Raw genomic sequence first — 56,525 nt, 5'->3', positions numbered from 1 at the left:
CGACCGTCGCCTCGGTGACCTCCGCCGCGGTGTCGGAGATGAGCTGCTGGCACGCCGCCGCGAGCTCGGCGAGGTCGTCGGCGAACGCGGACGTCACCGCCCGCAGCGCTCCCGCAGTGATCTTCTTGCCGGCGCTCCGGAACTCGGCCTGGGCGAAGTCGTACTTGTCGGAGTCCTTCTTCAGCTCGGTGCAGACCACTTCGATGCCGCCGCCCGTCCCGGCACGGATGGCGTCGAGCAGCTTCTTGCCGCGCACACCACCCGCGTGCCGGAGCACGACGACGGTGCCGTCTGCGGTGCCGGACAGGTAGTCGAGCATGTCGCTCAGGAAGGAGTCGTTGCACTTCTCGACGGCCTCGACCCTGATCAGCCTCGGCTCGCCGAACAGGGAGGGGCTCGCGAGCGTGAGCAGCTCCCCCGGCGCGTAGTCGCCAGCGTTGATGTCGCTGATCTCGAGGCTCGGGTCTTCCGCCTTGAGGGTGTCGCGCAGCATCCGGATGGAACGGTCGGCGAGGAACCCTTCGGTGCCGGAGACGAGGACGACCGGCGCCGTTCTGATCTGATTCCACGCGAGCTGCGGAATGACGGCGCTCGGCGCCCGCCCCTTGCTCGCGCTCGCCCTGCTGCCGCCTCGTGCCGCCACGTTCCTCCTCGGTCTGTTCCAGTGTACGGGCGGCCACCGTCACGGGAGGTGGATAGGGAGGTGGATAGGGAGGTGGATCGGGAAGCACCGGACGTGGTGGTCGGAGCGGATGCGGTTGGCGCGGCGGGTTCGCCGCGCTCCGTCCAGAGCTCCAGGCTGCCGGGCTCTGGGCCCGGTGAGACGAGGAGGAGCCCGGAGGTGTCGGTGCGGGCGACCATGGCGCCCGCTGCGGCGAGCATCCCGAGTGCGGTGGGGGTGGGGTGCCCGTAGCCGTTCTCGCGCCCGACGGAGACGAGGGCGAGCCCGGCGTTCAGGCTGGTGTACAGCCGCCCGCTCTGGTCGGCGGAGCCGTGGTGGGCGACCTTGACGACGTCTGTCTGTTCGATGACGCCCGCCGCGAGCAGGGAGTTCTGGGCGTCCTCGTCGAGGTCGCCGAGGAAGAGGGAGCGGATGGCCGCCCCGTCGACGGCGACGACGACGCTGCCGGGGTTGCCGCTCAGGGCGGAGCGACCGGCGCCGGGCACGGGAGGCCAGAGGATGCGCCAGCGCAGCGCGCCGAGCATCCCGCCCATGCCGGCGAAGCCCTGGTCGAGCTGTGCCCCGGACTGCCGCACGGCGTTGATCGCATGGCGGTCGAGGTCGCGGCCGGGCTCCCCCACGATCGCCCGCGTGACTCGGCCATCGAGAGCGGAGAGGCCGCCGACGTGGTCGACGTCGAAGTGGGTGAGCACCAGGAGGTCGATGCGCGCGATCCCGAGCCTGTCGAGGCAGGCGGCTGCGAGGTGGGGGTGGCGTCCCACGTCGATCATGGCGACCTGACCGGCGTCGCGGACGAGGAGCGCGTCGCCCTGCCCGACGTCGCACGCGGCGATCTGCCAGGCGGCAGGCAGGGTGGTCAGGCGGCCGATGGTGCTGCCGCCGAGCATCCCGAGATAGCCGGTCGTTCCGAGCGCAAGGGAGGAGGCGGCGACGGTGGCGAGCACTCCGCGGCCAACTCGCCTCCGCGTCAGTGCGAGCACGGCGACGGCCAGCAGGACGGCGACGCACAGCAGCACGCCGACGAGACCGTCCGCCCAGGGCAGGGCGCTGCCGGGAAGCACGCTCGTGGTCGTGGCCACCTGAGCGATCCAGGCGGACGGCAGCCAGGCGCCCCACACCAGCGTCTGCCCGAGCACCGGGGCGAACGGCAGAGCGATACAGGCGAGACAGCCGAACAGGGTGGCGACCGGTGCGGCGGGCCCCGCGAGCAGGTTGGCGACGACGCCGTACAGCGGGAGGGTGGGCGTGAGCATGATCAGCACGGGCTGGCACGCCACCTGGGCGGCGAGCGGCACGGCGACCGCCAGCGCGAGCGCCCTCGGCAGCCACCGGCTCAGGATGCGCGTGAGTGGCGCAGCCAGGACGACCAGCCCGCCGGTGGCCAGGACGGAGAGCGCGAAGCCGTAGTCCCTGGCGAGCCACGGATCGTGCACGAGCAGCACGATGACGGCGAGAGCGAGCAGCGCCAGGCCGTGCGACGGTCGCCCGCGGGCGATGCCGACGAGGACGACGACGGCCATGGTGGCCGCGCGGATCACGCTCGCGCCCGGCGTGACCAGCGCGACGAACGCTGCGAGGGCGACGAGCGCGACGGCGACCCTGGTGCGCCTGCCCAGGCCGATGCGGGTGCCGGCGAAGAAGGCGGCCGCCGTGACGAGCGCGCAATTGGCGCCGGAGACGGCGGTGAGGTGGCTGAGCGAGCTCGTCTTCATCGCGCCGTCCAGGGCGGACGGGACGGCGCTCTCGTCGCCGATCGCGAGACCGGGGAGGAGCGCACCGCCGTGGCCGGGGGTGGTCGCGGCGGCCGCGGCGAAGCGCTCGCGGACCTGTTCGGTCCAGCCGAGCCACCAGGGCGGGTCATCCAGGAATTCGACGGCGCTGGTCGCGGAGATGGTGAAGGTGGTCTGCTCGCCAGCGGGGTTGAGGGCGATGGTGCCGGTGATGCGGAGGAGGGTGCCGAATGCGGGTGGGCGCGTTGAGGGGGTGGGGAGGGTCGCGACGATCGTCACGGGGGCTGATGCGGCGACAGCGGTGGGCGACGCTGCATCGGCCCGGCCCGCGGTGGACGACGCTGCGCCTGCCCGGCCCGCGGTGACCGACTCCGTCGTGCCCCGCCAGCGCCAGCGGGCGGAGCCGTCGAAGCCAGGCGACAGCGCGTGCGGCGTGCTCTGGGTGCGGACGGTGACGGTGACGTGTGCTCCGCTCGAGGTCGCGGCGACGAGTTCGGGTGGGTTCCTGCCAGGGCTCTGGGCAGCGACGGTGGTGGTGATGAGCGCAATGGCGGCGAGGCAGACGCACGCGATGGTGGCCGCGAGCAGTGGCGAGGAGCGTGTGCGTCGAGGGCGGGACTGAGCACGCCTCGGTGTGCGCGCGCACGCGCGCGAACCCGCACCTGCTCGCTCACGCCGCCGAAGCAGGAACGCCACCGCCAACGCCGCTGCGGCGAGGAGCCAGCAGGTGACGGCGACGGGTCGCGCCGCATCCGGAGCGCCGATGGTGAGCGCGCCCGCCATCCAGAGCGAGACGGCGGGCCCGACGAGGCGCAGATCGGGGGTCATACCGTGACCAGGTCTTTCACGCCGTCGAAGAGTCTCTGGCCGATGCCGGTCACGGCGAGCAGATCGGTCGGTGCGGCGAAACGGCCATTGGCGGTGCGCCAGTCCAGGATGCGGGCTGCGAGGGTCGGGCCGATGCGCGGGAGGGTTTCCAGGTCGGCCTGAGTTGCGGTGTTGAGATTCACGGTGCCGGAGGGGGCTGCGACCGAACCGGAAGCGCCGGTCGTGCCGGACGCGGCGGGTGGAGGGACCGCTTCGCCGACGCGCGGGACGGAGAGCTGTTCGCCGTCCGAGACAGGGCGGGCGAGATTCACGCTGCTGAGATCGGCGTCGTCGGCGAGGCCGCCGGCTGCGGCGATGGCGTCCATCACGCGGGCGCCGGACGCCAGCGAAACCAGGCCGGGGACGCTCACCGCCCCGAGGATGTGGACGAGCACGACGTCTCGGCCGCTCGCGGCCGATGCGACAGCGGCGGCGGCCGGGGCCAGGGACGGCACGCTGGTCGACACGGGTGCGACGATCGCCGTTGCGCCGCGCTGTCCGAGAGCGGACACGACGATGGCGACCACCAGCGCACCGAGCAGGAGCACCACGGCTGCGCCGACTCCCAACCGCACCCGACGCGAGTGCGGCGGCACCTCGGTCCGATCCTCAGCGCCTGGAGCGCCGTCGAACGTCCGAGCATCCGTCGCAGCGCCAACCGTCGCCGCAACATCCATCACCGCGCCATCCAACGCCGCGCCATCCAACGCCGCGCCATCCAACGCCGCGCCATCCAACGCCGCACCATCCAACGCGGCGCCAACCGCCGCCGCGCCATCCAACGCCGCGCCATCCGTTGCCGCGGCTCCCGCCGCACCCTGCTCCCGTTCTCGCATCCCCCAACGCTACGAACGGCCGCATCGCCGCGGTCCCGCATCCCGAAACCCGTGGAGAACGGCAACGGCCGCCCTCCTGTGGAGGACGGCCGTCAAGCGCCGAACTGTCGCAGTGCAGCCTGCGAACCCCCGCTACCCGCGCGGCTTCGTCGCGATGTTCACCAACCGCGGCGCGCGAACGATCACGTTCACGATCTCGCGGTCGCCGACCGAGCGGACGACCGCCTCCGAGGCGCGCCCGAGGGCCTCCAACTCGTCGGTCGAGATCTTGGGCGAGACCTCCAGGCGGTCGCGCACCTTGCCGTCGACCTGGATCACCGCGGTCACCGACTCCTCGATCAGCAGCGTCGGGTCCGGCTTGCGCCACTGCGCCAGAGCGACCGCGGGCTCGTAGCCGAGCAGCGACCACATGTCCTCCGCCGCGTATGGCGCGAACAGGTTGAGAGCCATCGCCGTGACCTCTGCCGCCTCGCGCACCGCAGGATCGGCGGGGCCGGCGCCGCTGTCGATGGTCTTGCGGGTGGCGTTCACCAGCTCCATCAGGCGCGCGACGACCACGTTGAACTTGAACGCCTCGACCAGTCCAGGCGCGTCGGCGAGGAAGCGGTGGGTGACGCGGCGCAGGGCCGTGTCCCCGTTCTTCCAGACCGCATCCGGGGTGCTGGTCACGTCGTGCGCGACGCGCCAGGCGCGGGCGAGGAACTTGGCGCTGCCGGACGGCGAGACGTCTGCCCAGTCGATGTCGTCCTCCGGCGGCCCGGCGAACGACATGGTGAGGCGGACAGCATCCACGCCGTGCTCGTCGAGCTGGTCGGACAGCTTGACCAGGTTGCCGCGGGACTTGCTCATCGCGGAGCCGTCCATCAGCACCATGCCCTGGTTCAGCAGCGCCGTGAACGGCTCGGTGAAGCTCAGGTAGCCCTGGTCGAACAGCACCTTCGTGATGAACCGGGAGTACAGCAGGTGCAGGATGGCGTGGGTCACCCCGCCGACGTACTGGTCGACAGGCGCCCACTTCTCCGCCTCTGCCGGGTCGAACGCCTGGGTGTCGTCGCGGGCGGACAGGAAGCGCAGGAAGTACCAGGAGCTGTCGACGAACGTGTCCATCGTGTCCGTGTCGCGCTTGGCGGGAGCACCGCAGTTCGGGCACGCCACGTTGACCCACTCCGCTGCGGCGCCCAGCGGGCTGGTGCCCTTCGGCTGCAGGTCCAGGCCCTCGGCCGGAGGCAGCAGCACAGGCAGGTCGGCCTCGGGGACCGGCACCTCGCCGCAGGTCTCGCAGTGGATGATCGGGATGGGGGTGCCCCAGTAGCGCTGACGGGAGATCAGCCAGTCGCGCAGCCGGAAGTTCTTGGCCGGCACACCCAGCGCGCTCGCCTGCAGCGCCTCGGTGACGCGACGGATCGCGTTGGACTTGCTCAGGCCGTCGAACGGCCCCGAATTGATCAGGCGGCCTTCGCCGGTGAGGGCGACGCCGGTCTCCGACGGGTTCTGCAGCGGCAGGTCGTCCGGCAGGATCGGCTCGCCTGTCTCCGGGTCCGTGTGGATGACGGGGATGGCGCCGGTGACCGGCTGGTTGGTGTCGACCACGACGCGCACGGGCAGGTCGAACGCGCGCGCGAAGTCCAGGTCGCGCTGGTCGTGCGCCGGCACGGCCATGATCGCGCCGTGACCGTAGTCGGCCAGCACGTAGTCGGCGGCCCAGATCGGCAGCTTCTCCCCGGTCAGCGGGTTGATCGCGTGGCGCTCCAGGAACACGCCGGTCTTCTCGCGCTCGGTGCTCAGGCGGTCCATCTCGGTGGTGCCGCGCACCGCATCCAGATAGTCGTTGAACCGCTTCGCCACCTCTGGGCGTGCATCCACGACCAGTTCTGCTGCGAGGTCGGAGTCGGGGGCGACGACCATGAACGTCGCGCCGTACAGCGTGTCGGGGCGCGTGGTGTAGACGGTCACCGGTTCGTCGCGGCCCTCGATGGCGAACGTCACGTCCGCACCGGTCGAGCGGCCGATCCAGTTGCGCTGCATCGACAGCACCTTGGACGGCCAGGCGCCCTCGAGCTGGTTCAGGTCGTCCAGCAGGCGGTCGGCGTAGTCCGTGATGCGGAAGTACCACTGGGTCAGCTTCTTCTTGGTGACCAGGTTGTCGCAGCGCTCGCAGCGGCCGCCGACGACCTGCTCGTTGGCCAGCACCGTCTGGTCGAACGGGCACCAGTTGACCTGGGATGCCTTGCGGTACGCCAGCCCCTTCTCGTACAGCTTCAGGAACAGCCACTGGTTCCAGCGGTAGTACGCGGGGTCGCTGGTCTGCAGCACGCGGTCCCAGTCGAAGCTGGGCGCGTAGCGGCGCATACTCGCCTTCTGCTGCGCGATGTTGTCGTTGGTCCAGCCGTTCGGGTCGAGGCCGCGCTTGATCGCCGCGTTCTCGGCGGGCAGGCCGAACGAGTCCCAGCCGATCGGGTGCAGCACGTTGAAGCCCTGCTGACGCCAGTAGCGCGCGATGACGTCGCCGAGCGCGTACGCCTCGGCGTGTCCCATGTGCAGATCGCCCGACGGGTACGGGAACATGTCGAGCACGTACTTGCGCGGACGGGTGTCCGTCGGGTCGTCCGTGGCGAACGGCTTCAGGTCGTCCCAGACCGGAAGCCACTTGTCCTGGATGGCGGCGAAGTCGTAGTGCGCGCCCTCGGCCGGCGCGTTCGCTGAATCGTGCTCGTGTGCCACGTGACTCTCATTCTTGAAGGTGCTGACCGCGAATCGAGTGGATGCGGTCGGGAAGTCTCCGGGCGGCGTCCGCCCGAACATCCACACTACTAAACGTTGCGGTGCTGCGATCCGTTCCCGTGGTCCTGTGCACCCGCTGCGAACAGCCCGGCTGCGGTGAACAACGCCCTCGCTTTGACGCGCACCTCCTCGAGTTCCTCCTCCGGCACGGACAGCGCTGTGATCCCGCCCCCCGCGCCGATGCCGACCCTGCCGTCGCGGTAGACGATGGTCCGGATGACCATGGCGAGGTCGGCTGCGCCGTCGAGCCCGAGGTAGCCGAAGCATCCCGAGTACACGCCGCGCGGCCCGCGCTCGAGTCCGGCCAGGATGCGCATGGCGCTCAGCTTCGGCGCTCCGGTCATCGACCCGGCGGGGAAGCACGCCTCGATCGCGTCGACGGCGCAGAGCCCGTCACGCAGGCGGCCTTCGACCGTGCTGACGAGCTGGTGCACCTGGGCGTAGCTCTCGACGGCGAGCAGGTGCCGCACCCCCACCGAGCCGATCTCGCTGACCCTCCCGATGTCGTTGCGCATCAGGTCGACGATCATCACGTTCTCCGCGCGCTCCTTCTCACTGGCCTCCAGTTCGGCGCGGAGTGCGAGGTCGGTGGCGACGGTGGCACCGCGTGGACGGGTTCCTTTGATCGGTTTGCTGCGCACGCTGCCGGAGGCGGTGACGGCGAGGAACTGCTCGGGAGACGAGCTCACCAGGGTGGTGCCCGCGATGCGGAGGAACCCGGCGTGGTGCGCAGGGCTCGCCGTCCGGAGGCGCAGGTGAACGGCGAGCGGGTCGGCGGCAGACCTGGCGTCTGCCCGGTTGGTGAGGCAGAGCTGGTAGGCGTCGCCGGCGCGGATGGAGTCCTGGCAGGAGCGGATCATGGCGAGGTAGGCCTCGTCGTCGTGCCGCCAGGTGGCCGGGGCGGCGGCGGGCAGTGGATGCGCGGCAGCGTATTCGGCGGCGGCGCCGTCCGCGTTGCGGAGGCGGACGGCGGCGGCGGCGAGCCAGGCGTCCGCGTCCGCGTCCCCGACCCCGTCCCTGCCGACGTCCCTGGCCGCCTGTCTGGCCGCCGAACCCGCTCCTGACTCCTCCTCCAGCACCAGCAACTCGACCGTCCCCGCCCCGTGGTCGAAGACCACCGCGCGGTCGGCGAACAGCATCGCCGCAGCCGGTCCGTCCTCCGCAGGGGCGCGAACGCCGAGCGCAGCAGCGCCGGACTCATAGCCCAGCCAGCCCACCCAGCCGAGCGCGAACGACGGCTCCGGCGTGCGGGCGGGCACGCGCTCGCGCGCTGCGAGGTCGGCGCGCAGGAACGCGAGCATCGTGCCCTGCCTGGTCGCGCTGACGTCGCCGTCGCTCACGCGCACGCTGCCGTCGACCAGCGACGATGCCGCGACGACCGCGCCGGTGGCGATGATGCTCCTGCCATCCTCGGCGTCGGGACCCGCATCCAGCCAGACGGCATCCGGAGCATCGGCGAAGAGTGCGACGAAGGCGTCGGCAACGTCCGGTCGCCCGTCGAACTGCTGCACACGAAGGCGGGTTGGCACTGCATTAGCCTAGGCGAATGGATGCGCGCACCACCCTTTTCGACTGGCGGGACGGCGAACTCGTCACCGCTGACCGCGACGGAGCCGAGCAGGACACGCGCACCGACGACACGGCGTCCGCGAACGCCCTCGATGTCGCCGACTCATTCCTGGTCGCCGACGGCCGGGTGCTCGCCCTCGCTCTGCACCGCGAACGGTTCCTCGACTCGGTGCGCGAGCAGGGCTTCCGCGATCGTGCCGCGGCCGACAGCTTCTGGGATGCAGCCGTGGCGGCCATTCCGCGTGACGGCGCCTGGTTTCCCCGGTTCGAACTGGCGACGATCCAGGATGCTCGCCTCCTCCGGCTCCGCCTGCGCACCGCGCCTGCGCTGACCGGCTCCGTCGTCCTCGCGACGGCGGACGGCGATCCGCGTCGCGTCCCCGACATCAAGGGTCCCGACCTCGAACGGCTCGACGTCCTCCGCCAGCGGGCGCAGCAGGCCGGAGCTGACGAGGCGGTGATCCTCGACAACGGGCTCATCTCCGACGGCACGACCACCGCGCTGCTCTGGTGGCGAGGCGACACGCTCGCGACTCCCCCGCTGACCTTCGCGAAGGTCGACAGCGTCGCGGCGCGCACCGTGCGCGGGGTGGCTGCGGCCATGCGCATCCCCGTGGACGAGGAGGCGGTGACGCCCGCCGAGCTGGAAGGCGCGGTGGTGTGGGCCGTGAACGCGCTGCACGGCATCCGCGCGGTGACGGGCTGGCTGGACGGCCCGCACGTGGCGCAGGACGCCGCGCGCACGGCGGCGTGGCGGACGCGGCTGACGGCGCTGGCGCGGCCGCTCTGACGCTCTACCCCACGACCCGCCCGTCCTCCAGCCGCACACTCCGGTCGATCAGCTCGTGCGGCACGCTCGTGTGCGAGATCACCAGCACGCTCCTGCCGTCCTGCCCCGCCGTCGTGAGGATGTCACGCACCACGCGGTCTGCCACGGCGCCGTCGACGTTCGCTGTCGGCTCATCGACGACGAGCACGGGGAAATCGGCCAGCAGCGCCCGCGCGAGCGCGATCCGCTGCGCCTGACCGCCGGAGACCAGCGCGCCGCGCTCGCCCACGGCGGCGTCGAGCCCGCCGCGGTCCGCCGTCCACGCGCCGAGGCCGACGCGCTCCAGCACCGCGAGGAGTTCGTCGTCGGTCGCCGTGTCCTTGGCGAAGAGCAGGTTCTGGCGCAGGTCGGCGTCGAACAGGTACGGCTGCTGCTCGCACAGTCCGACGATACGGCGCACCTCGTCCTGCCTGACCGTCGCCGCCTCGATACCGTCGATCGTGTAGCTGCCGGTGTAGTCGACCAGGCGGGTGAGCACGTGCGCGACCGCCGTCTTGCCAGCGCCGGTCGGCCCGGTGAGCAGCACGCGCTCCCCCGGCTCGATGCGTATGGCCACATCGGAGAGGACGGGACGGGATGCGCCCGGCCACCGCGCGCCGAGCCCGCGCAGTTCCAGCTCGGGCACCGAGCGCACCACGAGTTCCCTCGGAGACGCCGGGTCCACCGGGATGCCGGGCGGCAGCTCGGCCGGGGCCGTCGACGCGATCCGCTCGGCGCTCGCGACCACCTGGCGCCACGCGCCGAGGGCGAGCGGCACCGTTCCGAACACCTCGAAGACGGCCAGCGGCAGCAGGGCAGCGACCGCCAGGCCAGGGCCGTCGAGGCGGCCTGCGCCGATGGCGGGGATGCCGGCGGTCAGGGTGATCGCGGTCGCCGCCCCGGCGAGCACGGAGACCACAGCGCCGGTCAGCGCGACACCGACCGCCCGTGAACGCACAGCGGCGGTGAGTCGTGCGCTGGCCTCGTCGACCCGTCGCTGCGCCGTGTCGAGCGCGCCGAACGCGGTGAGCACGTCGAGGCTGCGCACGAGGTCGGTGACCGCGTCGCTGAGCTCCGCCCGAAGCGGGGACAGCCGACGTTCGGCGCGACCCGACGCCCAGGTGTTCACGAGCGTGCCTGCCGCGAACGCGAGCACGAGGGCGATCAGCAGCCCGACGGCGGCCCCCGGCAGCAGCAGGAAGGCGCCGACCACGGTCAGCAGCGCGATCAGGCCCGAGGCGACCAGCGGCTGCACCACCCGCAGCGGGTAGTTCTGCAGCTCGTCCACGTCGTTCGCCAGGCGCGAGAGCAGGTCGCCACGGCGGGTGCCGCCGAGGCCGTCCGGGGCGAGCGGCACCAGCCGCGCGTAGAGCTCCGTGCGCACCTCCGGCAACTGACGGAACGCGGCATCGTGCCCGGACAGCCGCTCCAGGTAGCGGAAGAACGCGCGCCCCAGGGCGAACGCTCGCACCCCGACCACGGCGAGCGAGATGTACATCAGTGCAGGCTGCTCGGCGGCGCGCGCGATCAGCCACGCGGACGAGGCGAGCAGCGCGACGGCGCTCCCGCCGCTCAGCACGCCGAACGCGATCGCCGCCCACAGTCGCCGCACCGGGGGAAGCGCCAGCCGCAGCACGCGGCGGGCGCCGGGCGACGCCCGGTGGACGCCAGCGCCCCCGGCCGGGTCCCCTGGCAGCGTTCCGCTCTCCAGCAGCTCATTCGACACGACTGCCGACCTCCATCCTCAGCACGACATCGGCGGCATCGGCCACCTGCTCCCTGTGACTCACCACGAGCACGGCGACGCCGGCGTTCGCGACGCCCCGCAGCGTCGCGAGCAACCGCGCTTCGGCTCCCGCGTCCAGCGCGGAGGTCGGCTCGTCGAGCAGCAGCACAGCAGCCCCGGATGCGCGGAGCCGGTACAGCGCCCGCGCCACGGCCACCCGCTGCGCCTGCCCGCCGGACAGTCCTGCGCCACCGACCCCCAGCACCGTCTCCTGCGCCACCTCGTCGGCCGCGGCCAGGCACAACGCCTCCGCCACCCGCTCCGGCTCGGGATGCGCGTCCCCGAGCGCCACGTTCGACGCCACCGTCCCCGCGATCAGGCCGGGCGTCTGCCCCGCCCAGGCGACGGCGGCGCGGCGACCGGCCGCATCCACTGCCCCTCCTGCTGCGATGGCGCCGGTGAACGGAGCGAACCCGAGCACGGCGCCGAGCAGCGACGTCTTGCCGCTCCCGCTCGGCGCGGTCAGCACGGCGAACGTCCCAGGCGGCACCCTCGCGGAGAACCCGCGCACCGCCTCGCGGTCGCCGTATGCGACCGTCACGTCGTCGAAAACCAGGCCGGCGGCCGAGGTGGTCTCCGGGGGCGGGGCCGCGACCGCATCCCGTGCGGCCCGGTCGTCGTCGAGGATCGCGAACGCAGCCTGGGCCGCCTCGATCCCCTCCGTCGCCGCGTGGAAGCTCGCCCCGACATTCCGCAGCGGAAGGAACGCCTCCGGCGCCAGCAGCAGCACGAACAGGCCGACGGACAGGTCGAGCTGACCGTTCAGCAGCCGCAGCCCGATGGCAACGGCGACGAGGGCGACCGACAGGCTCGCGGCGAGCTCCAGCACGAAGCCGGACAGGAACGACATGCGCAGCACCTTCATGGTGTTCACGCGGTAGTCCTCGCTCACCGACCGGATGCGCGCCTCCTGGCGGTGCTGACGGCCGAACAGCTTCAGGGTCGAGAGCCCGTCGACCACATCGAGGAACCCGCGCGACAGCCCGGACAGCGCCGACCACTGCTTGGCCTGCGCTGCCTGCGTCGCCCAGCCGACCAGCATCATGAACACCGGGATGAGCGGCAGCGTGACGAGCACGATCAGGCCGCTGGTCGGGTCCTGCCAGAAGATCGCGACGAGCAGGATGGGCGTGGCGACCGCTGTGGCGATCAACTGCGGAAGGTAGCTGGTGAAGTAGCCGTCGAGCGCGTCCAGTCCGCGACCCGTCGTCACTGTCACGTCTGTCGTGCTCCTGGAGCGCAGCCACGCGGGGCCGAGCCGCCCGATGGCCGCCACGAGCGCGCTGCGCAACTGGCCGACCACCGTCGCTCCGCCGCGCGCGGCGACCGACTCGGCGAGCCAGCCGACCGCGCCGCGCAGGAGCACGACGAGCACGAGCATCCCGAGCAGCCCGCCGAGCGAGGCGAGCGGCTCCCCCGCGATGGCGCGCACCACGAGTTGCGCCACCAGCCAGGAGAACAGCACGATGCACGCCGTTCGCGCAACGGCGAGCACGCCGCCCGCCGCGAGGGTGACGCGCGCCGCCGCAGCGTAGCGCAGGAGCCGGGGATCGAGAGGACGCACGGGTCAGCCGACCTCGGCGAGCACGGGAGGCTCGGCCGGCGGGTCCGCCGGGATGCTCGCCCGCGTCACGCGCTTGCGGAAGATCCAGTACGTGAACCCCTGGTAGAGCAGGATCAGCGGCAGGAAGATCGCCGCCACCCAGGTCATCACCGTCAGCGTCGTCTCCGAGCTCGACGCGTTCGCGATCGTCAGGCTGTTCTCCGGGTTCGGCGACGACGGCATCACGTTCGGGAACAGGGCGGCGAACAGCGACACGACGGCCAGCGCGATCGTGACGGCCATGAACGCGAACGACCAGCCCTCTGCCCCGCGCAGGTTGGCGACCCAGGATGCGATGAGCGTGACAGCAGCGAGCACGGCCAGGATCAGGAACACCACCGAGAAGTGGGCGATGGCCGTCCAGAGCAGGAACGCCGCTGCGACCACGATCGCGAGCAGCCCGGAGCGCGCGGCGAGCTTCCTCGCCCGCGCCCGGATCTCGCCGTCCGTCTTCAGCGAGATGAACACCACACCGTGCGTGAAGAACAGCAGCAGCGTCGTCGCGCCGCCGAGCAGCGCATACGGGTTCAGCAGGTCGAAGAGGGTTCCGGTGTAGTTGTAGTGCGCATCCAGTGCGACGCCCTGCACGATGTTCGCGAAGGCGACGCCCCACAGCAGCGCCGGAAGGAACGAGCCGACGAAGATCATCCCGTCGAACCACTTCTTCCAGCGCGAGTCCGGCCGCTGGTGACGGTACTCGAACGAGACGCCGCGGACGATCAGGGCGAGCAGGATGAGCAGCAGCGCCAGATAGAAGCCGCTGAACAGGGTGGCGTACCACTCGGGGAACGCCGCGAACAGGGCGGCGCCGCCCACGATCACCCAGGTCTCGTTGAGGTCCCAGACCGGGCCGATGGTGTTGATCATGACGCGGCGGTCGACGTCGTCTTTGCTGAGGAACGGGATCGCCATCCCGACGCCGAAGTCGAAGCCGTCGAGCACGAAGTAGCCGACGAAGAAGAACGCGACGATGCCGAACCAGAGAATTGCGAGATCCATCAGAGCCTCCTAGTAGACCGTCGTGACAGGGACATGCTTGCCGTCTTCGTCCACGTGCTCTTCCGCGGGCGCGGGGCCCTTCTGGGCGGCGCGCTTCATCAGCGAGAACTCGACGACGGCGAGGGCGCCGTAGACGGCGGTGAACGCGATCAGCGAGATCAGCACCGTGAGGCCGGTGACCCCGGGAGAGACGCCGTCCTCCGTCTTCATCAGGCTGAACACGATCCAGGGCTGCCTGCCCATCTCGGTGAACACCCAGCCGACGATCATGGCGAGCATCGACAGCGGGAAGGCCCAGATCGCGGCCTTCCAGACCCACCGGTTCGTCGGCATCCTGCCCTTGCGGGTGAGCCAGAGCCCGACCACGGCCACGAGGACATGGAGCATCCCGAGCCCGATCATCCAGCGGAAGGCCCAGTAGGTGATCCAGATGGTCGGGGTGTAGTCGCCTGGACCGTAGAGCTGCACGTACTGCGCCTGCAGGTCGTTGATGCCCTCGACGGTCCCGTTGAGGGTGTGCGTCGACAGGAACGACAGCAGATACGGGATGCGGATCGAGAACAGTTCGTGCACACCGTCCGGTGTGCCGAGGGTGAAGATCGAGAACGACGCGTCCGCGCCCGTCGACGTCTTGTACAGCGCCTCGGCCGCCGCCATCTTCATCGGCTGCGTCTCGACCATCGCGAGGCCGAGCTGGTCGCCGCTCAGCACGGTGAACGCACCGGCGCCCACCATCATCCAGAGGCCGAACTTCAGCGCGGGGCGCATCGTGTCGAGGTGCTGGTTGCGCGACAGGTGCCAGGCCGCCACCGTGATGATGAGGCCGGCGGACACCATGAAGCAGGCGAAGATCGTGTGCGGGAAGGCGGCGAGGGCGACCTTGTTGGTGAGCACGGCGCCGATGTCGGTCAGCTCGGCGCGCCCCTTCGCCTCGTTGAGCTTGAAGCCGACCGGGTTCTGCATGAACGCGTTGGCCGCGATGATGAAGTACGCCGAGAGGATGCTGCCGACCGCGGTGACCCAGATGGTCGCGAGGTGCAGGCCGCGAGGGAGTTTGTCCCAGCCGAAGATCCACAGGCCGATGAAGGTCGCTTCCAGGAAGAAGGCGAGCAGGCCCTCGAGGGCGAGCGGTGCGCCGAAGACGTCTCCGACGAAGCGGGAGTAGTTGGACCAGTTCATCCCGAACTGGAACTCCTGCACGATGCCGGTGACGACGCCCATCGCGAAGTTGATCAGGAACAGCTTGCCGAAGAAGTGGGTGAGCTGGAGGTAGTGCACCTTGCCGGTGCGGTACCAGGCGGTCTGGAAGATCGCGACCGAGGTCACCAGTCCGATGGTCAGCGGGACGAACAGGAAGTGATAGATCGTCGTCAGCCCGAACTGCCACCGCGACAGCAGTAAGGGATCGAGAAGTTCGTGCACGGTGTGTTCCACCTTCCCAGTGATTTCTACACTCTGTAGAACTCAACTTCTACAAAGTGTAGAACATTCTCAGCCACGCCGCGGTACGCTTGATCCGTGGCGAATCTCGGAGAACTCGAACGAGCGATCATGGACGCTCTGTGGAACAGCGGAGCCCCGATCTCCGCCAATGAATTACGCGACAAGCTAGCGGCTTCCCGCAGTGACGGCAAGACTCCTGCGCTCACCACCGTGCTCACCGTCCTCTCCCGCCTCGAGCAGAAGGGCTTCGCAGAGCGGGACAGGGATGCGCGCCCGCACCTCTACTCCGCCGCCGTCTCCCGCGCCGGCCACGTCGCCGACCTGATGCACGAGGTGCTCGAATCCTCCAGCGACCGCAGCGCGGCGCTGGCATACTTCATCGGCTCCGTCGACGAGTCGGAGGCGGAGACCCTCCGCCGCCTCCTCGACGCGCGCACACCGTAGCCAGACAGTGACGCCCGTCAACGACGTCGCACTGCTGCTCGGCGTCCTCGCGATCGTGCTGGCCTGGCCGGTGCCGCTGCTGCTCGCGCGCGCACAATGGCCGGCCACCGCCCCCGTGCTCGCCCTCGCGCTCTGGCAGTCCATCGCGCTCGCCGGGGGCATCTCGATGATCGGCTCCCTGCTGCTGTTCGGGCTGCAGCCGTTCGGGGACGACCTCTGGTCCCGCATCCAAGGGGCAGCATCCACGGTGTTCTCCGGGCCGCTTCCCGCCGACGCGTCGCTGCTCAACACGTTCGCTCTGAGCGCCGCCGTGCTGCTCACCATCCACCTGCTGCTGAACCTGGCGCTCACCTCCGAGCGCAGCAGACGGCAGCGCCACCGGCACCGCGAACTGCTCAGCCTGCTCAGCGAACCGCTGCCGGACACCCCGAGCACCCGCATCATCGACCACCCGGCTCCCGCCGCATACTGCCTGCCTGGCGCGAAGAGCGTCACCGTGCTCTCTGAGGGCATGATCGCCCTGCTGACCCCCGGGCAACTGGATGCGGTGGTCGCCCACGAGCACGCCCACCTGCGTCAGAAGCACCACCTGCTGCTCGACGCGTTCCGCTCCTGGAAGCGCGCACTCCCCTGGTTCCCGATCGCCACGAGGGCCCAGGATGCTGTCGCACTGCTGATCGAGATGCTCGCCGACGATGCCGCGCGGCAGACCTCAGGGGACCTGGTGCTCGCCGACGCTATCCGGGTCGTCGACGACACCGGAACAGCCGGGGCCGTGCTCGGCGCGCCCAAAGACAGGCGCACTCCGGAGCAGCGCCGCCACGCGATCGCGGCGCGCGAGGCGCGACTCGTGGCAGAGCAGCCGACGGTCGGCCCGGCGCTCCGCCTGATCATCGTCGTGATCACCGCCGCCCTGGTGATCGTTCCGCCCGTCCTGGTGCTCACCAGTTGACGCTGCGCGTTCGTACAGGCGACGCACAGTAGCATTTCCCCATGTCCACTGCGGGGTCGAGTGCCGGGTCGAAGACCGGGACGAAAAAGGGGTCGTACGCCAAAGGAATCGCCAAGCGCGAGGAGATCCTGACGACGGCGCTCGAGGTGTTCGCGCTGAAGGGCTACCGCGGGGCGTCCCTGCGCGAGATCGCGTCGTCGGTCGGCCTCAGCCAGGCCGGTCTGCTGCACCATTTCTCGTCGAAGGAGGAGCTGTTCGCCGAGGTCCTGCGCAAGCGCGACGAGGTGGACGAGCACGCGCATCCAGAAGGGGGTCCGGTCCGCGGCTTCGACACGCTGGTCGACATCGTGCGGCACAACGCGGACGTCCCCGGGCTCGTGCAGCTCTACGCGACCATCTCCGCGGAGGCCGCCGACGAGGACCACCCCGGCCACGACTACTTCGTCCAGCGCTACGCGACCCTGATCCGAGCGATCGAGGAGCACGTGCGCGACGAGCAGGGCGCCGGCCGCATCGACCCGTCGCTCGACGCGCTGCAGGTCGCCCGACTGGCGATCGCCGTCGCCGACGGGATGCAGGTGCAGTGGATGCTCGACGGCACAGCGGACATGGCGACCACCCTCGAATACTTCTTCTCGATGATCCGCCGCGGAGCCGCCACATGAACGAGGCCCTGACCTGGATCCTGGACATCGTCCAGAGCGTCGACCCGGTGCTGCGAACGCTGCTCGCCGGTGTCGGGATCCTGCTGGAGACCTCGATCCTCATCGGCCTGATCGTGCCGGGCGACACCATCGTGCTCGTGGCGAGCACGGCCGTGTCCGGTCCGTTCGAGTACTTCGCGCTCGTGGTCGTCGTCATTCTCGGCGCCCTCGCCGGTGAGAGCATCGGCTTCGCGCTCGGCCGGTACTTCGGACCGAAGATCCGCGCGAGCAGGCTGGGCGTGAAGCTCGGCCAGAACAACTGGGACAGGGCGGAGGCCTACCTCGCCAAGCGGGGCGGAATCGCGGTGTTCCTGTCGCGCTTCCTGCCCGTGCTGCACTCGCTCATCCCGCTCACGGTGGGGATGAGCCCCATGCGCTACCGCACCTTCATGGCCTGGACGGCTCCCGCCTGCGTGATCTGGGCGTTCGCGTACGTCTCCGTCGGCTCGGCGGCCGCCGGCAGCTACCGCGAGCTCTCTCGGGAGCTGCACGGCGCCGGCTACGTGTTCGTGGCGATGATCGCCGCGTTCATCGTGCTCGCATACATCGTCAAGAAAGTGCTGCAGAAGCGCGAGGCCAAACACATGGATGCGGCGGTCCGGGAACCCGAACCGCCGCATCCCGACGAGGCCTAGACCTCGCCGTCGTTCCGCACTACTTCTTGATGGGGTGCTTGGCCAGCCACTCCTTGGCCAGCGCATCCGGCTGGGTCTTGCTCGCACCCTGGTTCTCGCCGTTCAGGTCGATCAGGTCGGCCGTGGTGAGCTCGGCCGAGACCTTGTTCAGCACGTCCTTGACCGTCGAGCTGGCCTTCTTCGAGTTGATCAGCGGCACGATGTTCTGCGCGGCGATCAGGCTCTTCGGGTCTTCGAGGGTGACGAAGCCGTTGTCCTTGATCGCGGGCGTCGTGGTGTAGATGTCAGCGAGCTGCACATCCCCGTTCTTCAGGGCTGCGACGGTCAGCGGTCCGCCGGAGTCGCTGATCGGCTTGAGCGTGGCGGTCACGCCGTACGCGCTCTTGAGGCCGGGGATGCCGTACGGGCGCTCCTGGAACTCCGGGTTGGCGCCGACCGTCAACGGCTCGGTGACCTTCGAGAGGTCGGACAGGCTCTTGACGCCCCACTTCTCCGAGAACTCCTTGGTGACGTTGTATGAGTCCGCGTCCTGCGCCTTCGCCTGGTCGAGCACCTCGAAGCCGGACGGCAGCGCCTTGCCGAGCGCCGTGTACACGTCGTCGCTTGAGGTGGCTGTGGCGGACTTGTCGTAGAACTGGAGCAGGTTGCCGGAGTACTCGGGGATGAGGTCGATCGAGCCGTCCTGCAGCGCCTTCAGGTAGACGTCGCGCTGGCCGATGCTGGGCTTCAGGCTGACCTTCACGCCGTTGGCCTCCAGGGCCTGCGCGTAGATCTGCATGAGGATCTCGGACTCGCCGAACGCGGCAGATCCGATGGTGACGCTGTCGCTGGACGACGATGACGTGTTGCCGCCGAGCGCTCCGCCGCCGGACGAGCACGCGCTGAGAGCCAGAAGGGCTCCCGCCGCGATGACGCCGGCCGCGATGCGGCCTCTCTTCGATGCGAACATGTGATTTTCTCTCTTTCGGTGGGTGCTATGGGACTGTGGGAAGGAAAAGTCAGGTTCCGAACGGGTGGTTCGGCAGGGACAGGCCGATCCGACGCCACGGGTCTTTGGTGCGGACGTCCTGGATCTTGCCCGCCGTGACCCCGCGAGGCACAACGAGACGCTGCACGATCGCGAACACGCCGTCTGCGACGAGCGCGAGGACGATCACGAGAATGGAGCCGCCGAGCATTTCGTCGTACTTCTGCACGGCGAGGCCGTCGAACAGATAGCGGCCGAGGCCGCCGACCGGCAGGATCGCCGCCACCGTCCAGGTGGCGATCACCTGCAGCGCGGCGGAACGCAGGCCGCCGATGATCAGCGGGAGCGACAGCGGAAGCTCGACCTTGAACAGGATCTGCAGCTCGGTCATCCCCATGGCCCGTGCCGCGTCGATCGTGCGCCTGTCGACGGACTCGAGCCCGGAGTACGCCCCGGCCAGCACCGGGGGGATGGCCAGGATGGTCAGCGCGATCAGCGGAGGCACGATGGTCAGGTTGAGCGTGATGAGCGCGAGGTAGACGACGAGACCGAGGGTCGGGATGGCGCGGAGCGCGCCGGAGATGCCGACAGCGAGCCCGCGGAACCGGCCGGTGTGCCCGATCGCGAAGCCGATCGGCAGCGCGATCACCGCGGCGAGCAGCAGGGTGAGCAGCGAGTACCAGAGGTGCTCCCCCAGGCGGACGGGGATGCCGCCCGCCCCTGCCCAGTTGGCCGGGTCGAAGATCCAGGCGAACGCCGCGAGGATGTCGGTCATGCGCCGGTCACCGCCTTCAGCGCCGCTCTGCGGGTGGCGCGCTTGTTCGTGCCGAGCCTGGTCCACGGCATCAGGAGCCGCCCGAGCAGCACGAGGGCGAGGTCGAAGATCAGCGCGATGATGATGATCGCGACGATCCCTGTCACCACCTCGGCATTGTTGTACTGGTTGAGGCCCTGGATGAACATCGTGCCCAGGTTGCTCACACCGACGAGCGAGCCGACGCTCACGAGGCTCACCGTGCTCACCGACACCACCCGGAGACCAGCGAGAAGCACGGGTCCCGCGAGTGGCAGCTCGACCGCCCAGAACCGGCGCCAGGTGCTGAACCCGATGGCGGTCGCCGACTGCATCACGTCACCGGGGACGCTCGCCAGCGCATCCGCCGTCGTGCGCACCATCAGCGCCAGGGCGTAGAGGCTCAGCGCCACGACCACGTTCTTCGGGTCGAGGATCTGCGTGCCGATCAGCGCGGGCATCGCCACGAACAGCGGCAGCGACGGGATCGTGTAGAGGATGCCGCCGAGTGTCAGCACCACGCCGCGGCTCGCCCGGTAGCGGTTCGCCACCCAGCCGATCGGCAGCGACACGATGAACCCGATCACGATCGGGAAGACGCTCAGCGTGACGTGAGCGACCGTGAGGTCCCAGACCAGGCCGAGGTTCGACCACAGCCAGCTCACGACGCTTCCTCACCCTGCGCCGGAGCACCCACGACCGAAGGGGTCGTGGCCTTTGCTTCTGAGGTGCCGGACGTCGTGCCGGTCGGCGCGCCGGAGAGCACACCGGCCGTGCGGCCGTCGCTGTCGACGAGCACGCTGCCGGTCGACGTCTGTTCGATGTGCAGCGCGCGCTTGCCGCGGTCCGCCCCGATGAAGGATGCGACGAACTCGTCGGCGGGGTTGGACAGGATCTCCGCGGGCGTGCCCTTCTGCGCGACGATGCCGCCCTTGCGGAAGATGACCACCTGGGTGCCGAGCCGGAAGGCCTCGTCTATGTCGTGCGTCACGAACACCACCGTCTTGTCGAGCTCGCGCTGCAGGTGCAGCAGCTCGTTCTGGAGCTCGTCCCGCACGATCGGGTCGACGGCGCCGAACGGCTCGTCCATCAGCAGGATGTTCGGGTCGACGGCGAGCCCGCGTGCCACGCCGACGCGCTGCTGCTGGCCGCCAGAGAGCTGGCTGGGGTACTTGTCGGCGAGCGAACGCTCCAGGCCGACCGTATCCATCAGTTCGAGGGCGCGCTCACGCGCATCCCGTTTCTTCTCCCCGCGGAGCAGGGGCACGGTGGCGATGTTGTCGACGACCTTCCGATGCGGCAGGAGTCCGGAGTTCTGCATGACGTAGCCGATGCTGCGCCGCAACTGCACCGGCTTGAGCGACATCACGTCTTCTCCGTCGATCTCGACGGTTCCGCTCGTTGGGTCGACCATGCGGTTGATCATCCGCAGGATCGTGGTCTTTCCGCTGCCGGACGACCCGACGAGCACAGTGATCTCACGCGACGGGATGACGAGCGAGAAGTCCTCGACAGCGACCGTGCCGTCGGGGAACTGCTTCGTTACCGAGCGGAACTCGATCATTGGTGCGGCTCATTCCTCGAAGTGGGCATCGGATCGACACAGGCCTGTCCTTTCACCCAAACACGATTGGCTCGCTTTGGCAAAGGATTGCGTCGAATTGTGGCGCGGGCGGTTCGGAACACCGAACCCCCTTTCCGTGTCGGTGGCTCTGAATACTCTCTTCGGTATGGAGGACGTATCGGATGGCAACATGCCACCAGCCACCGACATTCCCAGGTTCGGGGCCATCGGGGCCGGGGCCATCGGGTTCGACGTCGTGGTGCTGGACGCACCGCATCCCGCGGAGCTGGCTCGCTTCTACGCGGGGATGCTCGGCTGGCAGGTCGTCGAGACCGAAGCGGAGGATGCCTGGGCGGAGACGCGCCCGGCACTCGGGGCGAACGGCATCGCGTTCCAGCGCGAGCCGGACTATCGCGCGCCCACCTGGCCGGACGCGGCTGTGCCGCAGCAGTCGCACCTCGATTTCGGGGTCGACGATCTGGAGCAGGCGGAGGCGCACGCCATCGCGCTCGGCGCCACGAAGATGGGCCTGCCCGATCCTGCGTCTCCCGCGGGGGTGCGCGACAGTTTCCGGGTGTACCGGGATCCGGTGGGTCACCCGTTCTGCCTGGTCAGGCGCCGGGCGTCCTGACCAGACTCAGCGGCACCGGCATCAGCGGCACCGGTATCAGCGGCTCAGGCGTCGCCGCCGTACCGCTTTTCGAGGTACTCGCGCGCCACGACCCTGGCCTCGGCGATGAAGCGCTCGTCGCCCGCCTGGTCGAGCACGAAGGCACGGTTGATCAGCGAGTCCATCATCTCCACGACCACTTCGAGGTGGAAGGTGAGCTCGTCTCCGGCGGGGAGCCCGAACTCGTCGGAGAGGATCTCGGCGAAGCGGTGCGCGAAGAAGTCCTCGTCCGGCGTCGGCTCGTCCTCCGGTGCTCCCGCGCGCTCTGCGTCGGTGAACCGGATGATGCGGAAGCCAGGCTCGGTGCGGAACATGCCGACGAAGGCGTCGATCGCGCACTCCACCGCGATCCACCAGTGCGCGGGCTCCTGCTCCCTGATGCCCTGCACGACAGCCTGGCGATAGCGGAGCACTGCCCGGTCGCGCAGCGCCTGCAGCAGCACGATGCGGTCGGGGAAGTACCGGTACACGGTGCCGATGGACGCTCCAGCCCGCTCGGCGACCATCGCGGTGGTGAGCCGGTCGAAGCCGATCTCGTCCACCACCTCCGCCGCAGCGTCGAGCAGGGCGTCGATGCGCGCTGCGCTCCGCTCCTGAATCGGTTCGGTTCGCACCAGCGGTGCTCCGGATGTGTTCTGACCGGCCACGAGGTCGTTGATGGGCACGAGGGCTACTCCTTCTTTCCTGCAGCTCAACAATACGTCTGTCGGGTCCCCAGCCCCACGGTCCCCACGACCGTGATACTCGGATCATATTCGGGGAAACCTCATTTATGCCGGGGAATTCGCTCCGACTCGCCGCAGGATGCATCCCCAGATCTGGGGGATGCGCGCGCAGGTGTTCAGCGTCCGTGCGAAACTAGACAGATATGCCCGCCACCCCTGACAAACGCGGCGCGAGCGTCGAGCCCATCATGCATCGCGCGGCGCGCATCGAGGATGCGTTCCACGAGTTCCGCGCGCGCCGAGCCCGCAAGCGCGGCTATCTGGCGACCGTTCTGCCGTATACCGGCTACGGAGCGCCCACCTGGGTCCGCGTCCTGGGCAGGGTCGTGCTCGCGAAGGAGCCGAAGCCGGGCAGCAGGGCGGAGCGGAAGCACCGCAAACGCGAGGAGAGCATCAGGGGCTGGCGGTCGTTCACCAGCGTCCCCGTCGCCGACACACCGGTCACGATCGAGCTCGAGGGCGACACGCACACCGTCATGCCCGACCGCGGCGGCGTGATCGACACGGTCATCCCCGTGCAGCTCACGCCCGGCTGGCACACCGTCCGGATGTCCACACACGAGTCGACGCGCGTCTTCGAGTCACCGGTGTTCGTCGTGGACCCCAAGGCCACCTTCGGCATCATCTCCGACGTGGACGACACCGTCATGGTGACCGCGCTCCCCCGTCCGCTGCTCGCCGCCTGGAACACGTTCGTCCTGGACGAGCACGCCAGGGTCGCGACGCCCGGCATGGCCGTGCTGCTCGAACGGCTCGCCGCCACGCATCCTGGCACCCCGGTGATCTACCTGTCGACAGGGGCGTGGAACGTCGCGCCGACGCTCACCAGGTTCCTCTCCCGCAATCTCTTCCCTGCCGGCCCGCTGCTGCTGACCGACTGGGGTCCGACGCACGACCGCTGGTTCCGCAGCGGCCGCGACCACAAGCGGATCAGCCTGGAGCGCCTCGCCGGCGAGTTCCCCGGCCTCAAGTGGCTGCTGATCGGCGACGACGGGCAGCACGACGAGACGCTCTATGGAGAGTTCACCGTCGCGCACCCCGAGAGCGTCTCCGCTGTGGCGATCCGGCAGCTCTCGAACAGCGAGGCCGTGCTCGCCGGAGGCCGCTCGAAGGCCTCGAAGCACACCGAGCTGAGCGGTGCGCCGTGGGTGTACGCGCCCGACGGCGCCAGCCTCAGCGAACAGCTCAACGACCTCGGGCTGCTGCACTAGAGCAGCGCGCGGCCCTGCGAGGGTGTCGGTGGCATCCGGGATACTGAACCCATGCCAGCACGCCGCGCCGACCTGCTCAGGATGCGCAGAAGCGCCCAGCTTCTCGACGATCGGTCCGCTCCGACTCCCGCCGCCGTCGTCCAGCGGATGCTGGCGGTGCAGGCACAGGACTTCGGCGCCGCCTGCTGGGCGCTCGGCGCGCGCAGCGCCGCCAGCACGCGCGACGACGTGCTCGCCGCCCTGGACGACGGCAGCATCGTGCGCTCCTGGCCGATGCGCGGAACCCTCCACTTCGTGCCGCCCGCCGACCTGCGCTGGATGCTCGGGGTCACGACCACCCGAATGATCGCCGGTCTCGCCCTGCGCCACCGTCAGCTCGAGCTGGAGTCCGCGGACTTCACCCGGGCGCGCGACATCGTCACGGATGCACTGTCCGGCGGCCGGAGCATCGGCAGGGCGGAGCTGATGGCGCTGTGGGAGGCCAACGGCATCGCGACGGCGGGGCAGCGCGGCTACCACCTCGTCTACTTCTTCGCCCAGAACGGCCTGCTGTGCTGGGGGCCGACGCACAAGACGCAGCAGTCGCTCGTGCTGCTCGACGAGTGGGCGCCGGAGCGCCGCGAGCTGGAGCCGGATGAGGCGCTCGGCGAGTTCCTGCTGCGCTACCTGACCGGGCACGGACCGGCGACGCTCAAGGACTTCGTGTGGTGGACCAAGGGAACCGTGGCCGGTGCGAAGACGGCCGTCGCGGTGCTCGGCGACAGGATCAGGACGCTCGAGGTGGACGGCGTGGAATACCTGGTGACGACCGAGCAGGCGGACGCAGACCTCGGCGCTGCCCAGAAGGGCGTCGACCTTCTGCCGGCGTTCGACGAGTATCTGCTCGGCTACCAGGACCGCGCGCCAGTCATCGACGACGAGCACTTCACCGTGGTCGTGCCGGGCAAGAACGGCGTGTTCGCGCCCATCCTGGTCTCGAAGGGTCGGGTCGTCGGCACCTGGCGACGCGCATCCACGTCGTCGGCTGTGACGGTCGAGCCGCTGCCGTTCGGGCGGCCGACGGGGGCGGAGAATGCGGGGGTGCGCCGGACGGCGACGGCGTACGGCCGCTTCCTCGGCCTGACGGCTGCGGTGACCGCGCCGGTGACGGCGCCGGTGACCGCAGAGGGCCGACGCCGGTAGCCTTGATCCGTGGCTCCACGATTTTCCGCCAAGCTCCGCCTTCCAGCCAACATCAGCCTTCCCGCCAACATCAGGACGACGAGCAGGGTTCCTTTCCTGCAGGTGGCGAAGACCGCGGTCGCCATGATCCTCGCCTGGGTGCTGGCGAGCCTGCTGCTGCCGGGCGAGCTTCCGGTGTTCGCGACCATCGCGGCCCTGCTCGTGGTGCAGCCGAGTGTCAACCAGTCGGTCGGCCGGGCGATCGAGCGCAGCATCGGGGTGATCGTCGGCGTACTCATCGCATACGGCATCGGTCTCGCCTTCGGCACGAACAGTTGGATCGTGCTCGTCGCCGTCGTCATCTCGATCCTGCTGGCCTGGGCGCTCAAGCTGACGCCGGGCACCGCCAACCAGGTGCCGATAACCGCCATGCTCGTGCTCGCGGTCGGCGCATCCAATCCCGAGTATGCGTTCGCGCGCATCGTGGAGACGATCATCGGCGCCGTCATCGGGGTCATCATCAACATCGCGATCGTGCCTCCCGTGCAGCGCGAGCCTGCGCACAAGGCGATCCTCGCCCTCGGAAACGAACTCGCGGCGACCCTCGACCGGCTGGCGACGGCGATCACCACGCCGCAGACGACCGCGCAGCTCAACGCGCTGCTCATCGAGGCACGGCTGCTGCGACCGATGGAGAAGAAGGCGGACGCGGCGCTGGTCCAGGCGGAGGAGAGCCTGACCCTGAACCCGCGGCAGAGCAGGCACCGTGTCGCCCTCGATCACGACGCCGAGCTGTTCGCCCGGTTCCGTCCGATCATCACCCGCGCACTCGGCATGACCCGCGCCTTCCGCGACCACTACGACGACACGCTTGCCGGAGAACCGACGCTGCAGGCCATCGCGGAGGAGCTGCGGCGCTCGGCGCACGATCTGCGTCTGCTGTCGCGCGACCCGGATGCGCCGGCTGTCGAACCGGCGACGGACACGGCCGGTCTTCCTGTGCTGACGGCGCCGCTCGTCATCTCGACGCCCGACCCGCGTCACTGGGTGCTGATCGGCTCCCTGATGGAGGATCTGCGTCGCGTGCACGACGAGATCACCGGGGAAGAGAGCGTCTGAGCCGCACCGCTCGTCGTAGCATGGCCGCATGTCCGCCGACAGCAGCTCCCCGCCAGGACCCGCAGCAGGAGTCGACGACACCGACAACGCGCCGGTGTCGACCAGACGGCTCGAAGCGTTCACCGACGGCGTGTTCGCCATCGCGGCGACGCTGCTGGTCCTCGACCTCGACGTCACCAAGCTCGGCGACATCCACACGGATGCGCAGCTCTGGTCGGCGCTCGGCGATCAGTCGTTCGGCTTCCTCAGCCTCGTCATCAGCTTCCTGTTGCTGGCGACGCTGTGGCGCATCCACGTCTGGCAGTTCGAGTACGTGGTCAGGGTGGATGCGCGTGCGACGCTCCTCAACACCCTCCGGCTGCTCGGGGTGGTGCTCATCCCGTTCACCACGAGCCTCATCAGCGAGTACAACGGTTTTCTCGCCGGGCGGCTGCTGCTGCCGCTCAACTTCCTGTTCGTGATCGGCATCACCACCGTTCACTGGTACTACCTCACCTCGCCGAAGCGCGGGCTCGTCTCCGGTCTCTCCCCTGCCGGTGTGCGCTCGACCCGCGCCGGCACGCTCGTCGCCCTCGGCCTTGCGGCACTGACCGTCGTGCTCGCGCCGTGGTTCGGTTCGCTGGCGTTCCTGGTGCAGTTCCTCAACCCCGTCTTCGACCGATTCAGGGCACCGCGTCCACCCGGTGTGCGCAGGCGCCACCACTGAGCGGGTCAACGAGAACAGGGACCCCGCTCGCGCGGAGTCCCTGCCTGGTGTTCGTGCCGCTTACGCGTTGGCGAGAACCGCCTGCAGCTCGAGCGTGATGGTGACCTGCTCGCCGAGGAGCACGCCGCCGGTCTCGAGGGCCGCGTTGTATGTGAGGCCGAAGTCCTCGCGGTTGATCGTGGTCTTCGCGGTCGCACCGGCCTTGTAGTTGCCGTACGGGTCCTGGCCGAAGCCGCCGAAGTCGAAGTCGAAGGTGACCGGCTTGGTCACGCCCTTGATCGTGAGGTCGCCGTCGACGAGGAAGTCGCCGCCGTCGTGGCGGACGCCGGTCGACACGAAGTCGATGGTCGGGAACTCGTCGGCGAGGAAGAAGTCGCCGGTGCGCAGGTGCGCGTCGCGGTTCTTGTCCTTGGTGTTGACCGAGGCGACGTCCGCCTTCGCGGTCACGGTCGACTCGAGCGGGTTCTCGGCGGTGACGAAGGTGGCGTCGAAGTTCTCGAACACGCCCTTCACCTTGCTGATCATGAGGTGGCGGATGCTGAAGCCGACCTCGGAGTGCGCGGGGTCGATGGTCCAGGTGCCTGCTTTGTAGCCGGGGATGTCGATGGTCATTCGTGATCTCCTTGAAGTATGGATGGCGGCGCTCCACACGCCGTACAGGTACATGCAAGCGTATGGACCGCTGTCCTATTCCGGAAATCGGAAAAAAAGTTGACGCGTCACTCTTTCGTGGCGAGCGAGTGCCGCAGTTCCAGCAGTTTCCTGGCGTCGGCGTCGATCTGGGCGGCGGGAATCCGGCCGGAACCGACCGCTTCGACGACCGCGTCGATCAGCGCATCGGGATCGAGGCCGGCTGCGGCAGGATCCGCTGGCAGCACGTAGAGCAGCATCGTGTTGCCCGCCGCCAGCGCCTGGACGGCGTTCTCCGACGGGTTGGCGTACTGCGGCAGACCGGAGTCCTGCAGCATCCGCATGTCGTCGGTGATCGTCACCCCGCGGAAGCCGAGGGTGTCGCTCAGGATGCGGTGCCAGGGAGCGGAGAGCGAGGCGGGCGCCGCATCCACTGCGCTGTAGACGAGGTGGCCGAACATGACCAGTTCGGTGCCGGCCGTGATGCCGGCGCCGAAGGGCGGCGCATCCCTGGACCGCCAGTCGGCGACGCTCAGCGCGGTGGTGGGGATGCTCGTGTGCGAGTCCGCCTCCGTCTCGCCGTGGCCGGGAAAGTGCTTGAGCGTGCTGAGCACCTGACCGCGCTCCCCCGTGACCGAGGCGGCGACCCTGTCGGCCGCGGAGGACGGCGTCGTGCCGAGGACCCGGTCGTAGATGAACGAGCCGGGGTCCGCCGTCGTGTCCGCGATGGTTCCGAAGTTGACCGTGATGCCCGCCTGCTTCAGCAGGGCGGCGCGCTGCGCGAACGCGGTCTGCGTGGCCGCGGGCGGCTGAGCCTTGAGCACGTCAGCGCCCGGCAGGCCGTCCCAGGGGAGCCTGGTCACGTCGCCGCCCTCCTCGTCGATGGCGACGAGTGGAGGGAGCTGGGGGTCGGAGGCGGTCATCGCCGCGTTCTGCGCAGCGAGGGCGGCAGGGCTCCCTGGCACGTTGTCGCCCATCAGGATCATCCCGCCGACCCCGTAGCGGTCGACGAAGCCGCGCAGAGCGACGCCGTCCGTGCCCGGCTGGTGCAGCATCAGCAGACTCGCGACCTTCTGGCGCAGCGTCATGTTCGCCAGACGCGCGTTCACGTACGCGGTGGCCGGATCGACCGTGCTCGTCGGTCGCGGCGTGGCGGGGCTACCGGATGCGCTGTGCTGGGCCGTGCGCGGAGCTCCCGCAGCGCAGCCTGTCAGGGCGAGGGCCGACGCGGTCGCGACCGCCAGCGCAAGCGCCGCCGTCCGGATTCCGCGTCGACTCCTCATCCATCGCATCCATCGATGGTAACCGCCGCCTGCTCAGCCCTTGACCGCACCGCCGAGCCCGGCCGACCGCAGGAAGAGCCCCTGGAACACCAGGAACAGCACGATCGGGATGAGCGTGGAGATCGCGAGCGCCGCCAGATACACGTCGAGCTGGATCGCCGCCTGCAGGGTGGGCAGCCGCACGGACAGCGGCTGGATCGCCGGGTCGCGCAGCACCAGGAGCGGCCACAGGTAGTCCTTCCAGGCCGCGATGATCGCGAACACCGACACCACACCGAGGATGGGTTTCGACATCGGGAGCACGATCGACCAGAACAGCCGGAACGGCCCTGCCCCGTCCGTGCGCGCCGCCTCGAAGACCTCGCGCGGCAGGTTGTCGAAGAACCGCTTGATCAGCACCACGTTGAACGCGCTCGCGCCGGCGGGCAGCCAGACCGCCCAGAACGTGTTGATGAGCGACTGGCCGAGCAGCGGCGGGTTGAGGATGGTGAGGTAGAGCGGCACCAGCAGCACGACAGACGGCACGAACAGCGTGCCGAGGATGAGCCCGTAGATCACCTTCCCGTACTTCGGCCGCAGGACGCTCAGCGCGTATCCCGCCGTCGTCGCCACCACGATCTGCATGATCCAGGAGCCGAGCGCCACCCAGATCGTGTTCATGAACTGCACGTCGATGTGCACCGTCGACCACGCCGTCGACAGGTTGGCCCAGTCGACGCCGTTCGGGAACAGCGCCATCGGAGTGCGGAGCGTGTCCTGCGTCGGCGTGATGGCCGACTTCGCCAGCCACAGCAGCGGGCCGAGGCCGAGCACGATCAGCAGGAGCAGCAGCACGAGGTGGGTGGCGCGGGTGCCCCACCGGATGCCCGGCTTCCGCCAGTCGGACGGGGACAGGATGCCGCGGTCGCCCGACGGCTCGCTCGGCCTGCGGGAACGGCGCTTGCGCTTGCGGCCGCCCGGGCCGCCTGGCGCGATGCCGGTCTCGTCGAGTTCGTCGGTCATGACGTTCATGACCTCGGGTGTGTAGTCGGTCGAGGTGGTCAATTCTGGCTCCAGGACTTGGTGAGGCGGAAGTACACGAGCGAGAGCACGGCGAGGAAGGCGGCGAGCATCAGGCTGAGCGCGGTCGCCGCTCCGTAGTCGCCGCCGAGCGAGTTCTGGAACGCGTAGCGGTAGATCAGCAGCAGCACGGTCACGGTCGAGTTGACCGGTCCGCCTCCGGTGAACAGATACGGCTCGAGGAACACCTGCGCTGTGCCGATGATCTGCAGAATGAGGGTGATGAGCAGGATGCTGCGCAACTGCGGCATCGTGACGTGCCAGATCTTCTGCCAGATGTTCGCCCCGTCCACCTCCGCGGCGTCGTACAGCTCCGGAGCCACGCCGGTGATGGCGGCGAGGTAGATGATGATCGTCCCTCCCGCTGCAGCCCAGGTGGCCTCGACCACGAGGGACGGCATGGCCTGGGTCGCCGACTGGATCCACGGCTGCGGCGGGATGCCCACCCAGCCGAGGATCGTGTTGAACACGCCGGTGGGGCTCGCGTCGTAGAAGAACTTCCACAGCAGCACGGCGACCACCGGGGGCACGACGACCGGAAGGTATGCGAGCGCGCTGTACAGCCCCTTCGCGCGCTTGACCTCGCTCATCAGCACGGCGGCGATGAGCGGGATGGGGTAGCCGAGGATGAGGGCGAGGAACGCGAACCAGGCGGTGTTGCCGATCGCGGTCCAGAACAGCGGGTCGTTCACGACCTGCACGAAGTTGTCCCAGCCGACGAACGTCGGCGCGGTGACGAGGTTGGTGTGCTGGAAGCTCATCACCACGCTGCGGACGATCGGCCACCAGGAGAAGACGCCGAAGATCACGAGCATCGGCAGCAGGAAGACGAGGTTGCTGAGCCCGCCTCCGCGGAGCCAGGTCATCGGGGTGCGTCGCACGACGCGGCGCGAACTCGTTCGCTGGCGGTCGATCGCTGTCATGGGGTCAGTGCTTTCTGTCGTGGTCGGAAACGTGCGGCGCGGCCGACGGGGCGCGCGAGGCGTCCCGTCGGCCGGACCGGTGACTTACTTGTCGGCGTCGACGAGCTTCTGAATGTCGGAGTCGACCTTCGTCAGGAGCTGATCGATGTTCGCGTTCTTGTCCGTCAGCACGGCCTGGACCACCGCATCCAGTGCTCCGTAGAGCTCCTGGGTGTGCTTGTTCGGCTCAGGCACGAGGTTCGCGTCGAAGATCTTGTCGGTGAACGGTGCGACGTTCTCCAGCGGGATGTTGACCTCCGGCTTGATCCACGACATCGTCTGGTCGTAGGTGGCCTTGTCGAAGACCGGCAGCGTCGGGACGCCGACCGGCTGGTTCGACTTGGCGAGCACCTTCGCGTCCGCGATGGCCTGGTCCTCGTTGAGCAGCTTCTGCATGTAGTAGAAGTCGATCCACTTGACCGCGGCCGTCTTCTGCGCCTCGGTGGACTTCGGGCTGACCGCCGCGACGTTGCCGCCGACCAGGACGCCCGCATCCTTGTTGCTGGAGTCGATCGGGAGCATCGTCAGGCCGTAGTTCTTCGGGTCGACGTTGTTCTGCTGCACCAGCGAGGTGAGCACGTCGGAGCCGGACGGGTACATCGCGATCTGGCCGGCGCCGAAGGCCTGGTTGATGCCGCTCCAGTCGAGCAGGAAGTTGCTGCCGACCGAGTTGTCCTCCCAGCGCAGGTCGTGCAGGAACTGCAGCGCCTCCTTGGTGACCGGGTTGTTCGTGGTGACTTTGGTCTTGTCGCCGTCCGTGGTCTCCATCCGGCCGCCACGTGCGTACGTGGTGGTGGTCAGCTCCCAGCCGCCGGTGTTGCCCTGCGTCATCTGCATGTAGCCGGCGACGCCAGGCACCTTCTCCGAGATGGTCTTTGCGTCCTGCCGGACTTCGTCCCACGTCGTCGGGGGCTTGTCTGGGTCGAGGCCGGCCTTCTGGAAGATCTCTCGGTTGTACGACAGCCCCATGGCGTACGGGCCGTACGGGATGCCGTAGATCTTGTCACCGCTCTTGGCGACGGCGAGCACGTTCTCGTTGAACTTGCCCGCGTACGACAGCGCCTTGACCTCCTTGGTGATGTCGGCGAGCTGACCGGCCTGCAGAAGCGACTGCGAGTCGGTGAACGGGACGTTGAACACGTCGGGCAGCGTGCCGCCGGCGAGCTGGGTCGCGAACGTCGGCCCCGTCCACTGGTACTCCTCCGACTTGATGACGATGTTCGGGTTGGCCTTCTCGAACTCCTTCACCCGGTCGTCGAATGCCTTGAAAGCGGCCTTGTCGCTGCCGGGGATGAGACTGGCAACGGTGATGTGCACCTTGCCGTCGCTCGAGTCGCCGCTGCCGGAGCCTGAGCATCCTGCAAGCAGGCCGACCCCGGCGATCGTGATCGCGGCGACGGCCGCGATCGTACGTGGTGACCTCATTGTCGGTTCCTTTCGATGGTGTGGTGAGGTGCGGTGTGCTGTGTCGCGGTGCGTTACGCGACCTCCGGCGGACCGTGCTGTGTTCTAAGCCACGCCGTGGAGTCCGGTGGCAGCAGCCCGCCGTCGAGCGGGTCGCTGCTGAGCAGGATGGCGACGTGATCGGGAAGCTCGATCGCGTCGGAGGAGAGGTTGGTGACGCTGACGAAGGCGTCGCCGCGAGAGAAGATCAGGGTGCCGTCCGCGCTGTCGAGCCAGCGCAGCGGCCCGTCGCCGAGGCCGTCCTCTGCGCGGCGAAACCGCAGCGCCTCCCGGTACAGCCGGAGCATGGAGTGCGCGTCGGACTGCTGGGCCTCGACGGTCAGCGGTGCCCAGTTCTCCGGCTGCGGCAGCCACGGGTCTGCGGAGGCGCCGGCCGGACTGAACCCGAACGGCGGATGCACGCCGCGCCAGGGCAGCGGAACCCGGCAGCCGTCCCTGCCGGGGTCGACGCCGCCCGAGCGGAAATGCATCGGGTCCTCGAGCCGGTCGGCCGGGATGTCCTCGACCTCTGGCAGGCCGAGCTCGTCGCCCTGGTACAGGTAGAGCGAGCCGGGCAGAGCCGCGGTGAGCAGGGCGGCGGCGCGGGCGCGGCGGCGGCCGAGCGTGAGATCGGTCGGTGTGCCGACGCGCTTCTTCAGGAACGCGAACGACGAGTCGGCGCGGCCGTAGCGGGTGACGGGGCGGGTGACGTCGTGATTCGACAGCACCCAGGTGCTCGGCGCATCCACTGGGGCGTGCGCCGCGATGGTCTCGTCGATGGATGCGCGGAGCTCGCGCGCATCCCACGGCCGCGCCAGGAAGTCGAAATTGAACGCGGTGTGCAGCTCGTCTTTCCGCAGGTACATCGCGAACCGGTCGATCTCCGGCAGCCAGATCTCGCCGACCAGCACGCGCGTGCCGGGGTACGAGTCCGCGATGGCGCGCCAGCCCCGGTAGATCTCGTGCAGCTCGTCCCTGTCCTGGTTGGGGTGCTCCCCCGGACCTGGATGCTCCGGCACCTCCGGCAGGTTCTCGTCCTTGACCAGCAGAGCGGCAGAGTCGATCCGGACCCCTGCGACGCCGCGGTCGAACCAGAACCGCAGCACGGCCTCGTGCTCTGCCCGCACGTCCGGATGGTTCCAGTTGAGGTCAGGCTGCTGCGGGGTGAACAGGTGCAGGTACCACTCGCCTGGCGTCCCGTCCTGGTTCGTGGTGCGGGTCCAGGTCTCGCCGGAGAAGTTGGACACCCAGTCGGTGGGCATCTGGTCGCCGTGCTCACCGCGGCCCGGGCGGAACCAGAATCGCTCGCGCTCCGGGGAGCCCGGCCCTGCCGCGAGGGCCGCCTGGAACCAGGGGTGCTGGTCGGAGATGTGGTTGGGGACGACGTCGATGATCGTGCGGATGCCGAGAGCGAGGGCCTCCTGGATGAGCGTCTCCGCCTCGGTCAGGTCGCCGAACGCCGGGTGGATCGTGCGGTAGTCGGCCACGTCGTATCCGCCGTCCGCGAGCGGGGACTCGTACCAGGGGGTGAACCAGATCGCATCCACCCCGAGCTCCTTGAGGTAGCCGAGGTGCTGCCGAACGCCCGCGAGGTCGCCGATGCCGTCGCCGTTGCCGTCCGCGAAGCTGCGCAGGTAGATCTGGTAGATCACCGCGCTCCTCCACCAGAGCGGGTCGGCCGTGGATGGCGAGAGGCCGGATGCGGTGGGCTGGGCGGTCGACGGAGCGCTGGAGTGCACGGTCAGCACGGGGAGGTCCACGGATGTGCCCTTCGGTCGGGCGACCTCCGGCGGAGCGGTGCGCTCCGATCGTCGGGGGCGCGTCCGCGCCGCCCTGGTCGGCGGTTCGGTCGTCACGTCGACGTGCCCGAACAGCCGGCTCCGTCGTCGTTGAGCCGAATGTAGCGTTAATGACAGTTCACTGCAAGAAACTGACAGAGAGTAATTCGTTTGCGTACATTTGCGCCGAATTGCATAACAATTACGTCTGCAGAGCCGGTCCCGTCGACCCGCGAACCACCAGCTCCGGCTCGAAGAACAGCTCGTCCGAGATCGCGGAATCGCTCGAGATCTGACGCAGCAGCAGTTCGATCACCGTTCGCCCCATGGGCTCGATCGGCTGGCGCACCGTCGTCAGAGGGGGCTCGGTGCAGTTCATCAGCGCCGAGTCGTCGTAGCCGACGATGGAGACGTCCGCCGGAACCGAGAGACCGGCGCGGCGCACCGCCCGGATCGCGCCGAGCGCCATCGGGTCGCTCGCGCAGACGATCGCGGTGACCCCGGCCTTCAGAAGCCTGGCGGCCCCCGCCTGGCCTGCCTCCAGCGAGTACAGCGAGTGCACGACCAGCTCGTCGTCGAACTCGTCGCCCCAGCTCGCCACGATGCGCTTGGCGGCCGCGAGCTTCCGCTGCGACGGGACGTGATCCCTCGGCCCGAGCAGCAGGCCGATCCGCTCGTGCCCGAGCGACCGCAGGTGGCCGAGCGCCTGGGCTGTGGCGACCGTGTCGTCGCAGGACACCGTCGCGAAGTGCAGGTCGTCGACAGGTGCATTGACCAGCACCGTCGGCAGATTCAGGTCGGTGAGCCTGGCGTAGTGCTCGTGCGACGCATCCTGCTGGGCGTACGCGCCCCCGACGAAGACGACTCCGGACACCTGCTGCTGCAACAGCAGTTCGACGTAGTCGGACTCGGAGATGCCCCCGGCCGTCTGCGTGCAGAGCACGGGGGTGTATCCGTTCTGCGCTAGCGCTCCGCCGATGACCTCCGCGAACGCGGGGAAGATCGGGTTCTGCAGCTCGGGCAGCACCAGTCCGACCAGGCGGGCACGCTCGCCGCGCAACTTGGTCGGGCGTTCGTAGCCCAGAACATCCAGGGCCGTGAGCACCGCCTGTCTGGTCGCCTCGGACACACCCGGTTTCTCGTTCAGGACGCGGCTGACCGTCGCTTCACTGACTCCGACCTTGCGAGCGACCTCGGCGAGACGTTTCGACATGCGCTCAGCATACGCAATTCCTTGCAAGACAGCGCAAGTCTTTTGCAAGACAGCAGATCGGCCTAGCATGGCGCTCATGACACAGCGCACGAAGGCCGGTGCGGTCGGCACGGCGAGGCCACGGGCGCGCTCCGTGTCGGCGCTGCTGCTCGCCAGCCACCCCGGCCCGAGCGTCGTCGTGACAGTCGTCGCCACCGTGCTCGGGGCGGGTCTCGGCTATCCGCCCGGCCGGCTGCTGCTGCTCGCTCTGGCGATCCTGCTCGGCCAGCTCTCCATCGGCTGGTCGAACGACTGGCTCGACGCCGCACGGGATGCGCAGGTCGAGCGCGCGGACAAACCGGCGGCGCGCGGGGCCATCCGCGCGACGACGGTCCGCGCCTGGTCGTTCGCCGCGCTGCTCGCCGCGATCCTCGTCACCCTGCTGCTCGGGCCGCTGGCGACCCTGGCACACGCCATCGCCATCGCGGGCGGCTGGGCGTACAACCTGGGGCTCAAGGCCACCGCGATCTCGTTCCTGCCGTTCGCGATCAGCTTCGGGCTCCTGCCCGCCATCGCGACGCTCGGCCTCGAACCGCCGCGGTTCGCCGCCGCCTGGGTCGTCGCAGCGGGAGCCCTGCTCGGCGTCGCCGCCCACGTGACCAACGTGCTGCCGGACCTTGCGGACGACGACCGCACGGGCATCCGGGGACTGCCGCACCGGATGGGGGCGGTGCCGAGCGGGCTGCTCGCGTTCTCGTGTCTCGCCGCTGCGAGCATCCTGATCGCGTTCGGGCCCGGCTGGCCTCCGCGCATCCCGTTGCTGATCGGTCTGGTGATCGGCATCGGGATCGCCGTCGCCGGAGTCGTGCTGCTGCTGCGCCGCTCGCCGACGCGCCTGCTGATGCAGTTCATCATGGGATGCGCGATCGTCGACGTGCTGATGCTCGCGTTCGCCGGTCAGTCGACGACCGTCTGAACCTTCTCCGCCGCAGGCTCATGGTTGCGGATGCCGATGGCCGAGACGACGCCGCCCACCAGCATCAGCGCGGCAGCGGTGATCATCGCCCTGTCGAGCCCTGCCCTGTCGAGCGTGCCGCCGACGATCAGCCCGATCATCGCGACCGTCACCAGCCCGGCGATCCTCGACACCGCGTTGTTGACCGCCGAGCCGATGCCTGCCTGTGCGGGGTGGATCGACCCGAGGATCGCGCTGGTCAGCGGCGCCACCGTGATCGAGAGCCCGACCCCGAACAGGAGGACGGCGGGCAGGAGGTTCGTCCAGAAGTTCACGTCCTCCCCCATCGTCAGTAGCCAGAGGAACCCGCACGCCGCGATGACCGGGCCGATCGCCATGAACAGCCGCGGGCCGTACTTCCCCGCGAGTCCGCCGAACACGCCGGAGAGCAGCAACATGCACAGCGTCGACGGGATGAAGACGAACCCTGCCGCCGTCGCCGCGAACCCTGCCACCTGCTGCAGGTAGAGCGTGACGGTGAGCGGCGCGAACGCGAGCGCGCCGTAGACGAGAGCAGTGGCGATGTTGCCCACCCAGAAGTTGTGCACCCGGAACAGCCCGAGCGGCAGCATCGGCTGCTTCGCCCTGGTCTGCCAGAAGAAGAACGCGGCGAGTGAGACCAGGCCAAGGATCAGCGGGAGGAAGACACGCGGGCTCCCCCAGCCGTACACGCCCTGCTCGATCAGCGCGAAAACGGTGCCCGCCAGACCGACGGACCCGAGGACGGCGCCGAGCACGTCGACGCGGCCGCCCATCCCGTGGTCGCTCTGCTTGAGGCCGAGCATCATGGCCAGGGTGATGCCGATCGGCACCACGTTGATCACGAAGACCCAGCGCCAGGAGAGCGTGTCCACGAAGATGCCGCCGAGCACGGGACCGGCGATCATCGCCACACCCGTCCACGCGGTCCAGCGGCCGATCGCCTTCGCCTGCGCCGCACCGGAGAACGTCGAGATGATGATCGCGAGCGAACTCGGCACCAGCAGCGCCCCGGCGACGCCCTGCAGCGCGCGGGCGACGACCAAGAACACCCCGGTCGGCGCGAACGCGCAGAGCAGCGAGGTGATCAGGAAGCCGATGAGGCCGGCGTACAGCACCCGTTTCCGCCCGAAGACGTCGGACAGCGACCCGGCGATCAGGATGAGCGAGCCGAGCGTCACCAGGTAGGCGTCGACCACCCACTGCTGCAGAGGAAGCCCGCCGCCCAGCTCCTTCGAGATCGCGGGGAGCGCCACGTTGATCACAGCGCCGTCGAGGAAGGCGACGAAACTCGCCAGAATCGCGATCAGCAGCACCCTGCGCTGCGTCGGCGACATACGCTCGGATACCATGTTCTCAGTAAACGGGGAGCGCGCCCGGATAGCAACAGCAGCGGGCTCCCAGGGGGCTCCCGCCCTGCGCCGGGCGTAGCCTGTATTCGAGATGTCCGATGAGTCGCGCCCAGTCTCCGCGCGATCGGGGCCCGCGGCGACCCGGATCGCCATCGTCACGCGCCTCGCCTGGCTGCTGGTGCTCGTCCTCACCGCGGTGTTCCACTTTCTCCGCGGCGCTCCGGTGGATGCGTGGATCTTCCTGGGCGGGGCCGTCGTGATCGCTCTGGACGGGCTGGGCTGGCTGCGCATCCCGTTGCGCGCGCTGCCGGACAGGGAGACGCTGTCCCGTCGCATCGTGGCATACACGCTGATCGGGGTCGCGGCGGTCACCTTCGCGTTCGCCCCGCTCTACGGCGGCATCGACACGGCGATCGTGGTCGGCTTGGGCGTGCTTCTGCTGCCGGTGGTGTGGACGGATCGGGCGCGCGCATCCGGAGCAGTGGAAGCGGGAGCCGCGGATGCGAGCGCCGGTGCGGCCGTGCGCCGCGCCGCCATCGCGTGGTCGGCCGTCATCGTCGCCGGATGCGCGTGGGAGATCGCGGTCTTCTTCCTCGGGCGCCCCTCACCCACGGCCGAGAACGACTTCCCCGCCCTCTCCGACCTCGTCGACCCTGCCGTCGCCTGGCCACCCGCCCGCGCGGCGCTCGTCGTGCTCTGGCTCGCGGGCGGCTACGCCCTGATCAGACGGGGACGACGATGAGGGAGGTGACCATCGCGGGCTTCCTGCTCTGCGGTGTCGCGATGGCCGCGCTGGTGCTGCAGTCCCACCGTGACCCGCTGCGGATCGCGAGGTTCTCCACCCTGCTCGACGTGGTGCTCGCCGACCGCGCGGCGCGCTTCACCATCCTGCTGTTCTGGTGGTGGCTCGGCTGGCACTTCCTGGTGGTGCCGCCGATGCCGTGACCTTCCCTGCTAGTTGTTGCCCTTCGTGCAGGTCTGTTGCGCTGCGGTCTGGCCGGTGATGCTGCTGGGCAGCTCGATCGGGCCGGACGTCGCGGGCGGGGTGGACGTGTCGCCGGGCGACGGCCCTGTCGTGCCCGGTGCCGTCGTGCCCGGTGCCGTCGTATCCGGCGCCGTCGTCGTGCCCGGCGCTGCGGGCGCCGTCGGCGTCCCCGTGCCCGCCTGGTCCTCCGCAGCGCGTCCCGTCGTGCCGGTGAGCTTCACCGGCTGGTCGTTGACCAGGGCGGTGTTGATCGCCTGCGCCGCCGTGTCGTCCACGATCACACGGTTCACGTCGTCCGGGTCGGTCACGGCCGGGTACTGCATGAACACCATGTTGTCGAGCCCGGTGTCCTTCAGCGCGAGGGCGATCTCGACCAGCGTGGTCGGGTTGGTCAGTGTGTCGGACGGCGTGATGTTCTCCACCGCGGCCTTCGCCAGCCCGTAGAGCTGCACCGGGTTCCCGAGCACACCACCGGAGACGACTTTCCTGGCCAGCGCGGACAGGAACACCTGCTGGTTGCTGATCCTGCCGAGGTCGCTGCCGTCGCCGACGCCGTGCCTGCTGCGCAAGAACGACAACGCGACATCGCCGACCAGGGTGTTCTCACCGGAGGGCAGGTCGAGCGGCGGGTTCGTGTAGTCGTCGGTGACCGGCGTGGCGAGGCAGACCGTGACGCCGCCGATCGCGTTGGACATGGCGCTCACGCCGTTGAAGTTGATCACGGCGGCGAACGGGATGTCGACTCCCGTCATCTTCTCCACGGTGAGGACGACGCAGGGCAGGCCGCCGCGCGACAGCGCCGTGTTGAACATCGCGCTGCTCGATCCGTCGACGGTGCCGCCGCCGGTCGGCGCAGGGCAGTCCGGGATCTCGACCATCAGGTCGCGCGGGAAGCTGATGACCATCGCGCTCTTGTGGTCCTGGGCGATGTGCAGCAGCATCGTCACGTCGTTGTTGCCCTCGCCGCTGCTCGCATCCTGCTCGTCCGCCGAGTTGTAGACGCCGCCGAGGTTGCTGCGGCTGTCTGTGCCGGTGAGGAGCAGGTTGACGCCGCCCTGGATGGCGCCGACGTTCGGGATGGCCTGCTTGGTGTGCCCGGGCAGCGCCGCGAGGACGACGCCGGTCTTGACCGAGCGCGCGACGTCCCAGACCGCGTACGCGGCGATCCCGCCGGCGCTCACCACCGCCACGGCGACCACCGCTGCGACGATCCGCATGATCGTGCCGACGGCGCGGCGGCGGGGAAGACGGCCGTGCCGCACGGCGGTCGGCCCCTTGGCGCGCTGGTGCCGACGCGGCAAGTCGGTCATCGAGGGTCCTTCGGAGGTGAGGCGTAAGCAGGAATGTCGAAATACTAGCTATAAGACCTATCGGTCAGCTTGGAGGCGCACTGAGTGTCCTGAAAGCCCGCTCACGCCGCTCACCGGCGCGGCAGAGGCGCCCGCAGCGGCGACGCGTGTGCCAGCTCGACCACGATGGCCTTGTCGTCGCCCGGATTCGCGGCGTCGAACCACAGCCGCGTCTGCTGACCGTCCTGGATGGGGTCTTCCGCCCGCACCACCATCGGCCGCTGCACCCAGCGCTGCACGCCCTGCAGGTCGGTGAACCCGAAGGTGACCGTTGTGAAGATCCGGTCGCTCTCATGGAACACCGTGTATCCCTTGTCGGTGACCACGGCGGCGACCTGGGTGCCAGACCGCATGGCCGACTCCTCAGCGCCGGCGCGCCTCCTGCGCGCACCGGCTGCGGCGACCCCGAGCAGCAGGCACACCGCGGCCAGGGCCAGCAGACCGTACCCGATGTACGTGACGAGCGCGGGGCCGCTGTCCGCAGAGACCATGATCGCCCCGACACCGGCACCGAGGAGCACGGTGGCGTTCCCGTACATCATGCCGAGGTCGCCGCGCTTCAGCACGATCGCAGCCCACGCGATGGATGCGGCGATCGCCAGCAGCATCCCGACCGGGATCGCCACCAGCACGAGCACAGGAGGCTCCTCCGGCTGCTCCTGCATCATCGTGCCGAACCCGCCCCAGCCGTACCCGGCCGCCAGACCCCCGACCAGCAGGAGCAGCAGCACGACCGCGACCCGGACGTTGGACGGCCGCCGTGCGGCTCGCTCGCGGCGGGCGATGGTCGGGTCCACGGTGCTCATCCCGTCATTCAATCGGCATCCGGCGACCGAGCACAAGAACCCTCTTGCCCTCCGTGTCGCCGTCGTGCAACACTGTCCATCGTGATCCGTTAGCAGTGGTTCCCTTCCTCCCCACGACCGTGGGTGAGTCGATCGATCCTGCAAACCGAGGTCACCATGTCATCTTCTGAATACTCTTCCGCGTCCGTTTCCTCCCCCGATCGCGCCAGCGCCACCGGCCACGCCTTCACCATCTCCACGGTCACGGTTCCCGACAGCGTCGACGCCCCAGACGCCGCCGGCTTCATCGGCATGGCCACGGTGCGCAGCATCGTGGAGGCGGAGTTGCGCGGAGACAACTTCCCCGCCGCCGCCCCCGAGGTCGCCGCCGCCGAGCTGCTCCCGCAGTGGAAAGACCAGGCGACCCTCTCGCGCGGCCTCATCGCCACCGTCGACGGCCGTGTCGTCGGCCGCGGCACGCTGGCCCTGCCCGGCGACGCCCCCGAATGCTGGTCGGCGGTGTCCGTGCTGCCCGAATACCGTGCGGCAGGGATCGGCTCCGCGCTGTACGAGCGCCTGGAGCAGATGGCGCGGGACGCCGGACGCCGCACCATCCAGAACCAGACCGATTTCCCCGCGGGTCTCGGCGGAGACAGCATCCCGGCCCCCACCGGGTTCGGGTCTGTGCCCGCCGGTCTCGCATCCACCCGGTTCCTGATCCGCTACGGCTTCACCCTGGAGCAGGTCGGGAGGATGAGCGGCCTCACCCTCCCCCTGGATCCGCAGCTCGCCGCGTCGAGCCTCGGCACAGCGCGGACCGCCGCCTCCGGTTACCACACGGTCACCTGGGAGGGCAGGACGCCCGACGACTGGGTGGACGCATTCGCGCTGATGCGCACCCGGATGACCACGGACACCCCGAACGCCGGCATGGAGCAGACCGAGGACGTCTGGACCGCGGACCGCATCCGCGCGTTCGACGACGTCTGGGCGGAGAGCCCGATGGCCATGCTGACGACGATCGCGGTCGAGACCGCGACGGGACGCCCGGCCGGCTACACGGAACTCGGCGTCCCGACCGAACCGGAGCGCCCCGTCGAGCAAATGGACACGCTGGTCCTCGCCGACCACCGCGGCCACCGCCTCGGGATGCTCCTGAAGCTCACCAATCTGCGCGAGCTGAGCGCCCGCTTCCCCGACGCCAGGATCGTGGAGACGATGAACGCCGAGGACAACCGCCCGATGCTCGACGTGAACGAGGTCATCGGCTTCGTTCCGCTCAGCTACGCTGCGCGGTGGAAGAAGCGGATCGGCTGACGAAGTCGGCGAGCTCGTCGAGGTTGGCGGTCTCGCACACGCGATCGCCGTTCTCGATGTCGTGGATGATGTCACCGACCTTTCGGAAGATCGGCCCGTCGACATCGCGGAGCATCTCATCGATCTCGGTCTTGCGCTTCCGCACGGTGAGATCGCGGTAGATGCCGCTGTGCGTCTTGGCGCTGCGGCGGTTGAAGGCCGCGAGGCGGTCGAGGGAGCCTTCGAGGTCGTCCGGCACGAAGCCGTCGAAGCTCTCGACCGTCACCGGGGCCTGCGCGAGCACTTCGGACGCGATGGCGATCATCACGGGGCGATAGCGCGGGTCCTCGAGCGAGTCCGCGATGGAGAGGTCGGAGACGGCCCCTGCCCACAGCATCGCCCCGTACGCCTCCTTTCCCCACAGATAGCCGAGCACGTTGTCGGTCGCCTCCGCATACGGGAGGGCGTCCGCGAGCTCTCGCACGCGTGGGGTGATGCGTCCTCCATCGAGCTCGCCGACCCGGAAGGTCGCGACGTTGCCCTGCATGATGCGCCCAGGGCCCATCACGTCGGCCCCGAAGTTCACGAAGCTCGACACCACCCTGTCGCGCCCGAGAGCACCGGTGAGGATGTCGGCGGTGAGACCGTTCTGCACCGTGAGGACGTAGCCGTCCTCGGCGAGGCGCGGCGCGAGCAGGTCGGCGACAGAGCCGGTGTGGTGGCTCTTGACGGCGACGATGGCGCGGTCGACGACAGCGGGCAACTGGTCGGGCAGAATGGCGGGGATGCGCACGGTGAACTCGTTCACCGGGCCCTCGATCCGCAGACCGTCCCGATTGATCGCGTCGACGTGCGCCGCGTCGGCGTCGCAGAGGGTGACGTCGTGGCCATCGAGGGTCATCAGGGCGCCGATCGTGCCGCCGATGGCCCCCGCGCCGATGATGTGCATCCTCATCGCGCCACCGCCAGAGCGGGAACAGCGCGATCGACGAACGCGCGAAGCACCCGCTGGAACTCTTCCGCCTCCTCCACCTGGGGCGAGTGGCCCGACTTCTCGAAGATCACGAGCTCGGCATCGGGAATCAGGGAGGCGATCGTCTCGGACGCGCTCACCGGGGTCACCCAGTCCTTGCGTCCGACGGTCACGAGGGTCGGCACCGCGATGTCCGGGAGGGCGGGCTTCACGTCGTAGATCGGCCAGTTCTGCTGGAAGCACCAGTTGTGAGACTCGTGGCGGTAAATGCCGGCCTCGACGCGCGCTGCGGACTTCTCCGCGTCGTAGTCGAAGTCGTAGAGCGGGATGAGCTCTGCCCAGCAGGCCTTCAGATCGGCGTCGTCGCGGATCTCTCCGCCCCAGTACCTGTTGAAGTTGTCCCAGTTGATCTCCACCCTGTCCTGGGTGCGCGCGTTCTCGAAGGCGAGCGCGAGGTTGCTGCCGTCCGCCGAGGTGTCGCGCAGGATGATCGCCGAGACGTGCTCCGGGTATGCGACCGCGTACTCGAGCGCGATGAACCCGCCGTACGAACCGCCGGCGACGACCACCTTCTCCACTCCTGCCCACTCGCGGATCGCATCCACGTCGGCGGCCCACTGCTGGTGCGAATACGGCGGGACGCCCTCGCTCAGCCCACACCCGCGCGCGTCGAAGACGATGACGCGGAACCGGTCGGCCAGCGGGCCGAAGGTCGCCCGCGGTTCGGCCAGCGACCCGATGCCTCCACCGCCGTGATGGGCGATGAGCACGGGCCCGTCCTCCGGCCCGAAGACCTCGACGTTCAGCCTGCAGCCATTGATCGTGACGTTCATGCGTGACCTTTCTGAGTGGTGATGTCTGCCTGCCAGCGCTGAACAGCGCCCGCCAGGACGGACAGGGGCACGGCGCCGTTCCCGAGGACGGCGCCGTGGAAGCCGGGAAGCGAGAAGCGGTCGCCCAGCGTGCGCTCGGCTTCCGACCGCAGCCGCACGATCTCCTGACGCCCGATCATGTACGCCAGGGCCTGCCCTGGCCAGGCGATGTAGCGATCGATCTCATTGCGCACGTTCGCCTCGGTGGTGACCGTGTTCTCCCACATGAACCGCATGGCGCGTTCCCGCGACCAGCCGTAGTGGTGGATGCCCGTGTCGATCACCAGCCGGCAGGCACGCAGCGAGGAGAAGGAGAGCATCCCGAGGCGCTGCAGGTCGTCGGTGTACAGCCCGAGCTCGTCCGCGAGCTTCTCCGCGTAGAGACCCCAGCCCTCGATGAAGCCGCAGAGCTCGGTGTCGAGGTAGCGACGGTAACGCGGGATGTCGAGGGTTTGCGCCGTGGCGAGCTGCAGGTGATGGCCGGGCGTCGACTCGTGGAACGCGAGGGCCTCGTACTCGTAGGAGTACCTGCTCGGCGGGTCCGTGGTGAGCAGGCAGTGGGCGCCGGGACGGCTGCCGTCCGCCGCGGGCGGACGGTAGTATGCCAGCGCAGCGTGCTCGGCGTCGATCGGGTTGATCTCCTCGATCACGCAGTCCGCGATGTCGAACGGGGGGAACGCGAGCGGTCGCGCGGCCTCTGCCCTGGCGAGCGCCCTCTCCGCGACGTCGATGATCTGCTCGCGGGTGCGGAAGCGCAGCGCCGGGTCGTCACGGAGCCGCTGGCGGATCTCGTCGAAGTCGCTCGTGCCGAGCGCGCTCAGGCCGAGCGCTCGCCAGCTCTCCCTCTGCTCTGCGATGATGTCGAGCCCGAGCTGGTGGATGCTCGGCGCATCCATCGCGGTGGTGGTGTGCCTGCGCACGGAATCGCGATAGATGTCCTCCCCGCCTGGCACGTTCAGGATGCCGACGTGCTCGTCGTCGCGGGCGCCGGGAAGGAGCCCGTCGCGCATCCGTTCGGCGAGGGCGAGCATGGCCGGCCGGATGCTGTCGGCGACGATCCGCTCTGCGCGCTCGCGCACCCCGGCGCCCGCAGCGCTCCTGGTCGGTTTGAGCAGAACGTCCTGGTCGAGCGGCAGCGCCGCGTATCCGGTGAGCTGTTGCACGGCGTGCGCGATGCCGACGGCCGGCGCGACCCTGCCCCTGGCGGCCTCGACGTCGTAGCGGTCGGCCAGCGCGCTCAGCGATCCAGCGACGCCGTCGAGCCTCGACAGGTAGCGGTCGGCGCCGTCTGCATCCACGATGGTCATCGCGGGAAGCGCCTGAAAGATGAGCGCCTGCCTGCTCACGTAGCTCTTGGCCGAGGCGTTCGCCGCCCACTGCGCGTGGTGGGCATCCCGTTCAGCGCCCCAGGTGAGGGTGCCGAGCACCGCGTGATCGACCTGCTCCGCCTGGCTCAGCCCGCCGGTGGGGATGGCATCGAGCTCGGCGGCGATGGCGCGGAATTCGGCTGCCGCCCGCTCGCTGGCCTCGATCGACGGATCGTTGCTGAGGTGATCGAAGTCCTGGATGCCGAGCAGCGTCGCGCTGTACGGGTCGAAGGTGTGCTGGGTGGTGAAGTAGCGGCGGCCGAGGTCGGAGAGCGCGGCGGAGGCCGCGGTGGAGCTGTCGTTCACGGTGTTCCTTGGGTTCGATGGGGTGGACAGGCGCGGGGAACGCTGGTCAGAACAGCGAGTGGCCGCCGTCGATCGAGAGGGTCTGCCCGCTGATCCAGCCGGCGTCGGGAGACGCGAAGAACCGGACCCCTCTGGCGATGTCGGCGGGCTCGCCGACCCTGCGGGTGGCGATCCTCTCGAGGATGGCGCGCTGTCCGTCCTCTCCGTAGCCTGCCCACTGTGCCCGCGACGACGGGTTCGAGAGCACGAACCCCGGTGCGATGCAGTTCACCGTGACCCCGAACGGGCCGAGCTCGTGCGCGAGCTGTCTGGTGAAGCCGATCTGCGCGGCCTTGGCCGTCGTGTACGCCTGGATGCCTGTCAGACTCACGCTGCGGCCCGCGCCGGACGAGATGGTGACGATGCGTCCGAAGCCCTGCTCCTTCATCCGGCCCGCGGCAGCTCTGGTGCTCTGGAACATGGTCTGCAGGTTGGCGTCGAGCACGGCGAACCAGTCGGAGTCGACCAGCTCGTCGATCGGGGTGTGGGTCTGACCGACGACCCCGCCCGCGTTGTTGACCAGGATGTCCACGGACGGCAGCCGGTCGAAGAACTCGGTCGCCGCCGCGGTGTTCGAGAGGTCCACTGTGTCGCGGTCGACGCCGATCACTGTCGCGCCTGCACCCTCCAGTTCGGCCACGATGGCCTGGCCGATTCCCTGCGCGGTGCCCGTCACGACGGCGGTGAGGCCCTCGAACTCGTTCGTTTCACCCGTCTGCACTGAAGTTTCCGTCCTGTTGGTTCTGATATTCACTCGCGCGGAAGGAGCGGTGGATGTGCACCTTCTCCTCCCACGCGCTCATCCGGCGAATCGCCCGCTCCCCCACCTCGTGGAACACGCCCTCGACCAGGGCCTCGATCAGCACCATGAGACCGGCGAAGGAGTCGAAGGGAATGCCCTCGACCGCCACCGGCAGCACGATGTCCGCGTCCTCGACGCTCGGCGAGAGGAACTCGTCGGTGATGACGATGACGGTGGCCCCCTGCTCACGGGCGAGCTCGGCGACCTGCTTGCTCGCCAGCTCGTACCTGCGCAGGTCGAACACGATCGCCACGGCGTCCTTCTTGAGCGCGAGGTACTTGCCGATGTCGCGGCCGAGCGGCTCCGGCGCGTACTCGACCCCGGGGATGAGCTGGTCGAGCTGCATCGCCAGGATGTCTGCGAGATGGCGCGAGAAGTACCCACCGGAGAGCAGCACGGACTTCGGCTTGGCTCCGAGCGCGGCCACCGCCCTGTCGAACTCGGCAGGCGGGATGCTCGAATAGAGCCGGTCGACGAGCCCGGCCCGCTGTTCGACCGATCGCCGGAACACGCTCTCCTCCGTCCCGGGCGGCAGCACCTGCTGCGCCCGCGTCACCGGTGCGTTGAGCTGGTGCGACACCTCCGCGCGCAGGCGGGACTGGAACTCGGCGAAGCCGCCGATCTCCAGGCGGGCGATCAGCCGGAGCACCGTCGGCGTGCTCGTCCCTGCCGCCCTGGCGAGAGACGCCGCGCTCGAAAGACCGGCGCTCGGATAGTCGGCCAGCAGCGTGCGAGCGGCTTTGCGCTCGGCGGGGCTCAGCTCGTCCATCCTGGCGAAGATCTCGTCTTTGATCGGTGTCATGGGTGTTTCCTCCAGTGGAAGTTCGTCGCGCGTGCTCTCAGTATTACGTCAGCGCGACGAGTTCGGCCGGAGTGCGGTACGCGGCGAACATCGCCGGTGAGTTGTGGGCGACGACGACCCGTCCGTCCGCGCCGACGGCGATGATGCCGCCGCTTGCGCCCCTGCTGTCGAGTTCGCTCTCGATCGTTGCCGCGACAGCGGTGGCGAGGTCGGCGCCGGTGTACCGCATCCTGGCGCAGATGTCGTGCGAGACGACACCCTCGATGAAGGACTCGCCCTCGCCGGTGCAGGAGACGGCGACGACGCCGTCGCGGGCGTATGTGCCCGCTCCGACGACGGGTGTGTCGCCCACCCGGCCGTCGCGCTGGTTGACCATGCCGCCCGTCGAGGTCGCCGCCGCGACGCGACCGCTCCGGTCGACGGCGACGGCGCCCACCGTGCCGTGCCTGGACGCCTCCAGCTTGCGCGCCTGGACGTTCGTGAGCTGGAGCTGTCTCGCCGGCGTCACGAAGTAGTCAGGGCTCACCAGTTCGAGTCCCCACTCCTCGACCTGTTCGTCCCGGGGAGAGACGAGCAGCACATGGCCCGACTCCTCGAGCACCGCTCTGGCGAGGAACACCGGGTTCTTCGCCGCACGGGAGACGGCGACCGCGCCCGCCCGCCCGTCGCCCGTCATCACGCAGGCGTCGAGCTCCGCTGCACCGGATGCGGTGAGCGCGGCTCCGCGCCCGGCGTTGAACAGCGCGTTGTCCTCGAGGTGCCGCACGGTTTCGCAGACCGCGTCGAGCGCCGATCCGCCGGCAGCGAGGATGGCGCTTCCCGCCGCGTGCGCCTCCGACAGCCCGCGCGCGTACTGGCCCTGAGCTTCGAGGGACAGCTCCTCCAGGCGGCCTCCTGCCCCTCCGTGGAGCACGAGGGCGTAGCCGTTCTCGCCCGGGTCGACGTCGATGATCCTGGTCGTCATCAGCGGCCACCCGCCTGACGGGTGATGTAGTTGACCGCGACGAACGACTCGAACGCGGAGAGCAGGTCGCCGCCCTGGATGCGCACCGCCCGCTCCGCCGTGCGCTCCACACCGCGCGCCCACGTGGCAACCTCGGCCATGTCCCCGGTCTGGAACTCGAGGTCGAGGGCGACCGGCGACGTGATCCCTGTTCCCGCAACGCGTCCGGCGGCGACGGCTTCCATGGCCTGCTTCGCTCCTGCCTCGATGAGGCGGCAGGACTCCGTCGGGTGCAGGTTCAGCGCGCTGAACCGCGTGATCGACTCCTTGGTGGTGACGGTGACCGCATCGGGAGCGAACGGGCGGGTCTCCTCCTGGACCACCGCATCCCCGGACAGGAACGCGATCGGAACGCCGTAGTGCTCTGCGACGAGCGCGTTGATGCCGCTCTCCCCCACCTCGACGCCGTTGACGGCCGCTCTGGTGAAGACCTCCGGGTTGTATGTGTGCGACAGCGTCGACGGGCGGCCGGAGATGGAACCGTGGTAGCCGACGAAGAAGATCGCGTCGAACGTGTCGTCGAGGCCCTGCATCATGTAGCGCGGCTTGTGACGGCCGGACAGGTACTTCGCCCCACCGGCGATCTTGCGCGGGTCGAGGTTGGCCATGCGGCTGTGCGAGTCGTTCAGGACGATCTCGGTCGCTCCCCCGGCGATGGCGCCGGTGATCGCAGCGTTGACCTCGTCCTGCAGCAGGTCGCATCCAAGCGCGTACGACGGGCCGCTCCCCGGGCGGCACTGGTCCCAGTCGACGATGCCGGCGACGCCTTCCATGTCGAACGAAATCCAGACCTTCATTGCTTCTCCTTCTGTTCGCCGGTCGGGGCGATGCTCGGTAGTGCCGCGGACTTGATGCAGGCGGCGCTGTGGTCGGTCGCCACCTGGATCAATGGTGGGTCGATGGTGGTGCACTCCTCCGACGCGAAGGCGCAACGCGGGCTGAACCGGCACCCGGTCGGCAGATCGAACGGGCTCGGCGGCTCGCCGTCCAGGATCGGCATACTGTTCCTGCTGCCCGGGTTCATCCTCGGGATGGAGTCGATCAGCGCCCTGGTGTACGGGTGCCGCGGGTTCGAGAACAGCTCTGCGGTGTCGGCCACCTCGACGATGCGCCCCAGATACATGACCGCGACCCGCTGGCTCAGGTGCTGGACCACGGCGAGGTTGTGGGCGACGAACAGGATGCTCAGGCCGAGGTCCCGCTGCAGCGTGCCGAACAGATCGAGGATGGTCGCCTGCACGGACACGTCGAGCGCGGAGACCGGCTCGTCGGCGATCAGGACGTCCGGTCGCACGGCCAGGGCACGCGCGATGGCGAGCCGTTGTCGCTGCCCTCCGGAGAACTGGCTGGGGTATGCGTCGAGCGCGTCGGCGTCCAGCCCGACCTGGTTGAGCAGGCGGAGGCACTCCGCCGTGACCTCCGAACGCGGGACGATGCGGTGCAGCAGGAGCAGTTCGCTGAGCATCGCCCGAACGCTGAGCCGCGGATTCAGCGAGGAGTACGGGTCTTGGAAGACCATCTGCACCCGTCGTGCCGCATGGCGTCCGCGCGGCGCCCCGGCTGCTGCATCCCAGTCCAGGCTGCCGTCGGTGGGCGTGAGGCTCCCGACCAGGATCTTCGCGAGCGTCGATTTCCCTGAACCTGACTCGCCGACCAGCGCGAGGATCTCGCCGCGCCGCAGGTCGAGGTCGACGCCGTCGAGCGCGGTGAGCGTTGCTCTGGGTCCGCGCGACCACGGTCCCCGGCCGCCGAGGTCGTAGGTCTTCGTGATGTCCGCGACCCGGAGGATCGTGGTCTGTTCGCGTTCCTGCACGTCGGTCATGCCGTCGCCTCCAGCAGTCTGCCCACCTCGAAGCACGCGGAGGCGTGCCCGGTTTCGTGCTCCTCCAGCGGCGGGGACGCCACGTGGCAGTGCTCTTGCGCGAACGCGCAGCGGGGCGCGAAGGCGCAGCCGTCCGTGCGGTGTGCCAGGTTGGGCGGGAATCCCGGGATCGCGACGAGGGCGCGATCCGGCTGGTCGAAGTCGGGAGCGGATGCGAGCAGCCCTGCGGTGTATGGATGCTCCGGCCTGCGGAACACGCGCTCGACCGTGCCACGCTCCACGATCCTGCCGGCGTACATCACGGCGAGCTCGTCGCAGGTCTGGTTCACGACGGCCAGGTCGTGCGTGACGAACAGCAGGGATGCGCCGACCTCCTCGCACAGGTCCTCCAGCAGACGAAGCACCTGGTGCTGCACGGTCACGTCGAGCGCGGTGGTCGGTTCGTCGCAGAGCAGGAGTTTCGGCTTGCAGGAGAGCGCCATCGCGATCATCACGCGCTGCCGCAGTCCTCCGGACAGCTCGTGCGGGTATGCCCGCGCCCGCCTGGCAGGGTCGGGGATCCCGGTCTTCGCCATCATGCTCACGGCGAGCTCCCACGCAGCGGCCTTGGAGAGCCCGAGGTGGCGGCGGGAGCCCTCCGCGATCTGGTCGCCGACGCGGAGCACCGGGTTCAGGGCGGTCATCGGCTCCTGGAAGATCATCGCGATCTCCGGTCCCATCAGCGCGCGCCGTGCGGCACCCGTCGTCGCAGCGAGGTCGATGTCGCCGTAGCGCAGCGATCCGCTGAGGATCTCGACTCCGCGCGGCAGCAGCCCGACGATGGAGCGCAGCGTCATCGACTTCCCCGATCCCGATTCGCCGACGATGCCGAAGCGCTCGCCTCTGGCGATCCGGAACGAGACGTCGTCGACGATCACCGTCGGCGGCCGGTTGCCGTTGCGCACGCCGAGCGTGAGGTTCGAGACCTCGAGGATGGTGTCGCTCACGTCACTTCCGCCTTTCCGGGTTGAGCAGGTCGGACAGCCCGTCGCCGAGCCAGGACATCCCGAGGCTGACCAGGACCACGACAAGACCGGGGATGGTCGCCTGCATCCAGTGCGTCGTGATGAACTCCTGGCCGTCGAGGATCATCGATCCCCACTCGGGCGTCGGCGGTGCGATGCCGAGGCCGAGGTAGCCGAGAGTGACGATCGCCATGATGTCCATGACCACGTCGCTGGTGCCGTAGATGATCGCCTGCGACAACACATTCGGGCCGATGTGCCTGGTCAGGATGCGCGCATCCGACATTCCGCCGAGCTTGGCCGCCGTGACCCAGTCCTGCTTCTTCGCCACCAGCACTTCGCCCCGCACGATCTTCGCGTACGACACCCACGAGACCGCCGCGATGGCGAGGTAGATACTCGCCTCGCCCGAACCGAGCACGAACACCAGCACGATCACCATGACGTAGAACGGGAACGCGAAGAAGATGTCGACGATCCGCATGACGATGGTGTCGAACCAGCCGCCGAAGTATCCGGCGAGCCCGCCGAGCACGGAACCGACCACGAACGGGATGATGACGGCGAGGAACCCGATGCGCAGGTCGACGCGTGCTCCCCAGATGAGGCGGGACAGCACGTCCCTGCCGTACTTGTCGGTGCCGAGCCAGTGCGCAGGGCCGGGCGACGCGAGCGCGTTCTGCAGGTCCTGCTTGATCGGATCGTACGGCGCGATCACGGGCGCGAGGATCGCGACGAGGACGAGGAAGCCGATCACCCCGATCCCGGCCATCAGCGAGCCGTTGCGATACCAGGGCTTCAGCACGCGGGACCTCGCGGCCCTCCGCCTGGTCTGGAAGCCGTTGAGGACGGCGGTCGGGGTGCTCATGCTGCCACCTTCGAGCTGAGGTCGACCCGGGGGTCGAGCAGCGTGTAGACCACGTCGGTCAGGATGCCGACGATCACGACGAACAGCGCGACGAACAGCGCGACCGCCTGGATGGTCGGGAAGTCACGGGTGAAGATCGCGTTGATCATCAGCGAGCCGAGACCGGGGAGTGCGAAGACCTTCTCGATCACCAGGGAGCCGCCGACCAGGTAGCCGAGGTTGACGCCGAGGATGGAGACGGTCGGTATGGCGGCATTGCGCAGCACGTGTCCGCGGAACAGCGGCATACCGCCTGCGCCCTTGGAGCGCGCCGTCGCGACGTACTCGGAGCCGAGCACGTTGATGGTCGAGGACCGCAGGCTCCGGATGATCGTCGGCGACATCGCGATGGCCATCGTGAGGGCGGGCAGCGCCAGATAGTAGACGTGGTCGAGCGGCGTGTCCCCGAAGCCGCCAACGGGAAAGATCCGAAGGTTGACCGCGAACAGCAGGATGAGCATGATGCCCACCCAGAACTGCGGCATCCCCTGACCGAGCAGCGTGTAGATGCGCACGCCGAGGTCGCGGCCCTTGCCCGGCGCTGTCGCGGCGATCCCGGCGAGCGGGATGCTGATCACCAGGCACAGGACGACGGCGAAGAAGAGAAGGGACAGGGTGACGGGGATGGCGCCGAGCACCAGCCCGGACACCGGCTGCTGATAGGTCAGGCTCGTTCCCAGGTCGCCCTGGACGAGACGGCCGAGGAAGAGGAAGTACTGCGTCCAGATCGGCTGGTCGAGACCGAGCTGCTTGCGCAGCTCGGTCACGCGCGCAGCGGTGGCGTGCTCCCCCAGGATCGCCACGGCGGGGTCGCCTGGCAGCAGGTGCGCCATGAAGAAGACGAGCAGAGTCACGCCGAAGATCACGGGCACCGCTTGCAGCAGCCTGGCCGGCACGAAGCGAAGTCGCTGGAACATGGTTCACCTCCCGGGGTGTGGTCAGGGGGCGGGGCGTCGCACAGAGCACCCCGCCCCCGGCTTTTACTTGGACTTCGTGATGTCTTCGACGTGGTAGTTGCCGAGCGGCGTCACAGCGAAGCCCTTGATCTTGTCCGTCGTCGCGTATGCGTACGGCGAGTAGTAGGTGTATGCGAGGAACGCGTCCTGGCCGGTCAGCTCCTGCAACCGGTCGTAGAGGTCCTGACGCTTTGTCGCGTCGATCTCCTGCTGCGCCTGCTTGTTGAGCGCGATCACCTCGGGGTTGTTGTAGAAGGTGAAGGCAGACTTCGCGCCGCCGTCGGGGTCGACCGCGAAGGTGGTCCACTCGTCGGGGTCGGGGATGTCCATCGTCCACGCGGAGAGCGTCGTGTCGAAGTCCGACTTGAGCCTCGCCTGCTTGTTCGCGGTGGGGTCGAGCTGCTGGATCTCCATCGTGATGCCGATCTTCTTGAGCTCGGACTGGAGGATCTGCGCGACAGACGCCTGGTTGGCGTCACCGGAGCGGATGAGCAGGCTCGTCGTGAAGCCGCTGGGCTTGGACGACTGAGCGAGCTCGGCCTTCGCCTTCGCGGGGTCGTACGTCGGGCCCTTCGCGTTCTTGTCGTAGAAGGGCGTCCCAGGCGACAGCAGCGAGTTCGCCGCCGTGCCGTTGCCGAACAGCACGGCCTTCACGAGCGCCTGCCTGTCGATCGAGTACGCGATGGCGCGGCGGATGTGCACGTCGTCGAACGGCGCGCGCTGCTGGTTGAACGCCACGTAGTCGAGTTGCGTGGAGGGGAAGGCGTGCGCCACGATGCCCGGCGAGCTCTTCAGCGAGGCGAAGCTCGACCAGTCCGGCGTGTCGTCGATGTCGATCTGGCCGCCCTGAAGCTGCAGCTTGCGCGTGTTCGCGTCCGGCACGACGTTCCAGGTCACGCTGTCGAGGGACGGCTTGCCCTTCTGCCAGTAGTTCGGGTTCTTGACGAGTTTGAGGGACTGTCCCTTCTTCCACTCGCCCCAGGAGAACGGGCCGGTGCCCACGGGAGCCTGGTAGAACTCGTCGGCGGTCTTGCCGCCGTAGTTGGCGGGAACGATCGCGTTGCTGAACAGCGACAGGTCGGCGATCAGCGGGGCCCACGCGTACTTGAGCTTGATGTCGACGGTCTGCTTGTCGACGACGGAGACCGAGTCGATGGCGGCGTTGATGTATCCCCACCCGGTGTCGGCGGTCGCGGTGTCGGCGTCGATGGAGAACTTCACGTCGTCCGCGGTGAGCGGAGCGCCGTTGGAGAACTTCACGCCGGAGCGCAGCTTGATCGTATAGGTGAGCTTGTCGTCCGAGACCGTGTATCCGGTCGCGAGCCAGGGCTTGACCTTCTGGCCGTCGTCGCTGACGGTGAAGAGCGGTTCCATGATCTGCTCGAACGTGAAGATCGACGGGTTGTCGAACGTGGTGGTGTTGTTCATCGAGACGGCGTCGGCCGGACGTGCGATCACGAGATCGCCGCCCTTCGCGGCCGTGGACGACGAGGTTCCGCCGGCGCTGCAGCCCGCGAGGACCAGGGCGGCCGCGCTCACCAGTGCCCCTACGGCAATGCGAGTGGTTCTCTTCATTGACTACCTCACTTGTCGGCACACGAGGTGCGTTACTCAGTGCGCCCATCTTGGTATCAAACGATACAAGTATGCAAGTTGTTCACGTGATTGTTACATTCGTAACAGTTCGGTAGCATAGGGCGATGCTCGTACTGCGGCCGTTCGACAGCACCGATTTCCCGCTGCTGCGCTCGTGGGCGCCGACCTCGGCGGACGTCTACCTGTTCGCCGGATCGGCACGCCTCTGGCCGCTCACCGACGCGACCATGACGGACTGGCTCACCGCAACAGACACCACGGCGTACACCGCGGAGCTCGACGCACACCCCCGCGTGCCCGTCGGCCACATCGAACTCGTCAGCACCGGCCGGGCCACCGCCCGAATCGCCAGAGTCCTCCTCGATCCGGCGCAGCGAGGGCGCGGCCTGGGCAGGCACCTCGTCGTCTCGGCAATGGATGCGGCACGCACCGCGGGCATCCACCGTCTCGCACTGAACGTGGTCGACGGGAACGCGGCGGCCATCGCGACGTACCGCTCGCTCGGCTTCGTCGAGCGGGGACCTCACCCCGAGCATCCGGACATGACCGTGATGGAGACCCGGCTCGACTGACGCATCCAGGTCGTCGGTCGAGGCCCCATTCAACGAAGAAACCCCCGGAGTTCCGTGGAACTCCGGGGGTTTTTGGTGGATCTGAGGGGACTCGAACCCCTGACCCCCTGCATGCCATGCAGGTGCGCTACCAGCTGCGCCACAGACCCAGACGCTGTTCCCGATCTCTCCGAAACAACTCGTTTAGCGTACTACATGATCCAGGTCTGCAAGAAACCAGCGCGACGCTCGGGCGTGCCGCGGTCAGTCGAAGAGTTCGCTGAGCCAGTTCTCGCGCTTCTTCTTGTGCGGGTACTGCTGCTGGCCGTATGCCTGCTGCTGGCCGTAGTGCTGCTGCGCGGGCTGTTGCGGGTGCGCGGGCGCCACGGGCTGCGCATACGGGGCGGCCTGCTGCGCAGGGAGGGCAGGCTGCGCGCGGTCGATGATCTTGTCGAGCTCTCCGCGGTCGAGCCACACTCCACGGCACTCAGGGCAGTAGTCGATCTCGATCCCACTGCGCTCGCTCATCACGAGGGTGGCGTTGTCTGTCGGGCATCTCATTCCGCCAGTCAACCAGCGGTTCATGAGAGAACTCTCACACAGCGCAGGGAGAACCCCGCCAATCCGAACGCGCTACTCGGCGCCCTCGTGCACGGGGAGTTCGAGCGGGACCACGGGGCAGTCCTTCCACAGGCGCTCCAGGGCGTAGTACATGCGGTCTTCCTCGTGGAAGACGTGCACGACCAGATCGCCGAAGTCGAGCAGCACCCAGCGGCCCTCCGCCTTGCCCTCGCGGCGCAGCGTCTTGACACCCGCCTCGTTGAGCTGGTCCTCGATCTCGCCTGCGATGGCGATCACGTTGCGCTCGACGCGGCCGCTGACCAGCAGGAACACGTCGGTGAGCGGGAGCGGCCCGGAGACATCGAGAGCCACCAGGTCCTCTCCGGACTTGGAGTCGGCAGCGCGTGCGGCGAGCTGCAGGACCTGCTTGGCGTGGTCTGTCGCGGTCACGCGCCTGCCTCCCTGGTGGGGACGGCTGGCTGGGACGGAATGGAAAGGATGATCAGAACACCTTCAAGACGTATGCGGAGATGAGCAGGCCGATGACGCCGACGGCGAGGACGCCGGCGGTGACGATGAGCACGACCGGCAGTTTGCCGCCGCGCTTCTTCGGAGGGGCGATGACGCCACGGGTGGACGTGTGCGAGCTGATGGCCCTGGATGCACGGATCGGCGCGACCTCGGACGTATTGAACTCGTTCTCGTCGCCCTCCAGCAGGCGGTCGAGGTCGGACGAGTCGATGCGGTCGGGGTGAGCGCCGGTCGAGCCGAGGCCGCGCGGGAGGTCGATGGACCCTGTGACCAGGATCTCCCCCGTCGCGGTGAGCGGGCCGGTGGCGTCCGCGGTCGGCAGCACGGGGAGGATGAGGGCGTTGGTCGTGGTCGCGGAGCCGGGCTGGCCGACGTTGCGCGAGATGATCTGATCGAACGGCTGGTTCTTGTCGTCGCGTTCGGCAGCGGTCGACCAGTGGCCTGTCGGCGGCGTGAACGGCTGACGCTCGAGCGAGCTGTCCGCTTCGTCGTTCTCAGACGCCGGAGTGGCGGCCGCTTCGGTCTCCGTCTCGCCGGTCGCGGCGGTGGATGCTGCGGGCGACGCGGACC

The 56,525-nt window shown here is 69.0% G+C and carries 53 protein-coding genes, 1 tRNA gene and 1 pseudogene (2 of these 55 running past the window's edge); 15 read left to right on the top strand and 40 right to left on the bottom strand.

The genetic code is table 11. The annotated features are described in order from the left end of the window. The 5 genes and pseudogenes from holA to ACYVGI_RS06390 form a co-directional block, all read right to left on the bottom strand. Positions 1-643: the 5' portion of a DNA polymerase III subunit delta gene (gene holA, locus ACYVGI_RS06410; protein WP_460631808.1), read on the bottom strand. 398 nt of this gene lie to the left of the window's left edge; the window shows 643 of its 1,041 coding nt (coding positions 1-643); its start codon is at positions 641-643; its stop codon lies beyond the left edge, outside the window. Positions 644-999: 356 nt separating this feature from the next. Beyond that, positions 1,000-3,195 (bottom strand): annotated as a pseudogene (locus ACYVGI_RS06405) (ComEC/Rec2 family competence protein); the annotation flags it as partial. A 41-nt stretch (positions 3,196-3,236) separates the two neighbouring features. Beyond that, the gene (locus ACYVGI_RS06400; protein ID WP_460631807.1) at positions 3,237-4,115 is read right to left on the bottom strand and encodes a ComEA family DNA-binding protein; all 879 of its coding nucleotides are present in this window, start codon (positions 4,113-4,115) and stop codon (positions 3,237-3,239) included. Between the two features lie 132 nt (positions 4,116-4,247). Then, the gene (gene leuS, locus ACYVGI_RS06395) at positions 4,248-6,836 is read right to left on the bottom strand and encodes a leucine--tRNA ligase (RefSeq protein WP_460631806.1); all 2,589 of its coding nucleotides are present in this window, start codon (positions 6,834-6,836) and stop codon (positions 4,248-4,250) included. 89 nt (positions 6,837-6,925) lie between these two features. Continuing rightward, positions 6,926-8,425 carry an anthranilate synthase component I family protein gene (locus ACYVGI_RS06390; RefSeq protein ID WP_460631805.1) on the bottom strand — a complete coding sequence of 500 codons (1,500 nt, stop codon included), beginning with the start codon at positions 8,423-8,425 and terminating at the stop codon, positions 6,926-6,928. Between the two features lie 17 nt (positions 8,426-8,442). On the opposite strand from ACYVGI_RS06390, the gene ACYVGI_RS06385 reads away from it, so the two are divergent. After that, complete coding sequence (locus ACYVGI_RS06385) at positions 8,443-9,255, top strand: aminotransferase class IV (RefSeq protein ID WP_460631804.1); 813 nt, start codon at positions 8,443-8,445, stop codon at positions 9,253-9,255. Positions 9,256-9,259: 4 nt separating this feature from the next. On the opposite strand, the gene cydC is transcribed toward ACYVGI_RS06385, so the two are convergent. From cydC to ACYVGI_RS06365, 4 genes are read right to left on the bottom strand one after another with little or no spacing between them, the layout of a single operon-like run. Further along, the gene (gene cydC / locus ACYVGI_RS06380) at positions 9,260-10,969 is read right to left on the bottom strand and encodes a thiol reductant ABC exporter subunit CydC (protein WP_460632414.1); all 1,710 of its coding nucleotides are present in this window, start codon (positions 10,967-10,969) and stop codon (positions 9,260-9,262) included. Positions 10,970-10,988: 19 nt separating this feature from the next. Further along, positions 10,989-12,623, bottom strand: coding sequence for a thiol reductant ABC exporter subunit CydD (gene cydD, locus ACYVGI_RS06375; protein ID WP_460631803.1), 1,635 nt, complete (start codon positions 12,621-12,623; stop codon positions 10,989-10,991). Positions 12,624-12,626: 3 nt separating this feature from the next. Next, positions 12,627-13,661, bottom strand: a complete 1,035-nt coding sequence (gene cydB, locus ACYVGI_RS06370; protein WP_460631802.1) for a cytochrome d ubiquinol oxidase subunit II — start codon at positions 13,659-13,661, stop codon at positions 12,627-12,629. 9 nt (positions 13,662-13,670) lie between these two features. Continuing rightward, entirely contained in the window at positions 13,671-15,083 is a 1,413-nt protein-coding gene (locus tag ACYVGI_RS06365; protein WP_460631801.1) for a cytochrome ubiquinol oxidase subunit I, read from the bottom strand. 96 nt (positions 15,084-15,179) lie between these two features. Here ACYVGI_RS06365 and ACYVGI_RS06360 point away from each other — a divergent pair, with 96 nt between their 5' ends. From ACYVGI_RS06360 to ACYVGI_RS06345, 4 genes are read left to right on the top strand one after another with little or no spacing between them, the layout of a single operon-like run. Next, the gene (locus tag ACYVGI_RS06360) at positions 15,180-15,548 is read left to right on the top strand and encodes a BlaI/MecI/CopY family transcriptional regulator (RefSeq protein ID WP_460631800.1); all 369 of its coding nucleotides are present in this window, start codon (positions 15,180-15,182) and stop codon (positions 15,546-15,548) included. 7 nt (positions 15,549-15,555) lie between these two features. Continuing rightward, positions 15,556-16,500 carry a M56 family metallopeptidase gene (locus ACYVGI_RS06355; RefSeq protein WP_460631799.1) on the top strand — a complete coding sequence of 315 codons (945 nt, stop codon included), beginning with the start codon at positions 15,556-15,558 and terminating at the stop codon, positions 16,498-16,500. A 41-nt stretch (positions 16,501-16,541) separates the two neighbouring features. Then, positions 16,542-17,165: a TetR/AcrR family transcriptional regulator gene (locus ACYVGI_RS06350; RefSeq protein WP_460631798.1), complete on the top strand. Its 624-nt coding sequence runs from the start codon at positions 16,542-16,544 to the stop codon at positions 17,163-17,165. Then, entirely contained in the window at positions 17,162-17,839 is a 678-nt protein-coding gene (locus ACYVGI_RS06345; protein ID WP_460631797.1) for a DedA family protein, read from the top strand. Before ACYVGI_RS06350 ends, ACYVGI_RS06345 begins: the two co-directional genes overlap by 4 nt. A 19-nt stretch (positions 17,840-17,858) precedes the next feature. On the opposite strand, the gene ACYVGI_RS06340 is transcribed toward ACYVGI_RS06345, so the two are convergent. Genes ACYVGI_RS06340 through ACYVGI_RS06325 form a run of 4 tightly spaced genes read right to left on the bottom strand, consistent with a single transcriptional unit; the run spans position 17,859 to position 21,163 of the window. Beyond that, the gene (locus ACYVGI_RS06340) at positions 17,859-18,788 is read right to left on the bottom strand and encodes an ABC transporter substrate-binding protein (RefSeq protein ID WP_460631796.1); all 930 of its coding nucleotides are present in this window, start codon (positions 18,786-18,788) and stop codon (positions 17,859-17,861) included. 49 nt (positions 18,789-18,837) lie between these two features. After that, positions 18,838-19,581 carry an ABC transporter permease gene (locus tag ACYVGI_RS06335; RefSeq protein ID WP_460631795.1) on the bottom strand — a complete coding sequence of 248 codons (744 nt, stop codon included), beginning with the start codon at positions 19,579-19,581 and terminating at the stop codon, positions 18,838-18,840. Continuing rightward, complete coding sequence (locus tag ACYVGI_RS06330; protein WP_460631794.1) at positions 19,578-20,264, bottom strand: ABC transporter permease; 687 nt, start codon at positions 20,262-20,264, stop codon at positions 19,578-19,580. The genes ACYVGI_RS06335 and ACYVGI_RS06330 overlap by 4 nt, the downstream gene beginning before the upstream one ends. Further along, positions 20,261-21,163 (bottom strand): ABC transporter ATP-binding protein, encoded by a 903-nt coding sequence (locus tag ACYVGI_RS06325; protein WP_460631793.1) that lies wholly within the window; start codon positions 21,161-21,163, stop codon positions 20,261-20,263. Before ACYVGI_RS06325 ends, ACYVGI_RS06330 begins: the two co-directional genes overlap by 4 nt. A 190-nt stretch (positions 21,164-21,353) precedes the next feature. Here ACYVGI_RS06325 and ACYVGI_RS06320 point away from each other — a divergent pair, with 190 nt between their 5' ends. After that, positions 21,354-21,794, top strand: a complete 441-nt coding sequence (locus tag ACYVGI_RS06320) for a VOC family protein (RefSeq protein WP_460631792.1) — start codon at positions 21,354-21,356, stop codon at positions 21,792-21,794. A gap of 44 nt (positions 21,795-21,838) precedes the next feature. Here ACYVGI_RS06320 and ACYVGI_RS06315 read toward each other — a convergent pair whose 3' ends face one another. Continuing rightward, positions 21,839-22,498 carry a TetR family transcriptional regulator gene (locus tag ACYVGI_RS06315; RefSeq protein ID WP_460631791.1) on the bottom strand — a complete coding sequence of 220 codons (660 nt, stop codon included), beginning with the start codon at positions 22,496-22,498 and terminating at the stop codon, positions 21,839-21,841. 203 nt (positions 22,499-22,701) lie between these two features. On the opposite strand from ACYVGI_RS06315, the gene ACYVGI_RS06310 reads away from it, so the two are divergent. From ACYVGI_RS06310 to ACYVGI_RS06295, 4 genes are read left to right on the top strand one after another with little or no spacing between them, the layout of a single operon-like run. After that, a complete protein-coding gene (locus tag ACYVGI_RS06310) occupies positions 22,702-23,769 on the top strand; it encodes an App1 family protein (protein WP_460631790.1) in 1,068 nt (355 codons plus the stop codon). Between the two features lie 51 nt (positions 23,770-23,820). Next, complete coding sequence (locus ACYVGI_RS06305; protein WP_460631789.1) at positions 23,821-24,951, top strand: winged helix DNA-binding domain-containing protein; 1,131 nt, start codon at positions 23,821-23,823, stop codon at positions 24,949-24,951. A 9-nt stretch (positions 24,952-24,960) separates the two neighbouring features. Next, a complete protein-coding gene (locus tag ACYVGI_RS06300; protein ID WP_460631788.1) occupies positions 24,961-26,049 on the top strand; it encodes an FUSC family protein in 1,089 nt (362 codons plus the stop codon). A gap of 28 nt (positions 26,050-26,077) precedes the next feature. Then, positions 26,078-26,755 carry a TMEM175 family protein gene (locus ACYVGI_RS06295; protein ID WP_460631787.1) on the top strand — a complete coding sequence of 226 codons (678 nt, stop codon included), beginning with the start codon at positions 26,078-26,080 and terminating at the stop codon, positions 26,753-26,755. Positions 26,756-26,815: 60 nt separating this feature from the next. Here ACYVGI_RS06295 and ACYVGI_RS06290 read toward each other — a convergent pair whose 3' ends face one another. The 7 genes from ACYVGI_RS06290 to ACYVGI_RS06260 all read right to left on the bottom strand — a co-directional run bounded on the left by ACYVGI_RS06290 (position 26,816) and on the right by ACYVGI_RS06260 (position 35,123). Continuing rightward, positions 26,816-27,367 (bottom strand): YceI family protein, encoded by a 552-nt coding sequence (locus tag ACYVGI_RS06290; RefSeq protein WP_460631786.1) that lies wholly within the window; start codon positions 27,365-27,367, stop codon positions 26,816-26,818. Between the two features lie 107 nt (positions 27,368-27,474). Beyond that, the gene (locus tag ACYVGI_RS06285; RefSeq protein WP_460631785.1) at positions 27,475-28,668 is read right to left on the bottom strand and encodes a glycoside hydrolase family 3 N-terminal domain-containing protein; all 1,194 of its coding nucleotides are present in this window, start codon (positions 28,666-28,668) and stop codon (positions 27,475-27,477) included. 33 nt (positions 28,669-28,701) lie between these two features. Then, the gene (locus tag ACYVGI_RS06280) at positions 28,702-29,679 is read right to left on the bottom strand and encodes a carbohydrate ABC transporter permease (protein WP_460632413.1); all 978 of its coding nucleotides are present in this window, start codon (positions 29,677-29,679) and stop codon (positions 28,702-28,704) included. 29 nt (positions 29,680-29,708) lie between these two features. Continuing rightward, positions 29,709-30,650, bottom strand: coding sequence for a carbohydrate ABC transporter permease (locus tag ACYVGI_RS06275; protein WP_235500420.1), 942 nt, complete (start codon positions 30,648-30,650; stop codon positions 29,709-29,711). Between the two features lie 84 nt (positions 30,651-30,734). After that, the gene (locus ACYVGI_RS06270; protein WP_460631784.1) at positions 30,735-32,114 is read right to left on the bottom strand and encodes an extracellular solute-binding protein; all 1,380 of its coding nucleotides are present in this window, start codon (positions 32,112-32,114) and stop codon (positions 30,735-30,737) included. A gap of 53 nt (positions 32,115-32,167) precedes the next feature. Next, positions 32,168-33,871, bottom strand: coding sequence for a glycoside hydrolase family 13 protein (locus tag ACYVGI_RS06265; protein WP_460632412.1), 1,704 nt, complete (start codon positions 33,869-33,871; stop codon positions 32,168-32,170). 241 nt (positions 33,872-34,112) lie between these two features. Further along, positions 34,113-35,123, bottom strand: a complete 1,011-nt coding sequence (locus ACYVGI_RS06260; protein ID WP_460631783.1) for a LacI family DNA-binding transcriptional regulator — start codon at positions 35,121-35,123, stop codon at positions 34,113-34,115. 76 nt (positions 35,124-35,199) lie between these two features. Between ACYVGI_RS06260 and ACYVGI_RS06255 the strand changes: the two genes are divergently transcribed. After that, complete coding sequence (locus tag ACYVGI_RS06255) at positions 35,200-36,078, top strand: UbiA family prenyltransferase (RefSeq protein ID WP_460631782.1); 879 nt, start codon at positions 35,200-35,202, stop codon at positions 36,076-36,078. Here ACYVGI_RS06255 and ACYVGI_RS06250 read toward each other — a convergent pair. Then, positions 36,060-37,448, bottom strand: coding sequence for an MFS transporter (locus tag ACYVGI_RS06250; protein ID WP_460631781.1), 1,389 nt, complete (start codon positions 37,446-37,448; stop codon positions 36,060-36,062). The genes ACYVGI_RS06255 and ACYVGI_RS06250 overlap by 19 nt on opposite strands. A 91-nt stretch (positions 37,449-37,539) precedes the next feature. On the opposite strand from ACYVGI_RS06250, the gene ACYVGI_RS06245 reads away from it, so the two are divergent. Together ACYVGI_RS06245 and ACYVGI_RS06240 are read left to right on the top strand one after the other, a co-directional pair. Beyond that, on the top strand, positions 37,540-38,190 hold the full coding sequence (locus tag ACYVGI_RS06245; protein ID WP_460631780.1) for a hypothetical protein: 651 nt from the start codon (positions 37,540-37,542) through the stop codon (positions 38,188-38,190). A 5-nt stretch (positions 38,191-38,195) separates the two neighbouring features. Beyond that, complete coding sequence (locus tag ACYVGI_RS06240) at positions 38,196-38,393, top strand: DUF6186 family protein (protein ID WP_460631779.1); 198 nt, start codon at positions 38,196-38,198, stop codon at positions 38,391-38,393. A 9-nt stretch (positions 38,394-38,402) separates the two neighbouring features. On the opposite strand, the gene ACYVGI_RS06235 is transcribed toward ACYVGI_RS06240, so the two are convergent. Both ACYVGI_RS06235 and ACYVGI_RS06230 read right to left on the bottom strand, forming a co-directional pair. Next, a complete protein-coding gene (locus ACYVGI_RS06235; protein ID WP_460631778.1) occupies positions 38,403-39,743 on the bottom strand; it encodes an LCP family protein in 1,341 nt (446 codons plus the stop codon). 110 nt (positions 39,744-39,853) lie between these two features. Further along, entirely contained in the window at positions 39,854-40,588 is a 735-nt protein-coding gene (locus ACYVGI_RS06230; RefSeq protein ID WP_460631777.1) for a hypothetical protein, read from the bottom strand. A gap of 156 nt (positions 40,589-40,744) precedes the next feature. Between ACYVGI_RS06230 and ACYVGI_RS06225 the strand changes: the two genes are divergently transcribed. Further along, positions 40,745-41,884: a GNAT family N-acetyltransferase gene (locus ACYVGI_RS06225; protein ID WP_460631776.1), complete on the top strand. Its 1,140-nt coding sequence runs from the start codon at positions 40,745-40,747 to the stop codon at positions 41,882-41,884. Here the strand turns inward: ACYVGI_RS06225 and ACYVGI_RS06220 are convergent. From ACYVGI_RS06220 to ACYVGI_RS06165, 12 genes are all read right to left on the bottom strand, one after another. After that, on the bottom strand, positions 41,847-42,818 hold the full coding sequence (locus tag ACYVGI_RS06220; RefSeq protein ID WP_460631775.1) for a ketopantoate reductase family protein: 972 nt from the start codon (positions 42,816-42,818) through the stop codon (positions 41,847-41,849). The genes ACYVGI_RS06225 and ACYVGI_RS06220 overlap by 38 nt on opposite strands. Next, positions 42,815-43,669, bottom strand: coding sequence for an alpha/beta fold hydrolase (locus ACYVGI_RS06215; RefSeq protein WP_460631774.1), 855 nt, complete (start codon positions 43,667-43,669; stop codon positions 42,815-42,817). The genes ACYVGI_RS06220 and ACYVGI_RS06215 overlap by 4 nt, the downstream gene beginning before the upstream one ends. After that, the gene (locus ACYVGI_RS06210) at positions 43,666-45,381 is read right to left on the bottom strand and encodes a DUF885 domain-containing protein (RefSeq protein WP_460631773.1); all 1,716 of its coding nucleotides are present in this window, start codon (positions 45,379-45,381) and stop codon (positions 43,666-43,668) included. The genes ACYVGI_RS06215 and ACYVGI_RS06210 overlap by 4 nt, the downstream gene beginning before the upstream one ends. Before the next feature lie 46 nt (positions 45,382-45,427). Beyond that, positions 45,428-46,141, bottom strand: a complete 714-nt coding sequence (locus tag ACYVGI_RS06205) for an SDR family NAD(P)-dependent oxidoreductase (protein WP_460631772.1) — start codon at positions 46,139-46,141, stop codon at positions 45,428-45,430. Continuing rightward, positions 46,128-47,024, bottom strand: coding sequence for a MurR/RpiR family transcriptional regulator (locus ACYVGI_RS06200; RefSeq protein WP_460631771.1), 897 nt, complete (start codon positions 47,022-47,024; stop codon positions 46,128-46,130). Before ACYVGI_RS06200 ends, ACYVGI_RS06205 begins: the two co-directional genes overlap by 14 nt. A gap of 43 nt (positions 47,025-47,067) precedes the next feature. Next, a complete protein-coding gene (locus ACYVGI_RS06195) occupies positions 47,068-47,988 on the bottom strand; it encodes an isoaspartyl peptidase/L-asparaginase family protein (RefSeq protein ID WP_460631770.1) in 921 nt (306 codons plus the stop codon). Beyond that, a complete protein-coding gene (locus tag ACYVGI_RS06190; RefSeq protein WP_460631769.1) occupies positions 47,988-48,824 on the bottom strand; it encodes a M55 family metallopeptidase in 837 nt (278 codons plus the stop codon). Before ACYVGI_RS06190 ends, ACYVGI_RS06195 begins: the two co-directional genes overlap by 1 nt. Then, positions 48,821-49,849, bottom strand: coding sequence for an ABC transporter ATP-binding protein (locus tag ACYVGI_RS06185; RefSeq protein WP_460631768.1), 1,029 nt, complete (start codon positions 49,847-49,849; stop codon positions 48,821-48,823). The genes ACYVGI_RS06190 and ACYVGI_RS06185 overlap by 4 nt, the downstream gene beginning before the upstream one ends. Next, positions 49,846-50,835, bottom strand: a complete 990-nt coding sequence (locus tag ACYVGI_RS06180) for an ABC transporter ATP-binding protein (RefSeq protein ID WP_460631767.1) — start codon at positions 50,833-50,835, stop codon at positions 49,846-49,848. Before ACYVGI_RS06180 ends, ACYVGI_RS06185 begins: the two co-directional genes overlap by 4 nt. A gap of 1 nt (position 50,836) precedes the next feature. Next, positions 50,837-51,721 carry an ABC transporter permease gene (locus ACYVGI_RS06175; RefSeq protein ID WP_460631766.1) on the bottom strand — a complete coding sequence of 295 codons (885 nt, stop codon included), beginning with the start codon at positions 51,719-51,721 and terminating at the stop codon, positions 50,837-50,839. Continuing rightward, positions 51,718-52,677: an ABC transporter permease gene (locus tag ACYVGI_RS06170; protein WP_460631765.1), complete on the bottom strand. Its 960-nt coding sequence runs from the start codon at positions 52,675-52,677 to the stop codon at positions 51,718-51,720. Before ACYVGI_RS06170 ends, ACYVGI_RS06175 begins: the two co-directional genes overlap by 4 nt. A gap of 63 nt (positions 52,678-52,740) precedes the next feature. Beyond that, on the bottom strand, positions 52,741-54,291 hold the full coding sequence (locus tag ACYVGI_RS06165; protein WP_460631764.1) for an ABC transporter substrate-binding protein: 1,551 nt from the start codon (positions 54,289-54,291) through the stop codon (positions 52,741-52,743). A 125-nt stretch (positions 54,292-54,416) separates the two neighbouring features. On the opposite strand from ACYVGI_RS06165, the gene ACYVGI_RS06160 reads away from it, so the two are divergent. After that, positions 54,417-54,884 carry a GNAT family N-acetyltransferase gene (locus ACYVGI_RS06160; protein WP_460631763.1) on the top strand — a complete coding sequence of 156 codons (468 nt, stop codon included), beginning with the start codon at positions 54,417-54,419 and terminating at the stop codon, positions 54,882-54,884. Positions 54,885-54,957: 73 nt separating this feature from the next. Here the strand turns inward: ACYVGI_RS06160 and ACYVGI_RS06155 are convergent. The 4 genes from ACYVGI_RS06155 to ACYVGI_RS06140 form a co-directional block, all read right to left on the bottom strand. Further along, positions 54,958-55,033 (bottom strand) — tRNA-Ala (locus tag ACYVGI_RS06155). 94 nt (positions 55,034-55,127) lie between these two features. Next, a complete protein-coding gene (locus tag ACYVGI_RS06150; RefSeq protein ID WP_460631762.1) occupies positions 55,128-55,424 on the bottom strand; it encodes a TFIIB-type zinc ribbon-containing protein in 297 nt (98 codons plus the stop codon). Positions 55,425-55,496: 72 nt separating this feature from the next. Next, complete coding sequence (gene rsfS / locus ACYVGI_RS06145) at positions 55,497-55,874, bottom strand: ribosome silencing factor (RefSeq protein WP_460631761.1); 378 nt, start codon at positions 55,872-55,874, stop codon at positions 55,497-55,499. Positions 55,875-55,926: 52 nt separating this feature from the next. Further along, positions 55,927-56,525, bottom strand: the 3' portion of a protein-coding gene (locus tag ACYVGI_RS06140) for a hypothetical protein (RefSeq protein WP_460631760.1). Its footprint extends 679 nt past the window's final position; the window shows 599 of its 1,278 coding nt (coding positions 680-1,278); the start codon falls outside the window, past its right edge; it ends in the stop codon at positions 55,927-55,929.

The sequence above is a fragment of the Leifsonia lichenia genome, assembly GCF_054780215.1.
The sequence above is the reverse complement of the archived record's forward strand: the minus strand, read 5'-3'. Positions and strand labels throughout refer to the sequence as shown.

Bases quoted from the DNA above. Each gene is read 5' to 3' on its own strand.
- ACYVGI_RS06400 (WP_460631807.1), bottom strand. From the start codon at position 4,115: ATGCGAGAACGGGAGCAGGGTGCGGCGGGAGCCGCGGCAACGGATGGC.
- ACYVGI_RS06385 (WP_460631804.1), top strand. From the start codon at position 8,443: ATGGATGCGCGCACCACCCTTTTCGACTGGCGGGACGGCGAACTCGTC.
- cydB (WP_460631802.1), bottom strand. From the start codon at position 13,661: ATGGATCTCGCAATTCTCTGGTTCGGCATCGTCGCGTTCTTCTTCGTC.
- ACYVGI_RS06350 (WP_460631798.1), top strand. From the start codon at position 16,542: ATGTCCACTGCGGGGTCGAGTGCCGGGTCGAAGACCGGGACGAAAAAG.
- ACYVGI_RS06345 (WP_460631797.1), top strand. From the start codon at position 17,162: ATGAACGAGGCCCTGACCTGGATCCTGGACATCGTCCAGAGCGTCGAC.
- ACYVGI_RS06340 (WP_460631796.1), bottom strand. From the start codon at position 18,788: ATGTTCGCATCGAAGAGAGGCCGCATCGCGGCCGGCGTCATCGCGGCG.
- ACYVGI_RS06335 (WP_460631795.1), bottom strand. From the start codon at position 19,581: ATGACCGACATCCTCGCGGCGTTCGCCTGGATCTTCGACCCGGCCAAC.
- ACYVGI_RS06325 (WP_460631793.1), bottom strand. From the start codon at position 21,163: ATGATCGAGTTCCGCTCGGTAACGAAGCAGTTCCCCGACGGCACGGTC.
- ACYVGI_RS06320 (WP_460631792.1), top strand. From the start codon at position 21,354: ATGCCACCAGCCACCGACATTCCCAGGTTCGGGGCCATCGGGGCCGGG.
- ACYVGI_RS06310 (WP_460631790.1), top strand. From the start codon at position 22,702: ATGCCCGCCACCCCTGACAAACGCGGCGCGAGCGTCGAGCCCATCATG.
- ACYVGI_RS06305 (WP_460631789.1), top strand. From the start codon at position 23,821: ATGCCAGCACGCCGCGCCGACCTGCTCAGGATGCGCAGAAGCGCCCAG.
- ACYVGI_RS06295 (WP_460631787.1), top strand. From the start codon at position 26,078: ATGTCCGCCGACAGCAGCTCCCCGCCAGGACCCGCAGCAGGAGTCGAC.
- ACYVGI_RS06290 (WP_460631786.1), bottom strand. From the start codon at position 27,367: ATGACCATCGACATCCCCGGCTACAAAGCAGGCACCTGGACCATCGAC.
- ACYVGI_RS06285 (WP_460631785.1), bottom strand. From the start codon at position 28,668: ATGAGGAGTCGACGCGGAATCCGGACGGCGGCGCTTGCGCTGGCGGTC.
- ACYVGI_RS06280 (WP_460632413.1), bottom strand. From the start codon at position 29,679: ATGAACGTCATGACCGACGAACTCGACGAGACCGGCATCGCGCCAGGC.
- ACYVGI_RS06275 (WP_235500420.1), bottom strand. From the start codon at position 30,650: ATGACAGCGATCGACCGCCAGCGAACGAGTTCGCGCCGCGTCGTGCGA.
- ACYVGI_RS06270 (WP_460631784.1), bottom strand. From the start codon at position 32,114: ATGAGGTCACCACGTACGATCGCGGCCGTCGCCGCGATCACGATCGCC.
- ACYVGI_RS06260 (WP_460631783.1), bottom strand. From the start codon at position 35,123: ATGTCGAAACGTCTCGCCGAGGTCGCTCGCAAGGTCGGAGTCAGTGAA.
- ACYVGI_RS06255 (WP_460631782.1), top strand. From the start codon at position 35,200: ATGACACAGCGCACGAAGGCCGGTGCGGTCGGCACGGCGAGGCCACGG.
- ACYVGI_RS06250 (WP_460631781.1), bottom strand. From the start codon at position 37,448: ATGGTATCCGAGCGTATGTCGCCGACGCAGCGCAGGGTGCTGCTGATC.
- ACYVGI_RS06245 (WP_460631780.1), top strand. From the start codon at position 37,540: ATGTCCGATGAGTCGCGCCCAGTCTCCGCGCGATCGGGGCCCGCGGCG.
- ACYVGI_RS06235 (WP_460631778.1), bottom strand. From the start codon at position 39,743: ATGACCGACTTGCCGCGTCGGCACCAGCGCGCCAAGGGGCCGACCGCC.
- ACYVGI_RS06230 (WP_460631777.1), bottom strand. From the start codon at position 40,588: ATGAGCACCGTGGACCCGACCATCGCCCGCCGCGAGCGAGCCGCACGG.
- ACYVGI_RS06225 (WP_460631776.1), top strand. From the start codon at position 40,745: ATGTCATCTTCTGAATACTCTTCCGCGTCCGTTTCCTCCCCCGATCGC.
- ACYVGI_RS06220 (WP_460631775.1), bottom strand. From the start codon at position 42,818: ATGAGGATGCACATCATCGGCGCGGGGGCCATCGGCGGCACGATCGGC.
- ACYVGI_RS06215 (WP_460631774.1), bottom strand. From the start codon at position 43,669: ATGAACGTCACGATCAATGGCTGCAGGCTGAACGTCGAGGTCTTCGGG.
- ACYVGI_RS06200 (WP_460631771.1), bottom strand. From the start codon at position 47,024: ATGACACCGATCAAAGACGAGATCTTCGCCAGGATGGACGAGCTGAGC.
- ACYVGI_RS06195 (WP_460631770.1), bottom strand. From the start codon at position 47,988: ATGACGACCAGGATCATCGACGTCGACCCGGGCGAGAACGGCTACGCC.
- ACYVGI_RS06190 (WP_460631769.1), bottom strand. From the start codon at position 48,824: ATGAAGGTCTGGATTTCGTTCGACATGGAAGGCGTCGCCGGCATCGTC.
- ACYVGI_RS06185 (WP_460631768.1), bottom strand. From the start codon at position 49,849: ATGACCGACGTGCAGGAACGCGAACAGACCACGATCCTCCGGGTCGCG.
- ACYVGI_RS06175 (WP_460631766.1), bottom strand. From the start codon at position 51,721: ATGAGCACCCCGACCGCCGTCCTCAACGGCTTCCAGACCAGGCGGAGG.
- ACYVGI_RS06170 (WP_460631765.1), bottom strand. From the start codon at position 52,677: ATGTTCCAGCGACTTCGCTTCGTGCCGGCCAGGCTGCTGCAAGCGGTG.
- ACYVGI_RS06165 (WP_460631764.1), bottom strand. From the start codon at position 54,291: ATGAAGAGAACCACTCGCATTGCCGTAGGGGCACTGGTGAGCGCGGCC.
- ACYVGI_RS06160 (WP_460631763.1), top strand. From the start codon at position 54,417: ATGCTCGTACTGCGGCCGTTCGACAGCACCGATTTCCCGCTGCTGCGC.
- ACYVGI_RS06150 (WP_460631762.1), bottom strand. From the start codon at position 55,424: ATGAGATGCCCGACAGACAACGCCACCCTCGTGATGAGCGAGCGCAGT.